Origin of the sequence: Pseudophaeobacter sp., assembly GCF_048267565.1 — a bacterium.
In the GTDB taxonomy this organism is placed as follows: Bacteria; Pseudomonadota; Alphaproteobacteria; order Rhodobacterales; family Rhodobacteraceae; genus Pseudophaeobacter; species Pseudophaeobacter profundi.
Map to the genome: position 1 here is coordinate 1 of NZ_JBLWXG010000015.1, position 57,671 is coordinate 57,671.

46 protein-coding genes and 3 pseudogenes (1 of these 49 running past the window's edge) are annotated in these 57,671 nt (G+C 59.6%); 26 read left to right on the forward strand and 23 right to left on the reverse strand.

Features of this window, described 5'->3' with window-relative positions:
• A pseudogene (locus ACN0VH_RS19410) lies at positions 1 to 119 on the forward strand (IS5/IS1182 family transposase); the annotation flags it as partial.
• Positions 120 to 529: 410 nt separating this feature from the next.
• On the opposite strand, the gene ACN0VH_RS19415 reads toward ACN0VH_RS19410, so the two are convergent.
• Positions 530 to 910, reverse strand: a complete 381-nt coding sequence (locus ACN0VH_RS19415) for a VOC family protein (RefSeq protein WP_278924505.1) — start codon at positions 908 to 910, stop codon at positions 530 to 532.
• A gap of 39 nt (positions 911 to 949) precedes the next feature.
• Here ACN0VH_RS19415 and ACN0VH_RS19420 point away from each other — a divergent pair, with 39 nt between their 5' ends.
• A complete protein-coding gene (locus ACN0VH_RS19420) occupies positions 950 to 1,510 on the forward strand; it encodes a winged helix-turn-helix transcriptional regulator (protein WP_417702094.1) in 561 nt (186 codons plus the stop codon).
• Between the two features lie 547 nt (positions 1,511 to 2,057).
• On the opposite strand, the gene ACN0VH_RS19425 is transcribed toward ACN0VH_RS19420, so the two are convergent.
• The 10 genes from ACN0VH_RS19425 to ACN0VH_RS19470 form a co-directional block, all read right to left on the reverse strand.
• Positions 2,058 to 3,323, reverse strand: a complete 1,266-nt coding sequence (locus ACN0VH_RS19425; protein WP_417702096.1) for an NAD(P)/FAD-dependent oxidoreductase — start codon at positions 3,321 to 3,323, stop codon at positions 2,058 to 2,060.
• Positions 3,324 to 3,343: 20 nt separating this feature from the next.
• Complete coding sequence (locus ACN0VH_RS19430) at positions 3,344 to 4,072, reverse strand: amino acid ABC transporter ATP-binding protein (protein ID WP_232405712.1); 729 nt, start codon at positions 4,070 to 4,072, stop codon at positions 3,344 to 3,346.
• Positions 4,069 to 4,722 (reverse strand): amino acid ABC transporter permease, encoded by a 654-nt coding sequence (locus ACN0VH_RS19435; RefSeq protein ID WP_232405711.1) that lies wholly within the window; start codon positions 4,720 to 4,722, stop codon positions 4,069 to 4,071. The genes ACN0VH_RS19430 and ACN0VH_RS19435 overlap by 4 nt, the downstream gene beginning before the upstream one ends.
• Positions 4,723 to 4,750: 28 nt before the next feature.
• Positions 4,751 to 5,503, reverse strand: coding sequence for an ABC transporter substrate-binding protein (locus tag ACN0VH_RS19440; RefSeq protein ID WP_417702099.1), 753 nt, complete (start codon positions 5,501 to 5,503; stop codon positions 4,751 to 4,753).
• A gap of 37 nt (positions 5,504 to 5,540) precedes the next feature.
• The gene (locus ACN0VH_RS19445) at positions 5,541 to 6,311 is read right to left on the reverse strand and encodes an IclR family transcriptional regulator (protein WP_232405709.1); all 771 of its coding nucleotides are present in this window, start codon (positions 6,309 to 6,311) and stop codon (positions 5,541 to 5,543) included.
• A 667-nt stretch (positions 6,312 to 6,978) separates the two neighbouring features.
• On the reverse strand, positions 6,979 to 8,262 hold the full coding sequence (locus ACN0VH_RS19450; RefSeq protein WP_278924510.1) for a TRAP transporter large permease: 1,284 nt from the start codon (positions 8,260 to 8,262) through the stop codon (positions 6,979 to 6,981).
• Complete coding sequence (locus ACN0VH_RS19455; protein WP_278924511.1) at positions 8,255 to 8,782, reverse strand: TRAP transporter small permease; 528 nt, start codon at positions 8,780 to 8,782, stop codon at positions 8,255 to 8,257. Before ACN0VH_RS19455 ends, ACN0VH_RS19450 begins: the two co-directional genes overlap by 8 nt.
• Before the next feature lie 55 nt (positions 8,783 to 8,837).
• Positions 8,838 to 9,818 (reverse strand): TRAP transporter substrate-binding protein, encoded by a 981-nt coding sequence (locus ACN0VH_RS19460; protein WP_417702102.1) that lies wholly within the window; start codon positions 9,816 to 9,818, stop codon positions 8,838 to 8,840.
• Between the two features lie 87 nt (positions 9,819 to 9,905).
• Positions 9,906 to 10,787, reverse strand: a complete 882-nt coding sequence (locus ACN0VH_RS19465; RefSeq protein WP_417702104.1) for an NAD(P)-dependent oxidoreductase — start codon at positions 10,785 to 10,787, stop codon at positions 9,906 to 9,908.
• Positions 10,788 to 10,834: 47 nt separating this feature from the next.
• Entirely contained in the window at positions 10,835 to 12,322 is a 1,488-nt protein-coding gene (locus tag ACN0VH_RS19470; RefSeq protein ID WP_417702106.1) for an aldehyde dehydrogenase family protein, read from the reverse strand.
• Positions 12,323 to 12,614: 292 nt separating this feature from the next.
• Between ACN0VH_RS19470 and ACN0VH_RS19475 the strand changes: the two are divergent.
• The 4 genes and pseudogenes from ACN0VH_RS19475 to ACN0VH_RS19490 all read left to right on the forward strand — a co-directional run.
• Positions 12,615 to 13,031 (forward strand): annotated as a pseudogene (locus ACN0VH_RS19475) (transposase); the annotation flags it as partial.
• A gap of 273 nt (positions 13,032 to 13,304) precedes the next feature.
• A complete protein-coding gene (locus tag ACN0VH_RS19480; protein WP_278924518.1) occupies positions 13,305 to 14,657 on the forward strand; it encodes a hypothetical protein in 1,353 nt (450 codons plus the stop codon).
• Positions 14,658 to 14,730: 73 nt separating this feature from the next.
• The gene (locus tag ACN0VH_RS19485) at positions 14,731 to 18,771 is read left to right on the forward strand and encodes a hypothetical protein (protein WP_417702108.1); all 4,041 of its coding nucleotides are present in this window, start codon (positions 14,731 to 14,733) and stop codon (positions 18,769 to 18,771) included.
• A 518-nt stretch (positions 18,772 to 19,289) separates the two neighbouring features.
• Positions 19,290 to 20,279 carry a GNAT family N-acetyltransferase gene (locus ACN0VH_RS19490; RefSeq protein ID WP_278924516.1) on the forward strand — a complete coding sequence of 330 codons (990 nt, stop codon included), beginning with the start codon at positions 19,290 to 19,292 and terminating at the stop codon, positions 20,277 to 20,279.
• Positions 20,280 to 20,412: 133 nt separating this feature from the next.
• Here the strand turns inward: ACN0VH_RS19490 and ACN0VH_RS19495 are convergent, their stop codons facing one another.
• Both ACN0VH_RS19495 and ACN0VH_RS19500 read right to left on the reverse strand, forming a co-directional pair.
• Entirely contained in the window at positions 20,413 to 21,714 is a 1,302-nt protein-coding gene (locus tag ACN0VH_RS19495; RefSeq protein WP_417702110.1) for an NAD(P)/FAD-dependent oxidoreductase, read from the reverse strand.
• Between the two features lie 2 nt (positions 21,715 to 21,716).
• Positions 21,717 to 22,382, reverse strand: coding sequence for a haloacid dehalogenase type II (locus tag ACN0VH_RS19500; protein ID WP_417702112.1), 666 nt, complete (start codon positions 22,380 to 22,382; stop codon positions 21,717 to 21,719).
• Between the two features lie 207 nt (positions 22,383 to 22,589).
• On the opposite strand from ACN0VH_RS19500, the gene ACN0VH_RS19505 reads away from it, so the two are divergent.
• The 10 genes from ACN0VH_RS19505 (at position 22,590) to ACN0VH_RS19550 (ending at position 33,613) form a co-directional block, all read left to right on the forward strand.
• Positions 22,590 to 22,958 carry a cupin domain-containing protein gene (locus tag ACN0VH_RS19505; RefSeq protein ID WP_417702114.1) on the forward strand — a complete coding sequence of 123 codons (369 nt, stop codon included), beginning with the start codon at positions 22,590 to 22,592 and terminating at the stop codon, positions 22,956 to 22,958.
• Positions 22,958 to 24,055 carry an acetylornithine deacetylase gene (gene argE / locus ACN0VH_RS19510; RefSeq protein WP_417702116.1) on the forward strand — a complete coding sequence of 366 codons (1,098 nt, stop codon included), beginning with the start codon at positions 22,958 to 22,960 and terminating at the stop codon, positions 24,053 to 24,055. Before ACN0VH_RS19505 ends, argE begins: the two co-directional genes overlap by 1 nt.
• 130 nt (positions 24,056 to 24,185) lie before the next feature.
• A complete protein-coding gene (locus ACN0VH_RS19515) occupies positions 24,186 to 25,028 on the forward strand; it encodes a GNAT family N-acetyltransferase (protein WP_417702118.1) in 843 nt (280 codons plus the stop codon).
• A 15-nt stretch (positions 25,029 to 25,043) separates the two neighbouring features.
• Positions 25,044 to 26,414, forward strand: a complete 1,371-nt coding sequence (locus tag ACN0VH_RS19520) for an aspartate aminotransferase family protein (protein WP_417702120.1) — start codon at positions 25,044 to 25,046, stop codon at positions 26,412 to 26,414.
• A complete protein-coding gene (locus tag ACN0VH_RS19525) occupies positions 26,414 to 27,316 on the forward strand; it encodes an NAD(P)-dependent oxidoreductase (RefSeq protein ID WP_417702122.1) in 903 nt (300 codons plus the stop codon). Before ACN0VH_RS19520 ends, ACN0VH_RS19525 begins: the two co-directional genes overlap by 1 nt.
• Positions 27,317 to 27,610: 294 nt before the next feature.
• Complete coding sequence (locus ACN0VH_RS19530; RefSeq protein ID WP_417702124.1) at positions 27,611 to 28,342, forward strand: HAD-IA family hydrolase; 732 nt, start codon at positions 27,611 to 27,613, stop codon at positions 28,340 to 28,342.
• Between the two features lie 79 nt (positions 28,343 to 28,421).
• Positions 28,422 to 30,032: an ABC transporter substrate-binding protein gene (locus tag ACN0VH_RS19535; protein WP_417702125.1), complete on the forward strand. Its 1,611-nt coding sequence runs from the start codon at positions 28,422 to 28,424 to the stop codon at positions 30,030 to 30,032.
• Positions 30,033 to 30,123: 91 nt separating this feature from the next.
• The gene (locus tag ACN0VH_RS19540; RefSeq protein ID WP_417702127.1) at positions 30,124 to 31,080 is read left to right on the forward strand and encodes an ABC transporter permease; all 957 of its coding nucleotides are present in this window, start codon (positions 30,124 to 30,126) and stop codon (positions 31,078 to 31,080) included.
• Between the two features lie 2 nt (positions 31,081 to 31,082).
• The gene (locus ACN0VH_RS19545; RefSeq protein WP_417702128.1) at positions 31,083 to 31,943 is read left to right on the forward strand and encodes an ABC transporter permease; all 861 of its coding nucleotides are present in this window, start codon (positions 31,083 to 31,085) and stop codon (positions 31,941 to 31,943) included.
• Positions 31,943 to 33,613, forward strand: a complete 1,671-nt coding sequence (locus ACN0VH_RS19550) for an ABC transporter ATP-binding protein (protein WP_417702129.1) — start codon at positions 31,943 to 31,945, stop codon at positions 33,611 to 33,613. The genes ACN0VH_RS19545 and ACN0VH_RS19550 overlap by 1 nt, the downstream gene beginning before the upstream one ends.
• An 80-nt stretch (positions 33,614 to 33,693) precedes the next feature.
• Here ACN0VH_RS19550 and ACN0VH_RS19555 read toward each other — a convergent pair whose 3' ends face one another.
• On the reverse strand, positions 33,694 to 34,188 hold the full coding sequence (locus ACN0VH_RS19555) for an Lrp/AsnC family transcriptional regulator (RefSeq protein ID WP_417702131.1): 495 nt from the start codon (positions 34,186 to 34,188) through the stop codon (positions 33,694 to 33,696).
• A 162-nt stretch (positions 34,189 to 34,350) separates the two neighbouring features.
• Here ACN0VH_RS19555 and ACN0VH_RS19560 point away from each other — a divergent pair, with 162 nt between their 5' ends.
• Positions 34,351 to 35,676, forward strand: a complete 1,326-nt coding sequence (locus ACN0VH_RS19560; protein WP_417702133.1) for an NAD(P)/FAD-dependent oxidoreductase — start codon at positions 34,351 to 34,353, stop codon at positions 35,674 to 35,676.
• Between the two features lie 2 nt (positions 35,677 to 35,678).
• Here the strand turns inward: ACN0VH_RS19560 and ACN0VH_RS19565 are convergent, their stop codons facing one another.
• On the reverse strand, positions 35,679 to 36,782 hold the full coding sequence (locus ACN0VH_RS19565; RefSeq protein WP_417702135.1) for an NAD(P)/FAD-dependent oxidoreductase: 1,104 nt from the start codon (positions 36,780 to 36,782) through the stop codon (positions 35,679 to 35,681).
• Between the two features lie 101 nt (positions 36,783 to 36,883).
• Between ACN0VH_RS19565 and ACN0VH_RS19570 the strand changes: the two genes are divergently transcribed.
• The 8 genes from ACN0VH_RS19570 (at position 36,884) to ACN0VH_RS19605 (ending at position 47,724) form a co-directional block, all read left to right on the forward strand.
• Positions 36,884 to 37,789 (forward strand): LysR family transcriptional regulator, encoded by a 906-nt coding sequence (locus ACN0VH_RS19570; protein WP_417702136.1) that lies wholly within the window; start codon positions 36,884 to 36,886, stop codon positions 37,787 to 37,789.
• Positions 37,790 to 37,891: 102 nt separating this feature from the next.
• Positions 37,892 to 39,934, forward strand: coding sequence for a hydantoinase/oxoprolinase family protein (locus ACN0VH_RS19575; protein ID WP_417702137.1), 2,043 nt, complete (start codon positions 37,892 to 37,894; stop codon positions 39,932 to 39,934).
• 4 nt (positions 39,935 to 39,938) lie between these two features.
• Entirely contained in the window at positions 39,939 to 41,927 is a 1,989-nt protein-coding gene (locus ACN0VH_RS19580; RefSeq protein ID WP_417702139.1) for a hydantoinase B/oxoprolinase family protein, read from the forward strand.
• Positions 41,924 to 42,253 carry a (2Fe-2S)-binding protein gene (locus tag ACN0VH_RS19585; RefSeq protein WP_417702141.1) on the forward strand — a complete coding sequence of 110 codons (330 nt, stop codon included), beginning with the start codon at positions 41,924 to 41,926 and terminating at the stop codon, positions 42,251 to 42,253. The genes ACN0VH_RS19580 and ACN0VH_RS19585 overlap by 4 nt, the downstream gene beginning before the upstream one ends.
• The gene (locus ACN0VH_RS19590; RefSeq protein ID WP_417702143.1) at positions 42,250 to 43,617 is read left to right on the forward strand and encodes an FAD-dependent oxidoreductase; all 1,368 of its coding nucleotides are present in this window, start codon (positions 42,250 to 42,252) and stop codon (positions 43,615 to 43,617) included. The genes ACN0VH_RS19585 and ACN0VH_RS19590 overlap by 4 nt, the downstream gene beginning before the upstream one ends.
• A 108-nt stretch (positions 43,618 to 43,725) precedes the next feature.
• Positions 43,726 to 45,189, forward strand: a complete 1,464-nt coding sequence (locus ACN0VH_RS19595) for an aldehyde dehydrogenase family protein (RefSeq protein ID WP_417702145.1) — start codon at positions 43,726 to 43,728, stop codon at positions 45,187 to 45,189.
• A gap of 15 nt (positions 45,190 to 45,204) precedes the next feature.
• Positions 45,205 to 46,248, forward strand: a complete 1,044-nt coding sequence (locus ACN0VH_RS19600) for a tartrate dehydrogenase (protein WP_417702147.1) — start codon at positions 45,205 to 45,207, stop codon at positions 46,246 to 46,248.
• Positions 46,249 to 46,251: 3 nt separating this feature from the next.
• Complete coding sequence (locus ACN0VH_RS19605) at positions 46,252 to 47,724, forward strand: NAD-dependent succinate-semialdehyde dehydrogenase (protein ID WP_417702149.1); 1,473 nt, start codon at positions 46,252 to 46,254, stop codon at positions 47,722 to 47,724.
• A gap of 207 nt (positions 47,725 to 47,931) precedes the next feature.
• Here the strand turns inward: ACN0VH_RS19605 and ACN0VH_RS19610 are convergent.
• The 8 genes and pseudogenes from ACN0VH_RS19610 to ACN0VH_RS19645 all read right to left on the reverse strand — a co-directional run.
• A pseudogene (locus ACN0VH_RS19610) lies at positions 47,932 to 48,168 on the reverse strand (SDR family NAD(P)-dependent oxidoreductase); the annotation flags it as partial.
• A 455-nt stretch (positions 48,169 to 48,623) separates the two neighbouring features.
• Positions 48,624 to 49,994, reverse strand: a complete 1,371-nt coding sequence (locus tag ACN0VH_RS19615) for an L-serine ammonia-lyase (protein WP_417702151.1) — start codon at positions 49,992 to 49,994, stop codon at positions 48,624 to 48,626.
• Positions 49,995 to 50,005: 11 nt separating this feature from the next.
• Complete coding sequence (locus ACN0VH_RS19620) at positions 50,006 to 50,644, reverse strand: response regulator (protein WP_417702153.1); 639 nt, start codon at positions 50,642 to 50,644, stop codon at positions 50,006 to 50,008.
• Positions 50,645 to 50,771: 127 nt separating this feature from the next.
• A complete protein-coding gene (locus ACN0VH_RS19625; protein ID WP_417702169.1) occupies positions 50,772 to 52,325 on the reverse strand; it encodes a Na/Pi cotransporter family protein in 1,554 nt (517 codons plus the stop codon).
• Between the two features lie 78 nt (positions 52,326 to 52,403).
• On the reverse strand, positions 52,404 to 53,174 hold the full coding sequence (locus ACN0VH_RS19630; protein WP_417702155.1) for an amino acid ABC transporter ATP-binding protein: 771 nt from the start codon (positions 53,172 to 53,174) through the stop codon (positions 52,404 to 52,406).
• Positions 53,175 to 53,199: 25 nt separating this feature from the next.
• Entirely contained in the window at positions 53,200 to 54,327 is a 1,128-nt protein-coding gene (locus tag ACN0VH_RS19635) for an amino acid ABC transporter permease (RefSeq protein ID WP_417702157.1), read from the reverse strand.
• The gene (locus ACN0VH_RS19640) at positions 54,299 to 55,471 is read right to left on the reverse strand and encodes an amino acid ABC transporter permease (RefSeq protein WP_417702159.1); all 1,173 of its coding nucleotides are present in this window, start codon (positions 55,469 to 55,471) and stop codon (positions 54,299 to 54,301) included. The genes ACN0VH_RS19635 and ACN0VH_RS19640 overlap by 29 nt, the downstream gene beginning before the upstream one ends.
• 73 nt (positions 55,472 to 55,544) lie before the next feature.
• Positions 55,545 to 56,558, reverse strand: coding sequence for an amino acid ABC transporter substrate-binding protein (locus ACN0VH_RS19645; protein WP_417702161.1), 1,014 nt, complete (start codon positions 56,556 to 56,558; stop codon positions 55,545 to 55,547).
• 356 nt (positions 56,559 to 56,914) lie between these two features.
• Between ACN0VH_RS19645 and serB the strand changes: the two genes are divergently transcribed.
• A protein-coding gene (gene serB / locus ACN0VH_RS19650; protein ID WP_417702163.1) for a phosphoserine phosphatase SerB crosses the window boundary here: on the forward strand, positions 56,915 to 57,671 show its 5' portion. Its footprint extends 110 nt past the window's final position; only the first 757 of its 867 coding nucleotides appear in the window; its start codon is at positions 56,915 to 56,917; its stop codon lies beyond the right edge, outside the window.

Genomic DNA, 57,671 nt, shown 5'->3' on the forward strand with positions numbered 1-57,671 from the left:
TCGAGATCATGTTCGGCAGGCTGAAAGACTGGCGACGGGTCGCAACCCGATATGACCGCTGCCCCAAAGTCTTCCTTTCGGCAATCGCCCTCGCCGCAACTGTCATTTATTGGGTATGAGTCCTGAACCTAGTCTCCGTAAACATTTCTATGGCCTGCCCTGACGCCGATTGTACGGGGCCACATAATTGAACTGATAAGCCTACGCCAGTCATTGCGATCATACGCAGGAAAGTGGGGAATGCGTTAGTCCATCGGTTGCCGACTGTAAAAGCTGGGTGGCATTAGCCACAGCGCTACGTGAGAGTCGAGCGAACGGTTAAGCTGAAGATCAGACATTCACGACTGGCGCGGTGAAAGAGAAAGGAGAGCCCAAATGTCTGATGCTGCGAAGGCTATAGACGACCGCTAAGGGGCCACATCTGGAAGTGGTGGTTGAACTTACAGCCCCGAAGAATTGCCGTGAGGCCCAGTTGAAGCCGTTCCTATCAACCGCAGACACGGCGCAGAGGCCATATGAAATTAGCGTTTTACCCAATGCCTCCGGTCAAATCCTGCGCCAGCATCAGCGCATTGCCGTCGGGATCGTAAAAAGTCGCGGTCTTTACCATTCCCTCGACGATATCCGTCTCGCCATCAAATTCGACTTTGGCCTGTTCCAATTTCTGCCGCGCTGAATCCAGATCAGCTATCCCAAAGACTGGTACGCAGTTGCCGGGTGCTGGCTTGGTGTGCTCGCCAAGGCCAATGACGACACCGGGCGTGTTGGTCCGAAGCTCGGACCAGCCCGCGTCATCGGCGTGATAGAGCAGCTCAAATCCCAGCATGGCTTCGTACCATTTCGCGCTTGCATGGCGATTCTTGACCGACATGGCGATGGTGATGGTCTGATCGACGGAAACGAGTGACATGGGCTTTCCTTACGATTAAAAGCATAGTAGCTATACTTTATGGACATAAGAATGTTTGTCAACATCACTTCAAGAGCTTGGGCGATGCCCATCTTATCTAGCCTGCATTCAGGTACCCCCGGACGGCAAGCGCCCCTCCTGGCTGCGACGGGCGCAGGCAGAACAGCCTTCGCGCAAAGCATGGATCATTTGATCGAACAGGGTTTGCTTGAACGAAACCCCGGTTTCGGCCATCCGCTGCGCCCGGAATTCCGGCTTACGGAACTGGGGAGGACAGTCGCGGCCATCGCTGACAAAATTCACAATGTTTCTACGGAGGACGATTGGCCCTTGCTGCGCCGGTCATGGACTTTGCCGGTTCTGACGTCGCTCCACAAACCAAGCCATTTCATGGACATCAAGCGACGCCTGCCGACGATTACAGATCGGGCGCTGTCTCAGTCACTGAAATCAATGGAAGCAAGGGACTGGGTGTGCCGCAGCGTGGATGGAGGCGCCCGCCCGCCTAGATCCATCTATATTGCCGTGAACACTGGTGACCTTATCAGTCAGGTCATTGCGCCCAAAATCGCATTTTATAGTCGAACCGCCCCTCATTGAGAAATGATGGAAGTCGGATAAATCTGCAAAGCGACCATTGAACCGAACGGAGCCAACGGCAGCGTCGGCCTCGAAGCAGAACTTTGTTCTGGCTACAGTCGAATGATTGCCGTCGTTTGGGGCGTAGCGATTTTCAGGCAGAACGAATGTTCTGCGTTTGCTGGGCGTTTTGAAAGTCGCGCGCGTTTTTCAACACAATCGTCTGATATCGGCATTTGCCATGCCGTTCTTTTCAGTCAGGCGCATCCTCGACAGTATGTTCGTCTGAACATACTCTGCCTGCCTCGTTGGGTTCGCACTGGGCCCAGTGTAGATGGCGGGGATACAAATCGAGCCGTCCTTGCTCAGGCAGATCGATGGCGTCTTTCGGCAAGAACTGCTCGGCGAAATCTCTCGCAGGATTTGGGGCGACAAGTCTGCCATCCTTGAAGCGAAATGAGGTTGGCGTAATGGGCGGCGGCGCTGAGATCGTGCGGAACGACGACAGTTCTGCGCTGGTCTTGGACGGAAATGGCGTGCAGCCTGTCCGTCAGATTGCCGCCCAAAGTCAGATCAGGTCCCTTAGCTTATAATAAGCCACAGTCGCAGCCACATATAGTTCCCGCAGTTCATGAAGCGGAATGGTGCGAACCGGCGTGACCGGCAGCGGCAAGGCGTTGCGGTCTCCGGTGGCCACGTAATCAGCTAGCCATTCTCCCATGCGGCTTTGCAGGGCCACCCCGCGCCCCTGGCAGCCGACCAATGAAATCAGGCCCTGCTGCGGCTCGTGAAAATGCGGGAGGAAGTCTTGTGTAATTGCGACACGCCCCGCCCACCGAAACTCGATTGGCTGGCCTGCCAACTGCGGAAAGGTTTTGTGCAGCATGCGCACCAGATGGGCAAAGCCTTGATCCGAGACAGGATTCTTGAAGCTTCCACGCCCCCCCATCAGCATACGATTTTCGCGGTCACGCCGAAAATAGGCCAGCAGCCGACGCGTGTCCGAGGCCACGATACCGCCAGGCATCACCTCTTCGGCCTGCCCTGGCTCCAACGGCGCAGTTGCAACCTGGAAACTGTTGGCGGCGATATAGCTGCGCGCAATTCTTGGGATCAGCCCCCCCGTATAGGCGTTACCGCAGAGCACGACCTTGCGCGAACGCAGGACGTGACCGCCTTCGGTCACGGTGCGCCAGCCCGCGCCGTCCGGCTCGACACGTGTGACCTTGGTTCCGGTCGAAATCGCGCCACCTTGTGACAGCATGGCTGCGGCCAATCCACGGACGTAGGACAGCGGCTGCACACTGCCTGCGCGGCGGTCAATCCAGCCGCCGTGATAGCCCTGAGCACCAAGGTGCTCGACCACTTCCTGGCGGGTCAGGGGTGCCACATCGGCACCTTCTTCGGCCCATTGGCGGCAACGCTCATAGGCCTCGCATAGCCCGGCCTTGGTATGGGCAGGTTGTATCCAGCCGACACGCGTGTCGTCGCAGTCAATCTTGTAGCGGTCGATCAGTTCGAACACCTTAGCTGCTGTGTTGCCAAAATCGGCCACGGCACGGGCACCGGCCTCGGGGCCGAACATCTTGCGCAGTTTTTGAGGATCGTACTTAATCCCCGGGATCACCTGACCGCCATTTCGCCCAGAGGCGCCCTGACCGATCTCTCCCGCCTCCAGAACGTGGACGCTTTCGCCGAGCTCTGCCAAGTGCAGTGCAGTGGAGAGACCAGCAAAGCCACCGCCAACAACGACCGTGCCGACCTCGTCGTTTCTATCCAGTGCCGAGGTCCGGGGTGCGGCTGTTGCAGTATGAGCCCAAAGGCTCGTTGACATTGGTGTCATGTCCATCGGTGTCATCGCTCCAGAACACGGCGCAGGAAATCCTGGGTCCGTTCATGTTGGGGATTGGTCAATACCTGTTCGGCTGACCCATTTTCCACGATGCGCCCCTGATCCATAAATAGAACCCGGTCGCTGACTTCACGGGCGAATCCCATCTCATGCGTCACCACAAGCATGGTCATCCCCTCGTCCGCGAGGCCCCGCATCGCCTCAAGCACCTCACCGACCAGTTCGGGATCCAGTGCGGAAGTTGGCTCATCAAACAGGATAGCCCGTGGCTGCATGGCAAGGGCACGCGCAATGGCAACCCGCTGCTGCTGTCCCCCGGAAAGGGAATCGGGATAGGTATGTGCCTTGGCATCCAGCCCCATTCGCGCAAGCAATTCATGCCCCATCTCGATGGCTTCGCTGCGGGCCATGCCCTTCACGTGGATTGGTCCTTCGGTCACATTTTCCAGCGCCGTGCGGTGCGGGAAAAGGTTGAACCGTTGAAACACCATTGTGACTGAGGTCCGCAGGCTCCGGATGTCTTTCGAGCGTGCATCCACCAGATTGCCATCAATGGTTAGACGCCCTTCCTCGTAGGTTTCCAGACCGTTCACGCAGCGCAAAAGCGTGGACTTTCCCGAGCCGGAGGCCCCAATCAGGCAGACCACCTCACCCTGTTGCACTTCGCAATCGATACCCTTGAGAACCTCAAGTTCACCAAAACGTTTATGAATATTTTCAAGCCGGATCATTTCTTGCCGAACCTCCGTTCGAGATAGCCCGAAAGAACGAGCAACGGGACGCTCAGAACCAGATACATCACGGCGACGAGCGTATAGACGGTCATGTTGTCAAATGTTGAGGCGGCCAGAAGCTTGCCCTTCATAGTCAGTTCGGCGACCGTGATGACCGAGGCCTGAGAGGTGTCTTTCAGCAGCATAATCATGGTGTTGCCGTAGGGGGGCAGCACCGTGCGCACGGCCTGCGGCAGGATCACCCGCCGCATCATCAGTGGCCAGCCCATGCCGATGGAATGCGCCGCCTCGATCTGTCCCTTGTCGATCGCTTCCAGTCCGGCGCGGAAGTTTTCTGCCATGTAGCAGGAGTAAGCGAGCCCCAAACCGAAAGCGCCAGCTTGAAAAGCGGACAGATCGATACCGAATTCCGGGAGAACGAAGTATATGTAGAAGAGTTGAACCAGGATCGGAATCCCGCGCACCGTGTTCACCACTGTCTTGGAAATGAAGACAAGCGGCCCAATTCCAGAGTAGCGCATCAATGCCCAGACCAGTCCCAAGAGGGTTGCGATAACAAGTGCTGTGATGGTGAGGGACACCGTGATGCCAACCCCATTCAACAGGATTGGCAGGTAGTCACCTGATTTTTCGATGAAATCATTCATATGGAAACGTTCTCCCGAAGACCTGAGCTTACTGCAGGCCCCATTTCACTGCGATCCCGCCAACGGTTCCGTTGTCTTTCAGCACCTGCAGAGCAGCGTTGACGCGCTCCAGAAGCTCGGTGTCGTCCTTGCGGACCCCAATCGCGATCGAGCCTTCGAACTGGCTTTCATAGCCTTCCACGAACTTGATGTTCTGGTAGGTGCCCTGGGACATCTGATAGGACACGATCGGCTTGTCGCCGACGCCAACGTCAATGCGGCCACGGTTCACTTCCGACAGGATGTCGGCGAGAGAGTCATAGGCGCGGACCTCTCCGATACCGTCGATTTTCTGCAGGTTTTCAAGGTAGACCGTGCCTTGCTGAACCCCGATGACCTTTCCTTCAAGACCACTGAAACCACCGCCGATTGTTCCGGTGAAGTCCTTGTTCACGATAAGCCCCTCACCATAGGGCATTACCGGGTCGGAAAAGCTGATGACCGCTTCACGGGCGGGGGTAATCAGCATCGCAGCGGAAATCAGGTCGATGCGATCGGAATTCAACGACGGGATCAGCGACGAGAAATCGACGGCATTCACATCCGCTTCAAAACCTGCTTCCTCACCGACCGCATGGATCAGGTCGACCATCATGCCCTCGATCTGGCCGCTTTTGGCATCGAGGAAGGTAAACGGCACACCCGTCGCGGTGGAGCCGACTTTATAGGATTCTGCGGATGGGGCAGTCGCGATAAAGATGGCAGCGGTCGTAAAGCTGACAAGTTTTTGGAATTTATTCATTGTAGTCTCCTGTTGGTTGTTTTTTTGAATTTGGATATCAGACCGCCAGCGATGAAATCGCCCGCGCGGTATGGATCAGCGAGGGCGCCCAACGGTCCTCAAGGGTTTGCAGCGACCAACGGCTTGTTGGGCCAGAGATGTTGATGCAGCCAACCGGATGACCATCGACACCGGTGACCGCCGCCGCGATGTTCAGATCGCCAAGGTAGAATTCCTCAGAGGAGGAGGAGAACCCGCGTTCCCGGGTCTCGGCAAGGCGGTCAAGGATCTCCCCCGGGTCTGTCAAGGTGCGGGAAGTAAAGGCACGCCCAGCGGTGCGATGCACGATCTCTTCTGCTTCGGCGGGGTCTATTCGGGCAAGAAAGGCGCGCCCGGTTGCCGAAGCTGCCATCGGAATACGCGTACCAATTGGCATATGAATGAAGGACGATTCATGGCTGGTGAACCGGGCTAGGAAAACCATGTCATCACCAACCCGGCGGGACAGGTTCACGCTTTCCTTGCTGGAGTGGTTCAGGGCGGCCAAATGGGGATTGGCCCTTTCGATCAGCGGGTCTGATGTCAGGTAGATCGAGCCAATTTCAAGCGCGCCGGGCGCCAGCCTCAAGCGCTTGCCCTCATCCTTCACCAGATATCCCAACACTTCGAAGGTATGAACATAGCGTTGTGCCGCCCCCATGGTGAGGCCGGAAATGCGGCTGATCTCGGTCAGGCTAAGGCTTTCATGCCCGCGAAACGCGCGCAGCACGTTCAAACCACGATCGATCGCATCCACGAACATCCTGTCTTGCACATCGGGTTTCGTCATCGGCACTCCAATATCGCTGTGCGATAAAACAAATCTCATAGCGATATCGTGCATCTAAAGCGGGCCTTGTGTCAAGCTCGACTGTGGCCACGCAGTCGCGAAAGACTTCCCGAAAGTGGACCTTCAAATCTGCTCGGTTGACCAGGGCGGTGCTGCACCTCGCTAAAAGGTCAACGAAGCGCAGGAAATGAAATTTGCAGAAGCCCGCAAAGCACATCTGGCTGTCGCCCCAAGCTTGCCCAATCGCACGCATGTGCCGTGCCAGCTGGCGACCCGTATTAGGGAGTGTTCAGGAACGTCTTGTTGATGATCCCCATGAATGCCAGAGGCTCAGCGCTCTCGCCTTTGGGCACGAACAAAGGTTCGAGCGCGCGAGCGACAGCATCTGGCACTGACACCGAACGCTGATCCCGGTGGGATCTTCTTCAATGCACATTTGCCCGCAATCCTTGCTTAGCGATCCCAGGCGCGTTTAAAAAAATCGCGTTCGACCACAAGCTGGCTGATCTTCGAATGAAGCTAGTCTATCTCGACCGCGCTGGCTTTGCCCCCATCGTCGCCGCCCTTGGAAAGGGGGCGCAATGTTCTTGATCGCCGCCCGTTTCCCGCCGCTGATCTTGTTCGGATAGACACTGCACTGCTTCGACAGCTCCATGCAAAGGAGCCGTCAGAACCCGCTGATGCGGGGGAGCCATGTCGACAGGAACGGCAGGAAGGTGATGAGCAGCAGCGCGGCCGCCAGGGCCAGGAAGAATGGCGGCATCTCCCTTACCAAGGTTGAGGGTTTGAGCCCAACGGTAGAGGACACCACGAAAATCAGGCTACCAACCGGTGGCGTGGCCAGCCCAAGTGTCAGGTTCACAATCACGATAATCGCGAAATGGTTCGGGTCGATCCCCAGCGCAAAGCTGATTGGCGCGAGAATCGGCACCAGGATCATCACCCCCGGCAGCGGATCCATGAACAGGCCAAAAACCAGCAACAGCAGGTTGACCGCCAACAGGAAGACGATAGGAGAGAGATCCCAAGAGATAATTGTTTCTGCAAGGAACTGCGGCACGCTCTCGATGATCAGCACCCAAGCAAAGGCTCTGGCGGCGCCCAGGATCAGCAGCACCGCACCAGACGTCAGCGCCGCTCGCAGTACGATGCCCGGCAGGTCGCGCAGATGCAGTGAACGGTAGACAAACATGCCGACCAGCAATGCGTAGAACACGGCGATGACAGAGGCTTCCGTTGGGGTGAAAATACCAAAGCGGATACCGCCCACAACCAGCAGGATCAGCAACAACGCCGGCACGGCAAAGAAAGCAATCCGGCCTATTTCGGCTAACGAGGGCATCGGCTGCCCGGAAGCATAGTTCCGCGCTTTGCTTACGCGGGCATTGGCAAACAGGATAAGCATAGTGATCAACAGACCCGGCAACACACCGGCCATGAACAGCGACCCGACCGAGACTTCTTTGTCCTGCATGGCATAGATGATCATGGTGATTGAGGGTGGGATGATCGGCCCAACAACCGAACTGGCAATTGTCAGCGCCCCGGCATAAGGCCGATCATAACCGCCCTTTTCCATCATGCGGACCATCATCGTACCGGGGCCGGCGGCATCGGCGAGCGCACTCCCTGAAATACCCGCGAACATCGCCGAGCTGACCACGTTGGCATGGCCCAGACCACCGCGCAAATGGCCGACAAACGCCTGCGCCAGACGCAAGATCGCAAGGGTCACCGCACCGCCCGTCATGATCTCGGAGGCAAGGATGAAGAAGGGCACTGCCAGCAACGGGAAACTGTCCAGGCCGGCAAACATTTCTTTCACCACCACCAGATGCGGGTAATTGGAGGCAAAGGTGATGGCAAGAAACACAGAAATCGCCATCGCAAAGGCGACCGGCAGCCCAAGCGCCAGCAGCAGGAACAGAGCAGGGAACAGAATTTCAGCCATTCGCGCCACCTGGCAAAGCGGCCGTATCATCAGAATCGGGGTCCAACGACCGGTATCTTCCTGCCTCGATAAACGAGCGGGCAATCAGCAAAAGATGCACGATCAACAATGAAAAGCCGACAGGCATTGCCGCATATATATACAAGAAGGGCAGGCGCAGCGCGGGCGTAACCTGGTATTGCATCCGTTGCGCGTATTGCCAACCGACATGCACCATAAAGGCAAAGAACGCCAACAGCATCGCGACGATCACCGCCCGCAGCAGACGTTGCCCGGTCTGCGGCAGGCTATCCTGAAGATTGGTGATTGCAACGTGGCCACCGAAACGCAGGATCAGCCCCGCGCCAATAAATGTCAGCCAGATCATCAGATAGCGTGCCGCCTCGTCAGCCCAGGGCAGTGAATGCGAGGTCACGTATCGCAGTGTAATATTGCTGCCCACGATGATTGCCATGGCCGACAGCATCAGGATCAGCGCCCAACCGTTAAGCGCCACAAAGATGTTTTCCAGCTTTTTCACGATGTCCCCGCCACCGAAAAGGTGTCGACGCCGCTTCGGCGTCGACACGCACGTATCATTTGAATGCGACGATCGCGTTCACCAGATCCTTGCCGTAGGTCTCGTAGTACCCTTCATAGGCGGTGCTGATGGACTCCTGAAAAGCCGCTTTCTCATCCGTCGACAGGGCGTTGATTTCCATGCCGCGTTCTTTCAACGTTTCGACGCCGCTGGTCTCAACATTGTCGACATAGCTACGCATTGCCTCGGAGGCCGCGGTAGCGGCCTTTTCAAAGGCAGCCTTCTGCGTATCGTCCAGCCCTTCCCAGAAAGGCTTGGACACCAACAGCATTGCCGGGGAATAGACGTGTCCAGACAAGGTCAGATATTTCTGCACTTCATCCAGTTTCACCGAAACGATCACCGACAGGGGGTTTTCCTGACCATCAATGACGCCCTGCTGAAGCGAAGAAATCACTTCCGGCCAAGCCATTGGCGTGGGCGCTGCACCCATCGCGTTGAACGCGGCGAGATGCACCGGGTTCTCCATCGTGCGCAGCTTTAGCCCCTCGGCATCCGCCGGAGTGTGGATTGGGTTGCGGTTGTTGGTGATATGGCGGAAACCCTGTTCGCCCCAGGCCAATCCATGCAGACCAACGGTATCGAACTTGGCGAGGATTTCCTGGCCAATCGGCCCATCCAGCACCGCGCGGGCATGTTCCAGATCGCGGAACAAGAAGGGAATGTCGAAAACGCCCGTGTCTGGAACAAAATTCGCCAAGGTGCCGGAAGAAACGATGGTTGCCTCAATCGTTCCGAGCTGCAGCCCCTCAATAACTTCTCGTTCACCGCCCAGACCGGAAGAAGGGAAGTGATTGAATTCAAACGCATCACCTGTTTCGGCCTTCAGAACTTCCTCGAATTTCTGGGCCGCGACGCCATAATGGCTGTCAGGCGCAAGCGCATAGCCGATCTTCACTTCTGTCTGAGCAAATGCCGGCAAACCGGCTGCAATGAGCAAGCTGGCAGTGGCCAGCCCGCGATACACGAAAGTCATTGGAATCCTCCCTCTAAAGGTCGTTATTTACTACACAAGGCAATTTTTTCTGGCAACCCCAAGGCTAGAGAGCTGCCGATCCCGTATTCAAGCCATTTCACCCTTGCGAAACAGCTGCACCAGTTCGGGGACATAGGCTTCGCCCTGGCCTGCTTCTACCGGCGCTTTCAAGGCCTCTGAAATTCCATCGGCAACCGTCTTCCGCGCCCCCGATGCGTCGCACATACCACGATAATAATCTATGTCTTTCAATGCGTTCGACACAAAGAAAGGCAACCCCTCGCGATCCTGTTCGACGATGTAGGGGGCCAACCGCTCCAGCGCGACACTCGCGCCGCCACCTTGGGCCAGAACATTGACAAAAACCTGCGGGTCAATGTCTGCATCCGCAGCCTGTGCCGCGGCCTCGGCCAGCAGCGTCATGAAACCCACAGAAACATAGTTGTGCAACAATTTGAGCCGATGACCATGGCTCAGCGGGCCAACGTGATCGACCTTTTCGGTAAAGGAAGCTAGCACCGGGCTCACCTTTTCCAGCGCCGTTGCCGCGCCACCGACCAGCAGGTTCAGCGTACCCTCATGGGCGTGTTTCGCGGTGCGCGTCATAGGGGCATCGATGTAATCACCCCCTGCCTTAACAATGATCTCGGCCATGCGCAGGGTCGTCTCCGGCAGTGCCGTCGAGCAGTCGACAACAACCGCACCGGGTTTCAGCGCAGAGGCAACACCTTCTGAGCCGGTCACGATGGCCTCGATCTGCGGTGATCCGGTGACACAAAGGATCACGACATCCGATTTCGCCGCGACCTCGGCCGGACTGGCGCAGGCACTGGCGCCAAGGCCAAGGATTTCCTCCGTTGGCTGGTTGCCAGGGTGGTCAAGAAAACTCAGGCTATAGCCGCCCTTCAAAAGGACATTGCGGGCGATACCATGCCCCATGAGGCCAACGCCGATGATGCCAACATGCATTTTGATGCTCTTTCTGTCTTAAAGTGAGAGGCGCTCGGAACCGGACTTCAGTCCGCGTTGATCCAGATCGCCTTGGTGTCGAGGTATTCTTCCATGTGTTCGGATCCACCTTCCCGGCCATAGCCCGACATTTTGACCCCACCAAAGGGTACAGCGGGGTCAATGGCATGGTACATGTTCACCCACACAGAGCCTGCCTTCAGACGGTGGGCAAGCTTGTGTGCCGTGCCCAGATGCGTAGAGAACACACCCGCCGCCAGGCCATATGGTGTCGCATTGGCGCGTTCGACCACCTCATCCAGGCTGTCAAAAGGCAGGGCCGAAATCACCGGCCCGAAGATCTCCTCGCGGGCAACGCTCATGTTGTCGGTTACGTTTGCCAGAACGGTGGGTTGGAAGAAGTGCCCCCCCTCCAGCTCCGGCCCGTCTGCGCGGGCTCCGCCGGTCAGGACCATGGCCCCCTCGCGCGGGCCTGCCGCCAGATAGTCGGCGATGCGTTCTGCTTGGCGGGAGGAAATGATCGGGCCGATGTCGGTGTCTTCCTTGATGCCATGACCAATCCGCAAAGACGCGGCATAATCGGCAACCCGGCGCACAAACTCGTCGTGGATCTCACGGGCCACAAACAGCCGCGAGCCTGCAATACAGATCTGCCCCGAATTGGCAAAAACGGCCATCGCAGCCACTGGCACGGCCTTTTCGATATCAGCATCCCGGCAAACGATCACCGGCGACTTGCCGCCAAGCTCCAGCGACACCCGCTTGAGGTTGCCAGTGGCAGCCCGGGCAATCGCCTGGCCAGTCGCTGTCGACCCCGTAAAGACGATCTTGTCCACGCCGGGGTGTTCCGCGAGCGCCGCACCAGCCTCGCTGCCCGTGCCGGTCACGATGTTCAGAACGCCGTCCGGCAGACCCGCTTCCTGCATGATGCGGGCAATCATCAAAACAGTCAGCGAGGCTTCCTCGGAAGGTTTCAGCACGATTGTGCAGCCCGTCGCAATGGCAGGCGCAATCTTCCACACGGAACCCGCAATCGGCGCGTTCCAGGGAATGATGGCACCGACGACGCCGATCGGTTCGCGTACCGTCTGTGAATAGATCTCACCCGGGAAGGAATTGGGAATCGTGGCCCCATGGATCGCCACTGCCTGACCGGCATAGAAACGCAGCATGCCAAGCACGCGACGGCTGTTGGCAAGGGTGCGTTGAATGGGCATCCCCATGTCGAGCGTATCAGACAGGCACAGGGTCTCCCATTCCGCCTCGAAACGCTCAGCTATGCGCAGCAACAAGGCCTGACGCTCAAATGGTGTCCATTTCGACCAAGGCCCGTCAAATGCCTTGCGTGCAGCCGCCACTGCCGCGTCTATGTCAGCGCGACCGCCACGCCCGACGGTTGCAAGCAGACTACCATCGGCCGGGTTGCGTGCCTCGATCACCTCGCCCGAACGCGCTTCGCACCAGCGCCCATCGATGAACATCCGGCGAAATTCGCCTTTGTAGAGACCAGCTGCGGCTGAATTCCAGTCCTTCATTGCGTGTAAACCTGTCTGATACTGTTGTGCGTTGGACCGCGAAAGACCGCGCTCGGCGTTGGAACGGACGCCGCGACACTCTACTCTGATAGGTTGCGGGATTACAAGTTGGTGTACATGCTAAATACTATACCGCCAGTCTTGGTCCCAGGGGGGGGCTGGCTGACGTGCTCCTTGAGAGCGATCTTGCCGAGCTTTTTCGTTTTGCGGCAGCATCGTAGGCTCGAACTGGACGTTTCACGGTGTGATGCCGCTCCTTTGATAGCATTTATTTCACCAAAGGAGACTGACTATGGGACTGAAACGAAAGGACGAATTCCGCCAAGATGCAGTGCGGATTGCACTGACCAGTGGGCTGACGCGTAAGCAGGTGGCTGATGATCTGGGTGTTGGCATGTCGGCGCTCAACAAATGGGTCACAACACATCGAGACACTGACGTAGTTTCGAAAGAAGATTCAGACCTTGCCTGAGAGAATGAGCGGCTTCGGCGTGAGGTCCGGCTTCTCAAGGAGAAGAGGGAGATCTTAAACTGAAGAGGATCAGGAAAGGCCCCGGTGGGGCGTTTCTCCGATGAAGAACACAGAGGCCATTTCCCTGCCAATCGGTTGTGTGACGTTGTCGGCGTCAGCACACGTGGATTGCGTGCTTTCCGCAGTCGTCCTCCCGCCAGTCGCAGACAGCAGTCTGACCTGGTGACACTGGCGCATAAACGAGCACTTGGGGCGGCACTAAAGCGTGACTGGTCCACCGTGCAGCGCCCGACTTGCCGAAAGCAAACGCGCATTCCCTATTCCCAAGAGTGGTATGAAATGCTCTACTCGCGCTATACGAGTGACCGCCCCCGCGGCGAAGGAGAGCGGGGCGGATGCAATGCGATTGCACATTGGCCCTTTCTAGCAAGGGCCTTTTTCGGCGCGAGCCACATCAGAGCCATCAAGGGAACAGGCCGACGGCCTGCGCCTGACGCAGGAGGAGATGTCTTGGGGGAATATGCCGTCAGCGGACCTGAGCTGAAAAAGATGATCAAACTGGCGCGCAAACAGCCAATGCCCTTCGCATTTAACCCCGGCAAGTCGGAAGAAGAGCACTATCTGGGCATGCACCGAAAACGCTCCGTTCAGGTCCTCGTGCAGGAGGCGAAGTCCGTGGGGCCGGGTCCAAAGGTCGCCTTTGGTATGGCCGAAGTTGACCGCAAGTTGCTGAGGCTGACCTGCGAACGGGTCCTGCCCATGCTGGCCAAACGCGTCAAAAAATACCTGAAATACAACAAGGTTGCTCTCAATGTCGAAATCATGGATGCCGACGGCAATATTCTTGAAAGCGACATAGAGGAAGGATTGCCTGACGATCCATCGCTCTTTGAAGACGAGGATGCTCCTTCGGCAGAGGCCACGAAGACCTCTGAACAGACGCAGGATGCCAAGGCCCTCGCTCGCAAACTGGTCGAAATGCGCAATCAAGGCGCTGCTCTGCCAACCCCGCAACGGGACAAGGTGGGGCGCGCCTTGTCACAACTGGCAGATTGGCTGAAAGCTGGCGAACTGGGCAAAGTCAATGCTGGATTGGGCAGCGTGAGCAAGCTGTTGGCCTCCCTGCCAAGCACGCCCTCTCAAGAGCAAGGCCATGAGCGAGAGCAAACCCCACGACAAGAACAAGCATCAGACGTTGGCATCGACACCGACAGGTTGCGTGAGACAATCAAAGGTCTGCTCAGCACTCTACCGGGCGACATTCAAACGCTCGCAAAGGCCAACCCTGACACTGCTGCAAAGCTGGCCGCTGCCATGGGCCATGCTAAGACGCTTATTCAGAAGGGCGATCTGCCCAAGGCGCTGGACCTGTTGATGCGCTGTGCTGATGGGCTGGCCACTGCCCAGAAAGCCGCCCGAACTGCTGAGGCCCAAGAGGTCGTGCCCGAAGGGCTGGTGGCTCAGCGGGTCCACGATATCGAACTGCTGCACAGCCAGTGGCAGGTCTCGCGGATGCGCTCGGTGGATGGCTTGGGCGCGTTGGTTGACCGGCTGGCCCGCGAAGAGGACCCTGACCTGCTGGACATTGCCGTGAAAGTCGGCGTGCTGGCACGAGACGTGCCCGAAGGACTGGAGCGGGCGCTCTTGGAGTTGGCAAGGTTTGTGGCCGCTGGAGACAGTTCCAAATCCGACGCCGCCAAAGCAAAAATCTCGGGCGAGGTGGCAGCGGCGGCGAAATACCTAAAAGCCCATCTGGCCGATTTGAAAAAATGCGAAGACAATCCTTTCGGAATTAAAGTCGACATCATCACCGGACTCAGCAAGGCTTTGAAATCCATTCAGGCCTCAGTCGCCAAAATGTAGTGATCAAGCGAAACACCGTGTTGCATTGCGCCGCGCGGCGCAGACAGCGCCTTGGTGCAAAGGGAAATACCCAATGGGAAAGCTGGAAGAACTCAAAGCCTGGAAAAAACGCTGGGGCTATGATGACAGCTATCTGACGACCAAGGGGCGGCGCGGCGCTGGCCTCGCCCCGGATGCACGCTATCGCTCTTTCGATGCAGAAAGCGCTGAGGCGCATATACGTATTGCGGGATTGCTCGATCCGGTGCTGCCACTATGCGCCGACAAGATACGGCGGCAAAGCCAGAACCCGGACTCGGTCAACCTACTGAATTTGAGCAGGGAAATCGCCAAACTTGATCCCGAACCGGAAGGCGCAAAGGATCTGATTTGCCGGATGAAGACCGAGTGCGAGGCCATCAGATACACCGATGAAGCCGCCGATGGCGCCCTGTTGACCGAAGCGCGGAGGATGCTCGCTGGCAAGCCAGATGCGGTGGAGGATATTGATGACTGGCTGATCGCCCGCGAAAGCCGCTTCTACGACCCGGAACGCGCTGCCTTTTTCGTATCAGCCCAAAACCGACTGCGTGACCGCGCCTCCGTGGACCGCACCGCCACGATTGACCAGGTCGAAGAGCGCATCTATTCGACTGACCGCCGCGCAGAACTTGTGGGCCTGACCAACGGCGCAGGAGATGCGGGCCATCATCTGGCTCAAAGCTATGCGCTCCGCACCATTGAAACGCTGGTTGGCCGCGACGACCAGCCCGGCATTCGCAACGTCCATGATGACAGCTCGGCCTATCAGCGCGACAGCCTGTCCGGTAAGCTTGAGCACAAGATGTTCGAGCTTTACCAGAAAAAGCGGCAGGCGGAGATTGGTAGGGTCGGGCAGACCGAAGCCGACCGTCTCTGGCCCGAAGTCAGCGCCACAGATGTGGCCAAAGGCAAGGTGATTTTCGTGAATTCGCCCGACATAGAGGGCAAGCTGGACCGTGTCTATGGCCCGGATTGGAAAGATCCGCAGAATGGCAGCCGCAGCTATAAAACCATGATGCAGCGGGTGCAGAAGATTGACGGCAATCTCCATGTTATGATCATGAACGACCCCACGAGCGGCGACCCGCCCCTGCCGGCCTTCCGCAGCCGCCTGATTGAAGGCTCAGGCGCGACACCATCGGCCTATGAGATTGAGCGCCTTGCCGCGGATGATGCGGATTTCGACATTCTGCGCGATGCCTCGATGCTCGATTCCACCCAGCCGCGGAATTCAGTCACCCTTGCCGCCATTACCACCGGGCCGGGCGGGGTCAGCTTAGCCGAGATGCCGACAGGACACCCGATGAAACAAACGGCCAGCGCCGCCGCGCAGATGGTGGAAGGATTGCAAAAGGCCCTCAGCGCACTGGGCGACAAGGTTGAGGCGTTCGAGCAGAATAAGCTGGTCAAGAGCGCGCTCGACAAGATCGGGCGGCTGATGGAAGTCATGCCTACTTACGTCAACGACACCCCTCGCTTTTCAAGATTGTTCGATCTGCTGGTGGACGAGACCTATCTCGTACTCGCTACGGTCAAACCCTATGATCAAGCCAGCTACCGCGAAGCCACCCATAAGGAAATGAGCCGCCGGATGCCGAGTGTTGGCGACACCGAAATGCCGGATGTCAAGCACAAGACCTTCATGCTGTCCTCGGGAATGGGAGCCATGTCAGCGGCGGTTGAAACCGCTTTTGCGCGCACCGGCAATACATCGTTGCATCTGGTGGATCAGGGGGCCAGCCATGCAGCGAATTACTTTGAGGTCGAGGCAAACCTGACCAATACGGACAACACCGCCGCCATCACGGTCGCTCCGCCCGATACCGATCCGTACAAACCTCCGGTCATCATGGCGACACTGAATCCGTCGACCCCTGTTACGAAAGAAGAGGATGCGGATCGCAGTGGCTGGACGTTGGAGAAGCTGTTCGCCAAGGTTGATCCGGTTCTGGAATTGCACCGCGCCAAGCTGGAAACCGCTACCAAACCGGCAGTGTTAATCGTCGATGCAACGGTGGAACGGGATGGCGACGGCACCGAACAGGAACTTGACAAGCTAGTGGTGCATTTCAAGGATCTGGTGAATGTCGGGCGGCTCGAAATCCTACTGAACAAAAGTTACCAGAAATATCCCAGCCTTGGCGCCGGCAAGGCTATGGGCGGCGGGTTGACGGTGATCAGCAAGACCATCGATGAGGGCGGTGCGCCCTGGGATGTTGCGACAGCGGCGGAAGCCTCGGAAATCATCATGGACAATGAAGAGGCACAGATCGTCACGCATTTTCTGGCCCACGAAGGCGATGTAGAGCGCCAGATGCTGACCCGTGCTGCCGACAATGCTAGTTTTGTGCGTGGATTTCTCGGCGATGTGATCACGCCGAGCAAGAAAACAAATACGGGCTACGACGAGGGGCTGCCCTTCCTCGAACTGCCCAATGCGCGCCTGTCGCGGGGCGCCGGGGTGATGGATGATACTTCGGGTTCTGCCAAGGAGGCAGAAAAGCGCATGAAGGCGCGGGAGCAAACCACTTTGACCTATTTGCTGAACTCGCAAGGTGTTGATCCGCGGATGAGTTTCGGGTTTCAGAATACTTCATCGCTATCGACCAGCCCTGGCATGATGCGGCTGGCGCTCGGACAGGAGAGCCATGAAGAGTTGGTGGAAAAGCTCTATGCCTCGCTCATGCTGGCGCTAGGGCCAGACGGCAGCGCCTTTGAAGAGCCGGACAAGTCGGGCAAGACCGGCACCGGATCAGACAAGAAGGCGCGACTTGATAGTCAGTTCAAGCCGGGCAATGCAACGACCGATACTCTGAAGGCCGCCGCCGCCGAAGCAGCCGCAAAGGCCACCGCGCAGGTGGCGACGGCGCTGGCCAAGGAGGCCGACCAACCCTCGGGCACCGATCCGGCCAGCGAACGGCATCAGGCCTGGCGCAAAAAGATGGTGCGCGCCCTGATTGGCGCGGGCAAGCTGGCCGAGGCGGCTGTGAGCCGCGATCAGGTCAGCAACATTACCTCACCCGCAGATACCGAGTTGAACCGGCTGCTCGGCGAGGTCACAGGCGGTGGGGCCGACTATGATGCTGCTCAGATGGGCGCGCGCATTGGCTTTGTGATGGCCTTGCAGACGCGCAGCTCTGACGCGCTGTCCTCTGATCCTTCGCTTCAGGTGTTTGGGGCAGAAGAGGAAGACGAACGCGCCAAATGGCGCGCGGGAGGCATAGAGCGGTTGCGCGGGCGGGGCCTGGCGCCTCCGGATTACCCGCTCGCCCCCGAAGGCGGGGATAAGGAAGCCTCCCAGCAGCACCTGAAGGCGATGCACAAGCAGGATGCTGAATTGCGCGTGCGCCTGTCACAGCTCGACAATGTCAACACAATGATCGCCGGAACTGAACGCGGATTTGATCTTGTGAATATGGAAGGCGTCGGGATGGAGGCGGCCTATTTGCCAAATATCTTGTCCTCTTGTACCACGCTCACCCAAGTGATGCCCGGTGGCGATGCAGCCTTCGCTGAATTGGCGGATGTGCTGATGGCCAAAGGGTTGGATGGGCTCAGCCACGAAGCGCGGGAACGGGTGCTAGACAAACGCGGCCAGATTGAAATAGCGACCATGGCAACAGGGATCACGGATGACCATATCGACAAGCTGACCGCCGTGGCCAAGGCCTTTCCCTATGGCGAAGGGGCCGGGAACCTGCTGCGCAGCGGTGCGTTGCAGGACGCCATCGCAGGCAAGGACGACCTGCTGGACGCAGATACGGCAGGGAAGATAGCCAAGGCCTTGATGGAATCGCGCCCGGTAGAAGAGACGATTGGTTCGTTGAAGGGGCTGGTGGCCGATTATCGCAAGCTGGGCGCACTGAATGACAGCAACAAGGCGCTGCTGACCTCTCTGGCCGATTTGCTCATGACGCGGGTGGCGGCGATAGAAAACCGGACAGAAGAAGCGCCACTGGTAACGCCAACGCTGTTTCAGGATAGTCCGGGTATGGCAGAAATTGGCCGGGTGCGAATGGATTTAGGGCAGATCGCCTTGCTGAAGCGCACCGCTGAGTTGCAAGCTAGCGACGCGCGTGATCTGGCTAAGTAACCTAGAGTAGCCCCACCAACGGCCCAAGCTCGACATTCAGACAATGCGCAGCGAACGCTCTGCTGCAGGTGCGAAAGACCCTGCCAGATTCCCCACAATCGAAATTGGCTGGCTTCAGCCCATTGACGTCAGCCGACCTTAGATTGATGATTCATGACGAAAAGTTTCCTACTGAAGGTGCAGCGGATATGAACAGCAATCCAGAACTTCAGATCCGCGCCGCAGTCCTGAACGGCGACACCGCGGTCGGCATACACGTCACAGAGCCCATAGGAAGAGTGCGTCTGGGGAAAGCGGAAGTCCGGGCTTCACGCGCTTTGCGCAACAGAGCCCTGCCGCGATCAGGGCCTGTGTGCCCTTTCCGCGCCGTGTCGGCTGTGTCAAGGCGCGGTGTAAAGAACGGCAGAAACTTTGGGTAGCGGTCTTGATACGGCAGAAGGTTTTATAGGTTCCGGTTGATACTGTTCTTGGGAATGCCCCGGAATGCGGCGACGGACCAGTAACGGAAAGACGAGAACATGAGCGTGGTAGAAGAACAATCAGACGTCGTGTTGCCTGTCGGCAGCGCTGAACTGATGCCACCCGAAGCGCTCGCCCGCTATCGGGCCTTTATGCTTCGTGAAGCGCCAAAAATCGAGAGCGACTGGCTACAGGTCGACATCTACAAGGCGTCAATCGAAGGTCTGGATCACTCTATGGTGCCGCGTCTGCACGAATTGACGGTCAGTGTGTTCTGGCCGCACAGAGCGCCCGATATCGCGCTGATGGTCGATATTGGAAGTGGCTACGTGGCGCTGGATCAAATCGGACGGCCCTTAAGCTCTGCCATGAGTTTTCCCGCTGACGAGGATTTCGCAATGCTCGGTATGATGGTCACGACGCCCCGGCTTCAGGCGCAGGGCACCGGCGGACGGCTGTTGCGTCGCGTGATGCGCGATCAGGCCGGGCGGGATCTGCGCTTGTCTGCGACGCGTCAAGGCTATCGGCTTTATGAAAGTGCCGGTTTCGTCAAAGTTGGAACCGTGTCTCAGCATCAGGGCAGAGCGCGTGCGATCCGTCCGCCCGAGACGCCTCAGGGTCTTTTGGTGCGCCCGATGGAGCCGGAAGATCTGCCAAGTTTGCGCGCCCTGGATGCCCATGCCTATGGCGCGAAGCGGACCGTGATCCTTGACGCGCTGTTGAAGGTCTCTGAGGTGGTCGTGGCTGAGCGCGGTGGTGAGGTTGAGGGCTATGCGATGTTGCGCAAATTCGGCAAGGGCCGGTTGGTCGGGCCGGTCGTTGCGGAACAGGATGCGGTCGCTATGCAGCTGACCGGCCATTTCGTCCTCGCCCATGAAGGAGAGTTCTTGCGTTGTGACAGTATGACGGAAAGCGCCGCGTTCGAGGCATTCCTGTCTGCGGCGGGACTGGGGGTGTTTGACACCGTGACCGACATGCGGTTCGGCCGCAAACGTCGGCCAGAGAGTGGACCGCAAACCTACGGGCTTGCCCTGCAATCGCTGGGCTGACATCGCCCCCGGGGTTTTGCCAAGACTGCAAAACGGGGTGCAGTCGTCAAGGGGGTCGCATCGCGGCGGAAAACCGAAAAAAGAAGGGAGCCAGAGGCCCCCTTCCATTTGCTTGAACCACTGGGCCTGAGGGTCAGGACAGCCGATCTTTCAGGCCGAAATACAATCCCACCAAAGGCAGGAACCACGGCTTGCCAGAGTGCAATGGCACTTGCGGCCAGGACAGGCCCTGCAACGGGTTGGTGTCGGTGCGGCCCATGGCCATATCCGCCAGCACCTGCCCCATCAGCGTCGACATCTGCGCGCCGTGGCCGGAATAGCCCATGCCGTAGAGCATGCCGTCCGCCTCGCCGGCGCGGGGGTAACGGTCCTTGGTCATGCCGACCATGCCGCCCCAGCAATAATCGATGTCCGCATTGGCCAAGTGCGGGAACATCCGCGCCAGTGACGCGCGCAGAACTTTGCCCGATTTCTCGTCTGAAGACTGGTCCGATGTGGCGGAGAACCGCGCCCGACCGCCGAAGATCAGGCGATTGTCAGGTGACAACCGGAAGTAGTTCCCGATGTTCATGGAGGTGACATAGGTCCGGTTGCCGGGGAGGGTCGCGGCTATTTCCTCGGGGGTCAGGGGACGCGTCGCTACGATGAAAGACCCGACAGAGATGATGCGCTTCTTGAAATAACGCAAGGGCGCGGCGTCGACACTGTTGGAATAGCCATTGGTGGCCGCAATGATGCGCTCTGCGCGGATTTCACCCTTTGGGGTTTCGATAACCCAGCCGTTGCCTTCGCGACGTCGGCCGGTCATCGGCGCTTTTTCCCAGATTTTCGCGCCGTGGCGACTGGCCGCTTCGCCAAGTCCGGTGACATACCGGCCCATGTGCATCATTGCCGATTTGGCATATAACATACCGCCGTGAAACTGCTCTGAGCCAATCTCGTCCGACAGTTCGTGCTTGTCCAGAAATCGCGTGTCGGGGTCGACCTCGCGGTGGATCGTCTCGAACCCGGCCCGCAGACCGGCGACGTGGCTGGTCTTAGAGGCCAGCTTCAACTTGCCGGAGCGGCGGAAATTACACTCGATGCCCTCTTCGGCGATGACCTCCTCGATCATGTCGATGGAGCGGTCATAGGCCTGCCAGAGGGTCTTGGCACGGTCGGCGCCAAGGTGGTGCTTGGCCTCGTCGTAGCCATGCGCCATGCCGTTGTTGAGGTGCCCGCCGTTGCGGCCCGAGCCGCCGAAGCCGACGAATTGCGCCTCAAGCACCGCGACGCTCACTCCTTCTCGGGCCAGCTTGCGGGCGGCATTGAGGCCAGTGAAGCCTGCGCCGATGACAACCACATCCACCTTGCCCTCGACCGGACCCGCCTGGGCGGAGGCAAAAGGTGTGGATGTGTCGTGCCAGTAGGATTTATACTGCATCGCGGTGCTCATGCTTACAGGCCGACCACGCCGGGAAGTTCGGAGACGTCTTTCACTTCGGTGTAGCCGTAGAAGGGGGTGGCAGGTTCGTGGCCGCGGTTGACCCAGACCTTGTTCTTGATGCCGAGGTCATGGGCCGTCATCAGATCATAGCGGAAAGACGAGGAGACGTGCAGGATATCGTCGGGACCGCAGCCCAGTTGGTCGAACATATACTCGAACGCCTGCATCTGCGGCTTGTAGGCCCCGGCACTTTCTGCGGTGAACACATGCGCGATGGGCGCGCCGAGTTTTTCGATGTTGTGCGGGATCTGGCTGTTCATGGAATTGGTCAGCGCCACCAGCGGAATATGGGGTGCGATCTTGGCGAGGCCTGCGGGCACATCGGCATGTGGGCCCCATGTGGGCACGCGGTCGTAGATCTTTGCCGCGATCGCCGCATCAAAGGCAACGCCATTGCGCTTGCAGGTGCGTTCCAGCGCGTTGTGAACGATTTCGGCATAGGGTTTCCAGGCACCCAGCACTTCGTCAAGACGATAGGCGGAGAAATCGCGGATGAAGATTTCGATCTTCTCCGCGCCAAGCTCCGCGCCGAAAAAGTCGCGTGCCGCACCTGCCATGTCGAAGTTAATCATCGTGCCGTGGCAGTCGAACGTGATGAATTTGGGGCGGAAGGTCATGTCAGTCTCCGGATCTACGTGATGGGGATATCTTGACCCGGCTACGACCACAGCGCCTGCTGCGTTTGCAGCTTTGAGCGCATGAAATTGCGTTTGCCGCCGAAGTCTCGGCAGGGTCTGCCGTGCGGGTCGCGCATTCGGTGACTGTGGCCGCGCCGGTGCGGGCATCTTAATTACACATCTACAGATTTAACCCGGAGACCTACCATGAGCCTGCTCGTTCCTCTTGAAACCGCCCCCTCCTTTGATGCCAAGGAAAGCGTTGCCGCACCTGATCGTCTGGTCGAGGGCAGCCCCTCGTTCAAGACTTGGGAGTTGGACACCGCGCTGGCGGAAGCCGCCAAATGGGGCAAGATCCGCACAGGGGTATGGGAAGCAACTGCGGGCAAGACCATCTCGATCAAGGGTGAAACCTTTGAATTCTGCCACATCCTGTCGGGAAAATGCGAGATTGCAGAGGATGGCGGCGACACGCATGTATTTAGCGCCGGCGATAACTTTGTGATGAAGCCCGGCTTTGTCGGCACCTGGAAAACGCTGGAAACCCTCAAGAAGATCTTCGTGATCGCCTCCTGATGCGGGCCGTCGAAATCCTGGAGTGGATGGTCGGTTATCCCAGCATCGTCGGCACATCCAACCTGACGCTGATCCAGCGCATTGCGGATTACCTCAGAGAGCATGGGGCACAGGTGACGTTGTTGCCTGGACCCGAAGGCGACCGCGCAAACCTGTTCGCCACCATCGGCGACCCGTCGGTGCCCGGCTATATCCTGTCGGGCCATGTCGATGTGGTCCCGGCGGATGAGCCGGAGTGGCGGGGGGATCCCTTCGCGCTGCGTTCGGAGGGCGACCGTCTGATCGGGCGCGGTGCTTGCGACATGAAAGGCTTTGATGCGGCGGTTCTTGCGGCTGTGCCGGAGCTTGCGGCGATGCAGTTGTCGGCGCCGATCCATATCGCGCTGTCCTATGACGAGGAGGCCGGCTGCAAGGGCGTGCCGCATATGCTGGCGAAACTGCCGGATCTCTGTGCGCCCGCTCTGGGCTGCATCGTGGGGGAACCATCCGGTCTGGTGCCGGTGCTGGCGCACAAGGGCAAGGCGGCGCTGAAGCTGACGGCGACGGGCCAGTCCGGTCACTCATCCCGCCCCGATCTGGGTCAGAACGCGATCCATGTGCTCGTTCCGGCCTTGGCGGAGGTGGTGGCGTTGGCGACCAGACTGCAAGCCAAATTGCAGGACACACGGTTCGCGCCGCCTTATTCGACGGTTCAGGTGGGTACATTGGCAGGTGGTCAGGCTATCAATATCATACCCGACCGCGCCGTGGCCCGCGTCGAGGCGCGCGCCATTGCCGGGGCTGACCCCCGAGAGATCCTTGCGCCGCTTCTGGCGCTGCCGGGCATCGATGCGGAATGGATTTCCTCCTACCCGGCGCTGGCGCTGGATGCAGGAACCCCCCTTGCAGCACTTGTGGCAGATCTTTCGGGCAATGCGCCTTTGCAGGCGGTCTCTTATGGCACCGAGGCAGGCCTGTTTCAGCAGGCCGGCGTCCCTGCGGTGATCTGCGGTCCGGGGGATATTGGCCGTGCGCACAAGCCGGAAGAGTACCTGACCCGTGCGGAACTGGCTGCCACCACGCAGATGGTTCTGGCGCTCGGCCAGCGGCTTAGCTGAATGCGGCATTTCCTGCGGCGGTCTCGATCCGCCGCAGCGAAAACTGCTTTGCACGTCGCGGATCAGGCGGAACCTGCCGCCGTGTGTACGCTAACCTGACGTTATAAACTGACGATACGAGAGAGTCCCGATGACTACAGTTTCTCCCCTCGCGGAAACCAAGCCCAAGCCCGAGATCATCATCGCGCCCTTTGCCGCTGAGCATATTGCTGGTGCCCTTCGGCTGTCGCAGGAGGCGGGCTGGCCGCATCGTGCGCAGGATTGGCAGATGGTGCTGTCGGTTTCCGAAGGTGTGGTGGCGCAGGCCGATGGTGAAGTTGTGGGCACCGCGCTCTGTACCTGCTTTGGCGACGTGGCGTCGGTCAACATGATTATCGTCGATGCGCGGATGCGGGGGCGGGGGCTTGGGCGTCGCTTGATGGAGCGTGTGATGGAGTTGGGCGGGGCGCGTGAACTGCGCCTGACCGCAACCGCGGACGGTCTTCCGCTATATGAAAAACTTGGCTTTACGGCTGTGGCGCAGATTGTGCAGCATCAGGGCACGGCTCTTGCGGCATTGTCGGCCCTGCCGGTCGAGGTTGGCGCAAAAGCTGATATCGACCGGCTGGCTGCAATGGACACCGCCGCCAGTGGCATGGAGCGCAGCCAGTTGCTTGCGGCAATGGCGGGTCAGGGGCAGGTTCTGTCGACGGATCGCGGCTTTGCCATTTTGCGCCCCTTCGGCCGGGGTGAGGTGCTGGGGCCTATCGTGGCTCAGGACCTGGAAACCGCACGCGCGCTGATGTCCGCCGCAGCCATCCAATGTGCGGGCCGGTTCCTGCGCATAGATCTGCCCGATCCCGCGCTTGTGTCACACGCTGAAAGCCTCGGGCTGGCCCATGTCGGCGGCGGCACCGCAATGACCAAAGCCGACCGCCCTGTTGAACCTTCAGAATTCAAAACCTACGCCCTCGCTTCGCAGGCCCTGGGCTGATCTTCGGAGAGCATTATGCTGACCAATTCCCTAGTCGAGCTGGACCGCCAGCACCTTGTTCACCCTGTCTCGTCCTTTCGCGGCCATGAAGAGCGCGGCGTGCGTGTTCTGCGCTCGGCCAAGGGCGCGACCGTCACCGACGCCGAAGGGCGCGAGCTGATCGACGGCTTTGCCGGTTTGTGGTGTGTGAATGCAGGCTACGGCCACGAAAGCGTGGTCGAGGCAGCCGCCCAGCAAATGCGCGAGCTGCCCTATGCCACGGGCTATTTCGACCTCGGTGCCGAGGCGCCCATCCGTCTGGCCGCGGAGCTGGCAGAGCGCAGCCCCGGCGACCTCAACCACATCTATTTCAGCCTCGGCGGTTCGGACGCGGTGGACAGCACGATCCGCTTCATCCGCTACTACTGGCACGCCAAGGGGCAGCCGAACCGCGATCAGTTCATCTCGGTCGAGCAGGGCTATCACGGGTCCACCACCATGGGCGCGGGCCTGACGGCGCTGCCGGGTTTCCACGATGGTTTTGGTGTGCCCTACCAGTGGCAGCATAAAATTTCCTCGCATTATGCCTATCGCAACCCGCTGACCACCGATCAGGATATAATCGACGCCTCCGTGGCAGAGCTGAAAGCCAAGGTTGCCGCACTCGGAGAGGACAAGGTTGCCGCGTTCTACGTCGAGCCGATCCAGGGCTCGGGCGGGGTGCTGGTGCCGCCAAAGGGCTGGGTGAAGGCGATGCGCGATGCCTGTGCCGAAATGGACATCCTGTTCGTGGCGGATGAGGTCATCACCGGCTTTGGCCGTACAGGCCCGCTGTTTGCCAGCGCCGAAGAAGGCATCGTGCCCGACCTGATGACCTGCGCCAAGGGCCTGACCTCAGGCTATTTGCCGATGGGCGCGGTGTTCATGCGCGATCACGTCTATGAGGCCATTGCCGAAGGGGCAGGGACCAAGGCCGTGGGTCACGGGTTCACCTATTCCGCGCACCCGGTGTCGGCTGCGGTCGCGCTGGAGGTGTTGAAGCTCTACGAAGGGGGGCTTCTGGACAATGGCCGCAAGGCGGGCGCGCGTCTGATGGCCGGTCTGGAGACCCTGCGCGATCACCCGCTGGTGGGTGACGTGCGCGGTCGTGGCATGTTGGCCGCCGTTGAGATGGTCACTGACAAGGACAAGAAGACGCCGCTTCCGGCCGAAGTTCAGGCCGCAACACGGCTGTTTGACCGCGCCTGGGAACAGGGTCTGATCGTGCGCAGCTTTGCCCAGGGCATCTTTGGCTATGCGCCGCCGCTGTGCTGCACGGATACGGAAATCGACGCCATCGTCGAGCGCACCCGCAAGGTGCTGGACCTGACACTTGAAGATCCGGAAATCCGCGCGGTGATGCGCTGATGGGACTGCTGCTGCTGGGGCCGCCTGAGCGCGCTGCCGTATGGTCCGAGATCTGTTCCGAGGTCGGCGAGGTCTTCTACCACGAGGTCGCGCCTGTTGAGGAAGTCACGTATCTTGCTTGCTGGCAGCCGCCCGCGGACCTGTCGGTCTACCCGAACCTGCGCGTGGTGATCTGCGTTGGCGCCGGCGTCGACCAGATGCCGGTGATGCCCGAGGGCATCGCGCTGGTGCGCACCTACGCGGCCAGCGTGGACGAGATGGTGCGGGACTGGGTCGTCATGGCCACGCTCATGCTGCACCGCGATATGCCAAGCTATCTGGAACAGGCCCGGGAGGGGCTGTGGCAGGGCGGGGCGATCTCGCTGTCACGCGGCGCGAAGGTCGGCATCATGGGGATGGGACGCATCGGTTCGCTGGCGGCAGAGACGCTTGGCGGCATGGGCTTCGACGTGCTTGGCTGGTCGCGCTCGGGGCGCGGGCCGCAGGATGTGCGGATGTTCGACGCAAGCGGCATCGATGCCTTCCTGGCCGAGGCCGAGACGCTGATCTGCCTGCTCCCGCTGACGTCGCAGACCCGCGGTCTGATGGATGACGCGTTCCTGGCGAAGCTGCCCGAGGGCGCGCGGCTGGTGCAAGCGGGCCGCGGCGCGCAGCTGCCACTGGACGCGCTGCGACGCGCGCTCGAAAGTGGCAAGGTTGCCTCGGCGATGCTGGACGTCACCGATCCGGAACCGCTGTCGGCCAACCATTGGGCCTGGAGCGACCCGCGCGTCATTGTCACGCCGCATGTGGCTGGCCAGACCGATGCCCGCGAAGGTGTCGAGCACGCCCTGGCCGTGATCCGCGCCGACCGTTCCAGGGAAAAACTTCCGGGGCTTGTCGACCAGACGCTGGGCTATTGAATGAGGCTCCGAAAGCTACAGCAGAAATGCCGCTTCGCAGGTGAATACAGAAGATAATGCCGATCACTCGGCTGCATTCGGAGATTTCATCCTGCCTGAACCGTTCAATGTGAATGCAACAAGCCTGTGACAGCCGATCCGTCTCGCGCAGGTTGCGTATATGACGCCGAGACGACGGTTAGCGGCCCTCGACGAACAGATACAAGCAAGGCCGCAGCAGAAAATGCGTCATGGGGCCGCGCTCAGAATACGGAACGAAACAGGCCACCCGGCCACTGCAGAGGGAAAACCGGTATGGAAGTGACCATTGCAAGCAAACCGCTGACTGCCTTCAGCTATGTCACCTTTGATGTGGTTGGCACGTTGATCGACTTCGAAGGTGCGATCAAGGATGGGCTGGCTGTCATTGCCGAGCGTGAACACGTCGATATCGACGGCGAGGCAGCTTTGGCGGTTTATCGTGATGCGCGCTATGAACCCGGTGCCGGTCTGTTTCCTGACGACCTTGGGCGCTGTTATTCCCGCATCGCTGAGGCATTTGGTCTGCCGGATACGGAAGAATACCGCCAGTTGATGATCGACACGGTGGGCGAGGCCAAACCCTTTGCCGACAGCGTCGAGGCAATGAAACAGTTGAAGGCGCGGTACAAGCTGATCGCGATGACCAATGCGCGCCGGTGGGCCTTTGACAAATACGCTGAAAAGTTGGGGCAGCCTTTCTGGGCCGGGTTCACAACCGACGACACAGGCTGCGAGAAACCGGATCCGGATTACTTCCATCAGGTTTTTGCAAGTGTCATCGGAGATGGTGGCACCAAGGACGACATCCTGCACACGGCTCAAAGTCAGTATCATGACATTGGGATATCTCGGGAGTTGGGCATGACAAATGCCTGGATCCAGCGTCGCCATGGGCAGAGCGGCTACGGCGGCACGATTGAGCCGAAAGAATTCACCGAACCCGACTACCATTTCCACGCGCTGATCGAGCTGGCCCAAGCGGCAGAAGATGCCTTTGGCGCGTAAGCCTTTCGACCCAATCCGACCGTAGGCGGCGATAAGATCGCCAAGTGTTTCACCATCCTTCAACACAGGGAACCCAACCATGACAAAGACCCCGACAAACTGGACCAGCCAAGACGACGCGATGGTCGAGAACATGATCCGCCGCGGTGCATCGCGCCGCGATCTGCTGAAAATGATGATGTCCTCCGGGATAGCGGCCGCCGCTGGTGGCTCGCTTCTGATGCGCGCCTCCAGTGCGGTTGCGGCAACGCCCGTCAGCGGCGGCACCATGCGCGCGGCCGCATGGTCGTCGTCTACTGCGGACACGCTTGATCCGGCCAAGGCCTCGCTGTCCACGGATTACGTACGCTGCTGCGCGTTCTACAACCGTCTGACCTTCCTCGACGATGCCGGCCAGGTTCACATGGAACTGGCTGACAGCATCTCGTCTGATGATGCGCAGACCTGGGAAGTGAAGCTAAAATCGAACGTCACCTTCCATGACGGCAAGGCGCTGACGTCGGATGATGTTGTCTACTCGCTCAAACGTCACCTTGATCCGGCTGTTGGTTCGAAGGTGAACTCCATCGCCAAGCAGATGACCGAGATCTCCAAGATCGATGACCTTACCACGAAGATCGTTCTGGACGCACCCAACGCCGACCTGCCGACCATCCTGGCACTGCACCACTTTATGATTATCGCGGATGGCACCACCGATTTCACCACGGCGAACGGTACCGGTGCATTTACCTGCGAAGAATTCCAGCCTGGCGTGCGTTCTATCGGTGCGAAAAACCCGAACTACTTCAAAGAGCAGGGTCCGTACCTTGATAGCTTTGAGTTCTTCGCGATCTCTGATAACAACGCACGTGTCAACGCATTGCTGTCGGGTGACATCCACTATGCCGCAGCTGTGAACCCGCGTTCCGCCCGCTTGCTGGATGGCAACGACAGCGTCAACACACTGGTCAGCACTTCGGGCAACTACACCAACCTCAACATGCGGCTGGACATGGACCCGGGGGACAGAGCGGGGTTTGTCGAGGGTATGAAATACCTGATCAACCGCGAAGCGATCCAGAAGTCCGCCTTCCGCGGACTGGCCGAAATCGCCAACGATCAGCCGGTGTCGCCGTCCAACCGCTATCACAACCCCAACATCAAGCCGCGCGAGTACGATCCCGAGCGCGCCAAGGCGCTGTTTGAGAAGGCCGGTTTGCTGGGCACGGAAATTCCGATTGTCGCTTCAGATGCCGCGACAGCATCCGTCGACATGGCGACAATCGTGCAGCAGGCTGGCAATCAGATCGGTATGGACTTCAAGGTCGACCGAGTGCCGTCCGATGGCTACTGGTCGAACTATTGGCTGAAGTCTCCCGTGCATTTCGGCAACATCAACCCGCGTCCGACGCCGGACATCCTGTTCTCGCTGCTTTATGCGTCCGATGCGCCGTGGAACGAGAGCCAGTATAAGTCCGACAAGTTCGACCGCATGCTGATCGAAGCGCGTGGTGCCCTGGACGAAGAAAAGCGGACCGCGATGTATTGGGAAATGCAGGAAATGGTGGCGAATGAAGCTGGCACGGCGATCCCGGTCTTTATTTCCAACATGGATGCTTTCACCTCCAAGCTGGGCGGCCTGAAGCCGAATCCGCTGGGCGGCATGATGGGCTATTCCTTCGCGGAATACGTCTGGCTGAACGACTGATAGGTCCAAAAACGTCTGGCCTGCACTCTTTGTGCGGGCCAGCTTACCCCCATGAACAACTTCTAAACCCCGGCCGAACGAGGTGACCGAATTGCCCCAATCTCTCTTGCCATGGTTCCTCGTGCTCCAGAGGCTTGGCATTGCCTTGCTGACACTGATTATCGTTTCCTTTGCCGTTTTCTTTGCGACCGAGCTGTTGCCTGGGGATGTGGCCGAGATCCTGCTGGGTCAGGCCGCCACGCCTGAGGCCGTCGCAGGTCTGCGTGATGCAATGGGCCTGGACGAGCCCGCGATCAGCCGCTTCATCGGCTGGCTGTTCGGGCTGCCGACAGGCGATCTGGGCCGGTCTTATGTCAATGACATCGAGGTGGCAGAACTGATCGGGGGTCGCTTGGCCAATTCGCTGCGTCTGGCGGGGGTCACCACGCTGGTATCCGTGCCGATTGCCCTGTCACTGGGCATCTTCGCCGCAATGTGGCGTGGCTCCATCTTTGATCGCATCGTGACGGTTATGACTATTTCGGTGATTTCGGTGCCCGAGTTCATGGTGGCCACGCTCGCGGTGCTGATCTTCGCGGTCTGGCTCGACTGGTTGCCAGCCCTCAGCTACGGCGCGGATGTCAGTTCGCTTTCGGCCATGCTCAAGGCCTATGCGATGCCGGTGATCTCGTTGTCTTTCGTGATTTCGGCGCAAATGATCCGCATGACCCGCGCCGCCGTAATCGACACGATCAACACGCCCTATGTTGAAATGGCGCTGCTGAAGGGTGCCTCGCGCAAGCGGATGGTGCTGGTTCATGCGCTGCCCAACGCGCTGGGGCCAATTGCAAACGCCGTGGCCTTGTCGCTTAGCTACCTTGTGGGCGGGGTCATCATTGTCGAGACGATCTTCAGCTATCCCGGCGTTGCCAAGCTGATGGTCGATGCTGTCAGCACTCGTGACCTGCCGCTGATCCAGTCCTGCGCGATGATCTTTTGTTGCAGCTATCTGCTGCTCATCACGCTCGCCGACCTGATTGCAATTCTTTCCAACCCGAGGCTTCGTTGATGATGGCAGATTCTTCTACACCTACCACCGATGCCCTACAGCCGAAGGAGAAGACCTGGCGCTTCAACTGGGTCGGCAAGATCGGGCTTTTGATCATCCTTTTCTGGGCCATTGTGGCCCTGGTGGGGCCTGTATTCGCCCCTTACCCACCGGGTGAGATCGTCGATTGGGACTTCTTCGGGCCAATGTCATCCGACTATTGGCTGGGAACTGATTATCTGGGTCGTGACATCTTCTCCCGGATCCTGATGGGCGCGCGCTACACGGTCGGCATTGCGCTGGCCTCGGTGACGCTGGCCTGTGCGCTTGGCGTGATCCTCGGCATGGTTGCGGCGGTCGCCGGTGGCTGGTTCGACATGATCTTGTCGCGCCTGCTGGATGCGTTCAACGGCATCCCGTCGTTGCTGTTTGGCCTCGTGGTTGTCGCGGCCGTCGGCTCTTCCATCCCGGTGCTAATCCTGACCCTGACGGCGATCTACATGCCCGGTTCCTACCGGTTCGCCCGCGCTCTGGCGGTCAACATCAACACGATGGACTTCGTAACTGTCGCGCGCGCCCGCGGTGAACGCACGGCCTATCTGATCGTGCGGGAAATCTTCCCCAACATTCTGGGCCCGGTGCTGGCGGACCTTGGTCTGCGCTTTGTGTTCATCGTGCTGGTGCTGTCGGGTCTGTCTTTCCTCGGCCTTGGCGTTCAACCGCCCTTTGCTGACTGGGGCGCATTGGTGCGCGAAAATATCGAAGGCCTGAGCCTCGGCGCGCCTGCGGTGATCTTCCCGTCGATCGCCATCGCCTCTCTGACCATCTCGGTGAACATGTTCATCGACAACCTGCCCACCAAGATCCGCGACAGGAGCGAATGATGACAACACCCCTCGTTACCGTCAAAGACCTGCGCATCGGCGCCGTCACAGATGCCGACCGGAAGGTTGAGATCATCAAGGGCGTCAGTTTCGACATTGCTCCCGGGGAAATCGTTGCCCTGATCGGCGAGTCCGGCTCTGGCAAAACCACCATCGCCCTGTCGCTGATGGGGCACACGCGTCCGGGTTGCAGCATCGATGGCGGCACCATTCGCCTGGATACATCCGAGATCACCGCGATGTCGGAAAAGGCGCGGGCGCGGGTGCGCGGCACTGAGGTCTCTTATGTGCCGCAGTCCGCTGCCGCCGCCTTCAACCCGTCCAAGCGCATCATTGATCAGGTGATCGAAATCGCGGCCATCCACGACCTGATGCCGCGCGCCGAGGCGGAGAAAAAGGCGGTCGAGCTGTTCCGCGCTCTGGCCATGCCCAACCCGGAGACCATCGGCGATCGCTACCCGCATCAGGTTTCCGGTGGGCAGTTGCAACGGCTGTCGGCCGCGATGGCGCTGATCGGGGATCCCAAGCTGGTGATCTTTGACGAGCCGACGACCGCGCTTGATGTGACCACCCAGATCGAAGTGCTGCGTGCCTTCAAATCGGTGATGCGCGCGGGCGGCATCGCGGGTGTTTATGTCAGTCATGACCTTGCTGTTGTGGCACAGATCGCGGATCGGATCATCGTGCTGAAGGGTGGCGAGGTGCAGGAGGTCGGCGAAGCCGAGCAAATCCTGAAGGCCCCGACCCACGCCTATACAAAACAATTGCTCGCGGCGTTCGAGCCGGTCCCGCATCAACCGCTGGCCCTGACGGCGACAAGCACGGCCGCCAAACCCAAGCCGGTGCTGGAGGTCTATGACCTTTGTGCCGGCTACGGGTCCATGCGCGGCGGTGAACCTGCGGTGAAGATCCTGCAGGATATCAATTTCAAGCTTGAACGTGGCCGTAACCTTGGCGTGGTTGGCGAATCCGGCTCTGGAAAATCGACGCTGGCGCGTGCGGTGGCCGGTATCCTGCCGCCCTATCGCGGCGGGATCATGGTCGACGGCAAGGAGCAGATGCCAGCCCTGCACAAGCGCTCCAAGGAAGATCTGCGGCGGATGCAGATCGTTTTTCAGCTGGCCGATACCGCGCTGAACCCGGCGCATTCCATCGGCACGATTTTAGGTCGCCCATTGCGGTTTTACGAAGGACTGCGGGGCAAGGCGCGCGACGCCCGTGTCAGTCAGCTTCTGGACATGGTGCATCTGCCGTCCAATCTGCGCCACCGGCTGCCGGGAGAGCTGTCAGGCGGTCAAAAACAGCGGGTCAATCTGGCGCGCGCGCTTGCGGCCAACCCGGAGCTGATCCTGTGCGACGAAATTACCTCGGCGCTGGATACTGTGGTCGCTTCGGCGATCCTGGATCTGCTGAAGGAACTACAGGGCGAGCTGGGGCTAAGCTACATGTTCATCAGCCACGATCTTTCGACGGTCGAGGCGATCTGTGACGACGTGCTGGTGATGTATAAGGGCGAGGTGGTCGAGGCGCTGCCCGCAGCCACGATGTCCACGGAGGCAACCCACCCCTATTCACGGCTGCTGATCTCCTCGGTACCGCAACTGGACACAGGCTGGCTGGCCGGTCTGGAGCAGGATCCGGAATTGCTCGCGCAGTTTTCCGGTCGCTGAAGCAGGGCGACGACCCAGACGCACCCTTTTAGGAAGCCGCTGCTTGTCAGCGGCTTCTTTCGTCCTGCGTCCCGCGGAGGCTAGATCTTGTTTTCAAAAAGATGGGTCAGCGGCATCTGGGTTTTTGAAAAGGGCGTCTTCATCACCACAAAGCTGAAATACTTGTCGATCCCGATATTGCGATCAATCAGGCCTTCCAAGATGGTCTGATAGTCGGTGATCGAGGCGGTGACGAATTTCGCAAGATAGTCATAGCCGCCAGATACAAGGTGGCATTCGACGCAGCAATCTACCTTCTCCAGCGCCTCCTGAAAGCGGGCGAAATCAATCTGACGGTGATTGCCAAGAGTGAATTCAGTAAAGACGGTCAGCGTCTCGCCCAGCTTTGCCATGTCAATCTGTGCCGCATAACCGGTAATATACCCGGCCTTTTGCAATTTTTTCACCCGCATCAAACAGGGCGAGGCAGACAGGTGCACGAGGTCGGCCAGTTCGACGTTTGTGATACGACCGTTCCGTTGCAACTCGGCAAGAATCCTGAGGTCGATCCGGTCGAGCTTGTAGGGAGACTTCATACTTTCTAATCCTTGGAATCGGTATGCCGTATGCGTCGTGTGAAAGGCACGACGCGGCTCAAGGCAAGCGCATTCGACATGAAATGCCGTGACAGGCTGGTGATCCGGCAGATGCAACTGATGCCGCCGCCGTAGAAGATAGGAGGACTAGAGGAGAATATCATGACGGCCCCCTTGTTGCATATCGAGACCCAGACCGAGTTGCCCGAATCCGCCGATTGCGTGGTGATTGGCGCCGGGATCGTGGGTGTGAGCACAGCATACTGGTTGGCGCGTGCAGGTCAAAAGGTGGTGCTGCTGGAAAAAGGTCGTGTGGGCGCCGAACAGTCCAGCCGCAACTGGGGCTGGTGCCGGCAACAGAACCGCGACGCCCGCGAATTGCCGCTTTCCACCAAGAGCCTGGCCCTGTGGGAAGACATGACTGCGGACATTGGCGAGGATCTCGGCTTTCGCCGCTGCGGCTTGATCTATCTGTCCAATGATGCTGTCGAGCTTGAAGGCTGGGCGCGTTGGGGTGCCTTTGCGCGGGGAGAGGGCGTCGATACGCAAATGCTCACCTCTGCTGAGGCGACACGGCGCGGTTCTGCCACCGGCAAGAGCTGGGAGGGCGGCGTCTGGTCGCCCAGCGACGGTGTCGCCAACCCCGAGCGCGCGGCACCACTCATTGCGAAAGGTATCGTGAAACATGGCGGCGTGGTCGTTCAGAACTGCGCGGCGCGCGGGATCGAGACCTCTGCCGGCGCTGTTTCGGCCGTGGTGACGGAGAGGGGCATCATTCGCACGCGGCAGGTTGTCATGTCGGGCGGCGTCTGGGCGGCCAGTTTCCTGCGTCAGTCGGGTATCTTCTTCCCGCAGGCCGCGGTGCGCAGTTCCATCCTGTCGGTCATGCCCGGAGCGGAGGGGCTGCCACCGGCCTTGCACACGGCCGCGGTTTCCGTCACCCGCCGCGGCGATGGCGGGCATACGCTGGCGGTTTCGGGGCACAGCCATCTGGACCCGACACCTGCGGCCATTATGGGGGCAAAGCACTTCCTGCCGATGTTCGCCAAACGCTGGCGCGCCCTGTCGCCAGGTGGGCTGCAAGCCTGGAACGCCGAGTTTGAAACGCGCAAGATCTGGGCTCTCGATCAGGTGACCCCAATGGAGCGGACACGCATTCTGGACCCGAAGCCGGACGAGGCATTGGTGCACAAGACCCTGGCCCGGGCGCGGGATCTGTTGCCTGCGCTGAAAACTGTGCCCGTGCAGGCCAAATGGGCGGGCTATATCGACAGCACCCCTGACGGCGTGCCCGTGATCGACACCGATATCGGCATTCCGGGTCTGACCCTCGCGGCGGGCTTGTCGGGGCATGGGTTTGGCATCGGCCCGGGCGTTGGTCACCTGGTGGCGGACATGCTGACCGGGCGCACGCCGATTACGGAAACGGTGCAATACCGGCTGAGCCGCTTTGACAGTGCGCAATGGGGCAAGGTCGCAGGCTTCTGAGATCATGCTGAAAACCGGGTGATTGACATGTAGTCGATTGGCGTTTCGCTCGCTCCGGTCGCGATCAGCTCGGCCATCGTATCCCCCACACCAGGACCAAGCTGAAACCCGTGGCCGCAAAAGCCAAACGCGTGGAACAGGCCCGCTGTGGTACCAGATGCGCCCATAATCGGTAGCTTGTCCGACACGTACCCCTCGGTGCCGGACCAATGTCGGATGATCGTGGTGTCGGCCAGCGCCGGGCAAAGCCGAACGAGTTTTGTCAGCTGGCGGGTCAATCCGGCGGGATCATAGTGGGCGAAGCCTCCCTCCGGAACGTCCACCTGCGGCACGCCACCACCAAAGACCACGTTGCCGCGCTCCACCTGCCGCAGATAGGCGCCACCGTCGCGGGCCCACATGCCCACTACCGGCAGGATGCGGTGCGGCAAAGGCTCGGTCACGCCCATCTGCGGGCCTCTGATTGCAAGCGGCACAGGTTCGTCGAACTGTTCCGCAATCGCGGGTCCCCAACCGCCCGCGCAATTCACCAGTATGTCAGCGCTGAAACGCCCCTGAGCCGTCGTGACGTCGAAACCTGCCTCGGTCTTTCTGATCTCAGGCACACCGGCCTGTGAGAAGATTTCCGCGCCGTGGTGGGCGGCGGCATCGGCAAAGGCGGGGCTGACGAGGCGGGGATTGGCGCTGCCGTCGCGCGGCGAGAAACTGGCGGCGATGGCCGAGGGGCCGAGCCCCGGAAAGCGGCGCTGGATCTCTGCGGGCTCCAGCTGGTCGATGTCAAATCCCCAGGGGCGGGCCGCCTCTGCAAAGGTTTGCATGTCAGACCGGGCCTCTGCATCGAAGATAAGCCGCAAATGGCCGGTGGCGCGGAATTCCACATCGCGCCCCAGCAGCTCTTGCGATTGGTTCCACAAGGCCAGCGATCGTGCGGCCAGCGGCAATTGGTTGAGATTGCGCCCGGTGCGGCGGATATTGCCGAAGGAGGCAACCGTGGCGCCGGTGCCGATATAGCCGCGCTCGATCAGGCGCACCTTCACGCCGCGCCGCGCCAGAAAGAACGCCGTGGACGTGCCCATCAACCCGCCACCGAGTACGATCACCTGCATGAATGCTCCTTTTCATATGAGGCTAGAAAACCTCGCCTTGACCTCTCGGGTCAAATACGGGAAATGAGTAGAGTCATAAGCTCAGCCTATGGGGGCGCATCATGCGAGCACGTCAGCTTGAAGTTTTTACAGCCGTTATGCGGGCCGGCACGGTGACCGAAGCCGCACGAACGCTGAATATCTCCCAACCCGCGCTGAGCCAGGTGTTGCGCCATACAGAGGACGAACTGGGCTTTGCCTTGTTTGACCGCGAAAAGGGACGGCTGAAGCCGACGCCCGAAGCGCTGGAGCTCTACCCGGAGGCGGAACGGCTCTTTGGCGAGCTGGAAGGGCTGCGTCGGATGACCGCTGACCTGAAGCTCGGGCGCGCCGGGCTGGTACGGGTGGGTTGTTCAACCCCGGCGGCGATGTCATTGTTGCCAAGGGTGTTGGCCTCGTTTCGCGCACAGCACCCGGATATCGCGCTCAGGTGCAGCGTCGCGCCGGTGCAGTCCCTGCGGACGATGCTACGTGAGGGCGATGTGGTCATGGCGCTGGCGCTGACCGACCGGATGACCGAAGAGATCGAGGTAGAGGTCTTGGGCCGTACTGGCTTTTGCTGCCTGCTGCCAAAGGGGCATCCGTTGGCAGAGCGCGAGACCGTCAGCCTGGCCGAATTGGACGCAGAGTTGGTCATTTCCTATCGAACCGGCACACGTCCCTATGAAGAACTCAACACTGTCGCGCGGCGCAATGGCCAGCGCTTCACGCCTCGGCTTGAGATTGACACCTCGATCTCTGCGGTGGGGTTTGTACAGGCCGGGCTGGGCGTTGCCGTGGTTGATTCTCTGCTGCCCTGGGAGCAGTTCGACAATATCGAAATCCGTCCACTGACGCCATCGCCCACCCTGCCGCTGTCGCTTTTGACCCTGAGAAGCAAGTCGCTGTCGCGCGCTGCCGAGTTGATGCGGGGTCAAATTCGCGCGCTTTTACCGACCACTCTGGCCTCGACTGGGCAGGAGGACTGACCTGCCCATAGGTTTTACTTATGGGATTGAACTGCATCCGACTTGGACCGCCACGCTCCGCTCTGCTCGAATTGGGTCAAACGGAACGAAAGGCGATGACCCATGGACGGCCAACTCCCTGGCGAAGACTGGAAGATCGGTGTCGATATCGGCGGCACCTTCATGGACTTTTGCGCTCTTGAAGCGCGGTCGGGGCGGATTGCTTCGCTCAAGGTGTTGACGACACCGGATGATCCTGGCGCGGAGCTGGGCACCGGATTTGCGCTGCTGGCCGAACGCGAAGGTCTGTCGCCGCAGGCGGTCAGCCGCTTCGTTCACGGCACGACCGTGGGCATCAATACCATCATCCAGCGCAAGGGCGCGAAACTGGCGATGATAACCAACGCGGGCTTCGAAGATATCATCGAGTTGGCCCGCCTGCGGATGCCAGAGATGTATTCGCTGTTCTGCCACCGGCCTGATCCGCTTGTGCCGCGCGACATGATCTTTGGTCTTGATGTGCGCATGCGTGCGGATGGCGCCCGTACCGATGCTCCCAAGGGTGCTGTCGAGGCGGCCGTTGCCAAAGCGCGCGCGGCCGGGGCGGATGGCATCATCGTGTCCCTTCTGCATGCGTGGCGCGACGCCGGACAGGAAGCGGAGATCCGCGCTGAGATCGAAAAGATCGCGCCGGAGCTCTTTGTTTTCGCCGCCTCCGAAGTTTGGCCGGTGATCCGCGAATACGAACGTACCTCCACCGCGATCCTCAACGGTTATGTCTACCCGCGTGTTTCGGGCTACCTTGAGGCGCTGGAGGCGCGGCTGGATTCGCAGGGCGTGCCCGCACGGGCGATGCTGACAAAATCCAACGGCGGCGTGATGACGGCCGGGGAAGGGCGTCGCGACTGTGTGTCGATGCTGCTGTCCGGCACCGCGTCGGGGGTGATCGGTGCCGCATGGCTGGCACGCCAAGCGGGTGAGAGTCGCATCCTGACCCTGGATATCGGCGGCACCTCAGCCGATTTCGCATTGATTATCGATGGCGAGGTTCAGTTTGGCTCCGATGAGCTGGTGGGTGAATTCCCGCTGCATATCCCTTCTGTTTCAGTCAGTTCGATCGGGATCGGCGGCGGCTCCATCGCCTCCGTCGATGCGCATGGTGTGCTTCGGGTTGGTCCTGAAAGTGCAGGCTCCGTGCCCGGCCCAGCGTGTTACGGACGGGGCGGCGCGCGTGCGACCGTGACCGATGCCATGGCGGTCTGCGGCTGGCTCGGGCACACGGAAATGGCGTACGGCCAGCTGGACATGAATGTTGATCTTGCCCGCAAGGTCGTGGGAGAGCTGGCTGAAACGCTGGGTCGTGGCGTCGAGGAAACCGCTCAGGCGATCCTGGATATCGCGATTTCCGAAATGTTCGTGGAGGTTGAAAAACTCTCTTCCCGGGCCGGTGTGGATCTGCGCGATTTCACCCTGATGCCTTTTGGCGGCGGTGGCCCCATGCTGGGTGCATTTCTGGCAAAGGAACTGGGCATGCCCCGGGTTGTGGCGCCACGTCGGCCGGGGGTGGTCTCTGCCCTTGGTGGTCTCGTTGCCGATCTCAAGGGTGATTTCATTCGCACCGTCTTTGCCGATCTCGACGCGGCTGGTCTGCCGGGACTGCGGGTGCATTTTCAGGAGCTGGTGGCCGAAGGCAAGACCTGGCTGGCCGCGCAAGGGCACGAGGGCGCCATTGACCTCAAGCTCTCCGCCGATATGCGCTATGCCGGGCAAAGCTACGAAATCGAAGTGGCTCTGGAGCCGGACGCGCTATCCGATCTGGATCGCATGGCGGCGGCATTTCACGAAACCCACCGGCGCATCTATGATTTCGATGACCCCGAAGGACAGATCGAGCTGGTGAACCTGAGACTCTCTGCCATCGGGGCCGGTCCCAAGCCCGACCTGACAGAACTGGCGCAGGTCGAGGCGGGTGAGGCCCGCGATGTAGAGGTCCACATCGGCGGCTGGCGTCCGGTGCCACTGCACAGCCGTGTCGCTTTGGCGGCCGGAACGGAGTTCGAGGGGCCAGCCATCGTCGCGCAGGAGGACACCACTTTTGCCATCCCGGTGGGATCCAAGGCGCGCGTCGATGAACACCTCAACATTCACCTGCAGTTCGAGGACTAAACCCATGTTCGATAAAATGACCCTCCAAGTGCTCGCCAATCACGCTCGCGCCGCGGCCGAGAACATGGGCCACACCCTGCAACGCACTGCGCACTCCGCTTTTGTCAAGGAAACGCAGGACTTTACCGTGATGCTCATGGATCAGACCGGGGATACCTTCGCGGTGCCGATGGACCTGGGCGCGACCTGGTATCCCGGCATGGCCTATGGCCCGGCGATTAAAATGGTCGAGGGCGAATACCGTCCCGGCGATGTGGCCTTCACCAATGATCCCTATTCGGGGAACGTTGCGACCCATGCGCCCGACACGCATCTATGGAAGCCTGTGTTTGCGGAAGGCGAGATCGTCGCCTGGACCGGCGGCCACATCCACAACACCGATATGGGCGGTGCGGTGCCCGCCTCCCTGTCGCGCTCCCTGACCGAGATCCAGCAGGAGGGCATCCGCTTTCCGCCCATGAAGCTGGTGAACGAGGGTGTCTTTGACGAGCAGATCCTGAAAATCATGCAGACCAACGTCCGCAAGCCTTCGCTCAACATCGGCGATATCAAGGCCCTCGTCGGGGCGCTCAACACCGGCGAGCGCAAGGTTCATGCCATGGTCGAGCGCTTCGGCAAACAGGGCTTTCTGTCCGGCGTCGCGACGCTGATGGATCAGGCGGAGGCACAGGCACGTTCAATCCTGTCGGAGATCCCCGATGGCGACTACGTCTTTGCCGACTATGCAGATGAAGACAGCGACGAGGCCAATCCCTGCCGTCTGAAACTGACCCTGAAGATCCGGGGCGAGGAGGCGATCCTTGATTTCACCGGCTCCGATCCGCAGCTGACATCCTCGCTCAACGTGCCCTCTGGGGGCAATCCGCGTCATACCATGCTGTTGGTGGGGGTGTACTATGTCCTCTATACGCTGAACCCGCGCATTCTGCTGAATACCGGCCTGACCCGGCCGTTCACTTGCATTGCCCCGGAAGGCACGGTGCTGAACCCGGTGGAACCTGCGGCGGTCGGCATGCGGTCGCTGACCTGTGCGCGCCTGCGTTCCGTCATTTTTGGCGCCTTCGTGCGGGCGATCCCTGACCGGATGCCCGCAGCGCCGGCGGGCAACAACTGCATCGTCAACGTAATGACCCGCGACGAGCGCAGCCAGAAAACCGTGATTGCCGCCGTGAACCCGGTGGTTGGGGGCGGCGGTGGCATGCCGACCCGCGACGGCACCAACGGGTCCGGCGCCGATGCGGCCTATCTCGCCAATACGCCCATCGAGATCACCGAAACCGAAGTCCCGGTCGAGTTTGTCAAATATGGGTTGGCCAAGGACACAGGCGGAGCCGGGCGCTGGCGGGGTGGACTGGCCACCGAAATGGCGTTCCGCGTTTTCACGCCGGACAGCCGCATCACGGCACGCAACCGCGACCGTAGTCGCTTCCGCCCCTGGGGCACCGGTGGCGGCAAGGCTGCCGGACTCGCCGATATGGTGGTGAACCCCGGCACACCGGACGAGCGTCGTATGGGCTCCAAGGATACGGCGATCCTGCAACCGGGCGATGTGCTCGGTGTGCGATCCGCCGGGGGCGGCGGGCGAGGCTGCCCGCTTGAACGCGAACCCTGGCGCGTGCTGCAAGATGTGGCGCGGGGCTATGTCTCGGTCGAGGCCGCCGCACGCGATTATGGCGTGATCGTCGCCAATGGCATGGTGGACGAAGCCGCGACCGAAAAGGCGCGCGCAGCCATGCAGACGACCTCGGATGCCGTTTTCGACTTCGGTCCCGAGCGCACTAACTATGAGGCGCGCTGGACCGATGCGGCCTATGACCGGCTGACTGAGATCCTGATGGCCTTGCCTATTCACTGGCGGTTTTTCACTAAGACCGAGATCTTTCGGCGGATCGAGGGCAAGGGGGCGGAAGCCGTGGACGCGGCCTTTGACGCCACTTGCACGCGGTTTCCCGAACTGCCGCGCCCCGCTGCCTGTGCCGAGGCTGCGGAATGACACAGGGGCGTCTCGTGCGATTGGCCGAGACGGCCCGCTCTGCCGTCAGTTTTCGCCTCGATGGCGAGGCGCTGACGGGGCTTGACGGGGATACGGTGCTGACGGCGATTTTGCTGTCACGCCGCGCCCTGCGTAAGGCCGAATTCGGTCCCGAAGACCGTGCCGGTTTTTGCCTGATGGGGGCCTGCCAGGACTGCTGGATCTGGCAGGAGGATGGACCGCGACTGCGGGCTTGTTCGACCCCGCTGCGCAAGGGGATGCGCCTGCGCAGCGCGGCAACTGAGGCACAATGGCCCGGAGGGTGCGGCGAAGGAGATCCATTATGACCCGTGTTCTGATCGTCGGGGCCGGACCTGCCGGAATTCGCGCCGCGGAAACCCTGGTCGCGGCGGGCCTGCACCCTGTCGTTGTGGACGAAGCCGCCCGCGCAGGGGGCCAGATCTACCGCCGCCCGCCGGTGGGGTTCAGCCGCGCGCCCGAAAAACTCTATGGAAGTGAGGCCCCTAAGGCGCGCGCCCTCCATGACACGTTTGACGCGCTGGTTGCGGAGGACCGTATTACACATTTGCCCGAACGCTCCGTCATGGCGCTGCGGGATGGGGTCGCGCATGTACTGGGCGCCGCGCGTGAACGCGTCTGCTATGACCGGCTGATCGTGGCAACCGGCGCGACCGACCGGCTGGCGCCCGTGCCCGGTTGGCAAGTGGGCGGCGTCTATTCTTTGGGCGCGGCGCAGATCGCACTGAAGGCGCAAGGCATTGCTCTGGGACGGAAAATCGCGCTGGCAGGCTCCGGTCCGTTGCTGACCCTGCTGGCAACGCAGCTTATTGCAGCCGGGGCGAATGTTGCGGCTGTTCTGGATACCGCGCCAATGCGGGCTCAAATCGTCGGCGGTTTGCAGATGGCGCTGGCGCGTCCGTTCGTGACATTGCGCGGGCTCAGATTGCGTGCAGCGCTAGGAAGGCTCTATCACGCTGCTGTGACGCTGGAGCGGATCGACAGCGGCGGCTCGGGACCAACCGCGATCCACTGGTGCGACGGGTCGGGCACTTCGCGACACACAGATTGCGACATGGTCGGGCTTGGCTGGCATTTGCGTGCCGATAGCACCGTGCCGGATCTGGCGGGTGCCTCTTTTGCATGGAACGAGACTTTCGATCAGTGGCTGCCCGAGACCGATCAACTGGGCCGCGCCAAACACGGGCTGTATCTGGCGGGGGACGGGCTGCGTATTCTGGGCGCGGACGGGGCGGAATTGGCCGGACAGGCCGCTGCCATCGCCTGCCTTCAGGATTTGGGCCTTCCGCATCGAAACCCCGACCCGATCCTGCGCAAGCTGGCGCGGATGCAGCGCTTTGCGGCGGGGATGTCGCGCGCCTTTCCCTGGCCGGGGGAGGCGCTGCAATCGCTGCCCGACACCGCCACGATTTGCCGCTGCGAGGGGATCTCTGCCGGGGATCTGCGCGCGACACTGCCCTTATCGGGTGCCGAAGCAAACCGGGCGAAATCGCTCGCTCGGGTCGGCATGGGGCGATGCCAAGGCCGCTACTGCCAGCTGGCTGGGGCCGAGATTCTTGCCGCCGCATCAGGCCGCCAGCCAAAGCAGGTCGGCCGATTGCGCGCCCAGCCCCCAGCCCGCCCGGCAGGGATTGGCGCCTGGCTGACAGAGGCGACGGAGGACGCAGAATAATCTGCCAATCCGGCGCATCCCGCAGAGAATTCTACTGTGGCGCGGCATTCGGCAGCTAACACCGCGCCCCTCGCTACATTCTGCCTGCAAAGATAAAAGGAGATGCCTATGCCCGGCTTCGACGCCCCGCTGCCAGCGGGACATTTCATCGCGGGTCGTTACGTGCCAGATGATGCCGTGATCGACGTGATTTCGCCCTCGACCGGCGCGAAAATCGGAGCAATCCCGCGCGGCGACGCCAGTGTTGTGGATATGGCCGTGAAGGCCGCCCATGCGGCGCGGGCCGCCTCGAACTGGGGCGGGATCACGCCGCGGGACCGGCTGAAGGCGATGCATGCCTGGGCCGATTTGATCGAACAGGAAGCCGAGCGTCTGGCCTGGCTTGAAGCGATCTGTTCGTCGCGACCGATGAGCCAGGCCAAGACCGGCGACGTGACGGTCACCGCCGACCAGATCCGCTTTTTCGCGGAATTCGCCGATAAAGAAGGCGGCGCGCTGGTGCCCACGTCCGATGCGGCCTTTGGCTACATCGCGGATGAACCCTACGGTGTGGTCGGTGCGATCACGCCCTGGAATTTCCCAATCTCCATGGCAGGCTGGAAACTCGGCCCGGCGCTGGCCGCAGGCAATGCGGTGGTCCTGAAACCTTCGGAAATGACCCCCTACAGCACGCTATATCTCGCGGAACTGTCGGTCCGGGCGGGCATTCCGGCGGGACTGATCAACGTGGTGCTGGGCGATGGGCCTGTGACGGGGACGGCAATCACCGGCCATCCGCAGATCGACAAAGTGTCCTTCACCGGCTCCACCCGCGCCGGCTCTGCGATCATGGAAAACATCGCCCGCACCGGCATCAAACCAATGACGCTGGAGCTGGGCGGCAAGAGCCCGATGGTGGTCTTTGCCGATGCCGACCTCGATCTGGCGGCGGAATGCCTCGACAAGGGGATCATGCCCAATGCAGGCCAGTTCTGCGTCGCAGGGTCGCGGATACTCGTCGAGGAGAGCATTGCCGACGCGCTCGCCGAGCGGCTCACAAACCGGTTCGCGCGCTATACCCCGGCCGATACACTGGCCGATACACTGGCGGCAGACGCGGGGTTCTCGCCGATCATCTCGTCAGGCCAGCTGGCGCGCATCGACAGTATCGTGCAGGCCTCCGTGTCGCAAGGCGCGGACCTCCTGTGCGGCGGCAAGGCCTTTGACCGGGAGGGCAGCTATTACCAGCCTACGCTGATCACCGGCGTCACCCAGGACAATCCGGCCGTGACCGAAGAGATCTTCGGCCCCGTCGCGACCTTCCAGACCTTCAAGGGCGAGGACGAGGCGATGGCGATGGCCGCGCACCAGACCTACGGGTTGGCGGCGGGTCTCTTCACCCGCGACCTGAGCCGCGCCCTGCGTCTGTCGCGCCGGATCGAGGCGGGGACGATCTGGGTCAACCGATATGGACGCTCACGCGATCATATCCTACCAACCGGGGGCTGGAAGGCCTCGGGCCTTGGCAAGGATCTCGGCCGCGAGGCCTATCTTGCGAACCGCCGCAGCAAATCCGTCCTGATTGATCTTTGAAATAGGTAGTTTTCCATGACACATCACTCACTTGCTCTCATTCCCGGTGATGGGATCGGCGTCGACGTCACACATGCCGCGATCGAGGTTCTGGCCGCTGTCGCGAAGGGGCGTTTCACCTTTGAAACCAAGACCTTTCCCTGGTCGTGCGAATATTACACCGAAACCGGCCGGATGATGCCGGAAGACGGAATTGACACTCTGCGTGGCTTTGATGCGATCTATCTCGGGGCGGTGGGCTGGCCGGACACTGTGCCGGATTCCGTCTCGCTCCATGGGCTGTTGCTGCCGATCCGCAAGGCCTTCAACCAATATGCCAACATCCGTCCGCATCGCCTGCTGGAGGGCGTCGAAGGTCCCTTGAAAGCGGACGGTTTCGACATTCTGTGCATCCGCGAAAACACCGAAGGCGAGTATTCCGGTGCCGGTGGTCGCGTGCACGAGGGCAAGGACAACGAGGTTGCGGTCGAGACGTCCGTGTTCACCCGCGCGGGCGTCGAGCGTATCCTGCGCTTTGGCTTCGAGCAGGCTCGGAACCGCCGCAAGCACCTGACTTCGGTGACAAAATCCAACGCGCAGAAATACTCGATGGTGTTCTGGGACGAGGTGACAAAGGAGCTGGCCGCAGAGTATCCCGAGGTTACCGTCAGCCATATGCACATTGATGCAATGGCGGCGAAGATGGTGATGGCACCGCAGGATCTTGACGTCGTGGTCGCCTCAAACCTCTTTGGCGATATCCTCACCGATCTGGGCGCCGCGATCCAGGGCGGCCTCGGCTTTGCCGCATCGGCCAATATCAACCCGGACCGCAGCGCGCCGTCGATGTTCGAGCCGGTGCATGGTTCCGCACCGGATATTGCAGGCAAGAATATCGCCAACCCCATCGCCGCAATCTGGTCGCTGGCGCAGATGCTGGAGCATCTCGGTGAGGCAGACGCGGCCGAGGCCGTGCTGTCAGCCATCGAGGCCGCCACCGCGAAGGGCATCGGCATCCGTCCCGGCCTTAACTCCACCGAAGACATCACCGCGGCTGTCATCGCCGCACTGGAGGCCTGAGCCATGAACCAACACACGACATTTCCCGCTGACATCCGCGAAAACCTGAAAGATCCCAGCCTGTTCCGCGAGGCCGCGCTGATCAACGGCGACTGGATCACGCGCAACGACATGGAGGTCAGCAACCCGGCCACCGGTGGTGTTCTGGGCCATATGCCTGATTGCACCGCAGCCGAGACCACCCGCGCGATTGCGGCGGCAGAAGAGGCGATGCAGGCTTGGAAAGCGCGCACCCACGCAGAGCGCGCCGACCTGCTGATGGCCTGGTATCAGCTGATGATCGACAACGCCGATGATCTGGCGATGATCCTGACTGCCGAGCAGGGCAAACCCCTGGCAGAAGCACGTGGCGAGGTGACCTACGGGGCGTCCTTCGTGCGCTGGTTCGCTGAAGAAGCGCGCCGCATCAACGGCCACATCATCCCCAGTCCGGTGAAAGGCAAGAAGATCTTCGCGATGAAGGAACCGGTGGGCGTCTGCGCCATCATCACGCCGTGGAACTTCCCGATCGCGATGATCACCCGCAAGGTCGCTCCGGGCCTGGCGGCCGGTTGCACCATGGTCATCAAACCATCGGATTTCACGCCCTATTCGGCGCTGGCCGTCTGTGTTTTGGCCGAACGCGCGGGCATTCCCGCCGGTGTTCTGAATGTGCTGACCGGGCAGCCTGCCGAAATCGGCGCGACGCTGACCGGCTCGCCTGTGGTGCGCAAACTTTCGTTCACCGGCTCCACCCGCGTGGGTGCGCTGCTGGCCGAACAATGCGCCCCGACTCTGAAAAAGATGAGCCTGGAGCTGGGCGGCAACGCGCCCTTCGTGGTCTTTGACGATGCCGACCTGGATGCCGCTGTCGAAGGCACCATGGCCTCCAAGTTCCGCAACGGCGGTCAGACCTGCGTCTGCGCCAATCGCATTCTGGTTCAGTCGGGCATTCATGATCGCTTCGTGGCGGCACTTGCCGCAAAGGTCGATGCGCTCAAGGTGGCGTCGGGTCTGGACGCGGGCGCCGACATCGGTCCGATGATCAACTCTGCGGCAATCACCAAGATCAACGCCCACGTGGCCGACGCCCTGTCCAAAGGCGCCTCCCGCGCCACCGCGACGCGCGATCTGCCCGACCAGTTCGCCGATCCAGTGGTCCTGCAAGGCGCCACGACCGAGATGCAGCTGGCCGGAGAGGAAACCTTTGGCCCGGTGGCGCCGATCTTCAAGTTCGAGACTGAAGAAGAAGCGCTCAAGATCGCCAATGGCACCCCCTTCGGTCTGGCTGCGTATTTCTACACCACCGATATGGCCCGTGCGTTCCGCTTTGGCGAAGCACTGGAATCCGGTCTTGTGGCGTTGAATACCGGCGCGCTCAGTCATGCCGAAGCGCCCTTTGGCGGCGTGAAAAGCTCCGGTCTTGGTCGTGAAGGCGCGCAAGAAGGCATCGAGGAATACCTTGAAACCAAGGCGTTTCACTTCGGTGGCTTATAATAGATCTGGCTTTTTGGCGAGGGGATCGGCACTGCTGCTCCCCCGCCATATCAAAATTTCTGATGCCTCATCCATTGGCAAAACTGCCGGATGTCATGACGGTCGCCGAGGCCGTCCGGCTCGACCAGGTAGAATTTCTTCGATAACGTCAGGTTAAGATCGAATGGCGCAACGAGGTCGCCTACTTCAAGGTCGCTGCGCGCGAAGCCCGCCACCATTTGCCTGCATTGTTGGCGTGACAAACCGTGTCGGACGGATCACGTTCATCAGGTAAACTTCCATCCCTTGATGCCAATCCTCATCGCTGATTTCGAGAACCGGTCCTTTTGGTCCGTGGCCAGCAGAGTTCACCAAGACATCGATGCGGCCCCAACGGTCCTTCGCACCCTCGACCAAAGCGTTCAGCGCTTCTCCATCGAGGTTTGCGCCCGTTACGCCAGTCCCAGCCCGTGGAAGCACTCTGGAAGCACTCTGGAAGCAGTTCGCGCGCGAAACACAGCGACAATCAAACCCAGATGTAAAAAACGGCACAACCCACTGTCAGCACTGTCAGCCGCATGGGACAGGCGCCGAGAATTTGCAAGCGGTACAGGGTCCGTGTTGTTTACCAACAAATACTAAAGCATGTCGCTTTGATATTCCAAAGAAGTCGCAGACGTAAGATGATAACCTGCCTTTCGCCAGTGCGGCTATTGCTTACGCAGCATTAGCGGTCCGGGGAGGGGGCGGCGAAAGTGGCGCTCAAGAGTCGCTTCCGCCAAACCCGCCATTCAAAAGTCTCGGAAAGGCGAGACCTTGTTTGCACTCAGGCGCATCTTGCAGATCATCCAGGGTGAAGATGTGGTACACAGCCATGTAGAAGTGTTTTGGCAAAACGGGTCGGGCTCGCTGCTTCAGGCTCAACAATTGGGGACGTTCACAGCAAGTCCGCCCAGCGAAGTTTCTTTATACTTTTCACTCATATCGGCCCCGGTTTCGCGCATTGTGGCGATCGCGGAGTCCAAAGAGACGATATGAGTGCCGTCGCCCCGAAGCGCCAAAGACGCAGCAGTGACAGCCTTGACGGCACCAAGTCCGTTGCGCTCGATGCATGGCACCTGGACTAGGCCCTTGATCGGATCGCAGGTCATTCCAAGGTGGTGCTCAAGCGCGATTTCTGCCGCCGTTTCGACCTGAGCTGGCGTACCGCCCATGACGGCAGCGAGCCCTGCTGCGGCCATGGCACTTGCCGAACCAACTTCGGCCTGGCACCCACATTCGGCCCCGCTGATCGATGCGTTGAACTTGATGATGCCGCCGACCGCGGCCGCCGTCAGCAGGAACGTCTCGATATCGGCTTGAGTGGCTTCGGGCACATGATCTAGCCAATAGCGCAAACTGGCAGGAACAACGCCAGCAGCTCCGTTGGTTGGCGCGGTCACGACTTGCCCCCCTGCTGCGTTTTCTTCATTCACCGCCATCGCGTAGACACTGATCCATTCGTTGACGACATGGCCCGCTGTTTGGTTCGCGCGACGTTCGGCACTCAGGCTTGCGTAGATGTCAGAGGCACGACGTCGCACGTTCAAGCCGCCAGGAAGAATGCCGCGCGCTGATAGCCCGCGATTCATACAGGTCTTCATTGTCGTCCAAATTCTTAAAAGTCCTTCGTTTAGATCTGACGGTGCGCAGCATGCCAGTTCATTTGCACGTTTTAGCTCTGCAATGCTGTGCTCCGAGGTTCGGCACATTTCCAGCAAGCCCTCTGCGGTCGTGAACGGAAAAGGAACATCCGAGGTCTGGGTGACCGTCTCGTCCAGGTACTCACTGGGCGTTTGAACGAACCCCCCGCCCACTGACAGGTAGGTCTCTTCCAGCAACAGCGAGTGGTCAGCTGCAAGTGCTGTGAGTGTCATCCGGTTTGCATGGTTTTCAAACGGTGCATCAAAGTCAAACGTGAGATCGGTCTTCGGATTAAATTGCAGGGTCTCAAAACCCGGTGGGGCGAGTGTTTTGGTTGCTGTGACTTTGTCCAATGCAAACTGCGCGGCCTCGGGATCAAAAGTGTCAGGCGCAAAGCCGGCGAGACCGAGAATGGTCGCGCGGTCCGTTCCATGTCCGACGCCGGTGAAGGCGAGTGAGCCATAAAGCGTCGCTTTCAACCGCGCAGGTGAAAGCTTTCGGGTCCGAAGGGATTCTAGAAACCGTGCAGCGGCCACCATTGGACCCATCGTATGGGAGGATGACGGACCAATCCCGATCTTAAAGATATCAAAGACGCTGATGAACATTTGGCTTTGTGTTAGACAGCGGGCCAACCGAGCGCGTTTGCCTGCGCAATTGCTTTGGTGCGAGAGGTTGTTCCAAGCTCCTTGAGGATTGCGGAGACATGAGTTTTGATGGTGCTTTCAGACAAATCAAGTTTTCGCGCAATTTCCTTATTTGAAAGCCCTGCGCACATTAGCGTCAAAACGTCGGATTGTCGGTCTGTCAGTTTTATCTCTTGAATTGGCAGCGATGGCTGCAACGCATCGCTTCTGTCTGCTTTCAAAAAACTTCTTGGTAGGAAAATCTCTCCCTGCAGTATGAGGGAAACAGCATTCACCAGGATCTGTGGATCGGCAGATTTTGGGACAAACCCATCTGCGCCGCTAGACAGGGCCGCGCTGATCACATCATTGTCTTCAATGCCGGAGATCATCGCAACAGGTGTTGCGGGATGAACTTGTTTAAGCCGAGTCAAACCATCCATCGCCGAGGCATCAGGCAGTTTGATATCCATCAATACAAGGTCGACGTCAGTGTGGCGCTGCAAAAAAGACAGAGCCGTTGCGACGGTCTCCGCGCCCTCTACGCGCATGTCAGCAAATGAACCTTCTAGCAGGTTCTTTACGCCAGTACGTATCAAGTGATGGTCATCAACGATCAAAATGACAGACATGCACCGCGCCTTTCCAAACCCTTGCATCCAGGTATTAACAGCCTGCCAACCATTCTGTCACTATGCAGAGATGCCGCAAGATTTCGAAATGGTTTAGGCTTTTGAGACGCGTACCTTTGTTCCACGGCTAAGCTCCGACTTTCGAGGCGGTGTGGATGTGGTAATAAATCCGCGAAAAGTCCCGCAAAAGCTCGTTGTGGAGGGATGTTGTGTTGATGGCGGAGAAATTCCGAGCCTCCAACCTGTTGAAGTGGGACGAGCGGCTGCTATCGACCAGTTTTTCCAACTCTTTGCGCTGTTTCTGGATTGTCTTCCTGACTTTGTCGTCGTTTTGCAGCGCCGCAGATAGTGCCACATGAAGACCGTTACGGATGACCTCTAGAATTGCGAGCAGTTCATTCTCGCCTTGGGTAGAAAATCTGGTCTCCGCATCTGAAGTGGCACCAAATTGTTCCGCCGCATTGGCCACCAGATCAGACACATGCCAAAGGTTGGTGGTAAGTAGCAACAGATTCATCACGGTCTTGCTGTCGGCGTCCGAAATCTCCTCGCGGCTGATCTCGGTAAGGAACAGCTTGACCTCTTCGGTAATCATCGTGACCCGGTCTTGATTGGCTTGGATGGTCTCAAGATCGGGCGTGGCATTGCTAGAAATACTATTTGTCAGACGTGCCAGGGAGCCTTCGATATACTCATTGATCCGGTATAGCTCGCGGGTTGCACTTGTCAGCGCCAAAGCAGGCGAGCAGAGAAGATCACGGTCAAGGTACTTTGTCGTAGGCTCAAAGCCCGGGGGGAGCGTGTTCGAAAATACATGCTCCATTGCGCGCGCGGCCGTTCCGACCCAAGGCAGGAAGAGCAGCGCGACGATGAAATTGAACCCCATATGCGCATGAAGCATGATCTGTTCATTGTCTGAAAACCGCGCAATCTGGTCAATAATCATTGGGAGGAAGGGCAACACGAGGAGCGTAGCCGTGAGTTTGAAGCAGGCGTTGCCAATCGCTGCATGTTGGCCCTGCCCGCGTGCCTGAAGCGTGGCTAGAATGGGCGGGACTGTCCCGCCAACATTGGCGCCAAGCACCATGACCAGCCCGGTTCCCAGAGGGACAACGCCCGAGGCGGACATGGCGCTGATCAACAATACGACGGCGAGGCTTGAATGGACCAGCCAGGTCAGTATGGCAGTCAGGAACACGGTCAATAAAACTTCGCCTTCGAGGGCAGCGAACACAAAGCCAAGCACCTCGGATTGCCGTAACGGCTCCGACGCGGCGCGGACGAGGCTGAGAGCCAACAGCACAAGTCCCAGACCCAGGAGTGCGCGGCCAATCTGGCGTCGGGCATAGACGGTCGACCGCCCGTGCAACATCACACCGACAAACACTGCGACATAGGAGATCCATGTGGGGTTGAAGGATAGGATTTGCGCTGCAATGGACGTGCCAATATCCGCGCCTAGCATGACCGCGAGGGCTACTGTCGTGGAGATCAAACCCTTGGCCGCGAATGAAGAAATAACCAGCGCGGTCGCCGTGCTGCTTTGCAAGACAAGCGTAATGCCAAGCCCGGCGGCAAAGGACGGGATCCGACCATTCAACGAATTGCTCAAAGCAACCCGCAATGACCCGCCAAAGGCTCGCATAATCCCCGTGCGGACCAGGCGAATGCCCCACAGCATCAAAGTCACAGATCCTGCGATCTGCATGAGTACAAGAGTGCCGGAAATTGCTCCGCCTCCTTCCAATAGGTGCAAGCGTCAGTGGGAAAGGATCTGACTTAGGAACTTCTGCGTCCGGTCCACTTTCGGGTCATCGAAGAAGGCTGCGGGTTCGTTTTCCTCGACGATCTCGCCTTCATCCATGAAGATCACCCGGTCCGCGACGGATCGTGCAAAAGACATCTCGTGCGTCACGCAGAGCATGGTCATACCGGTCTCAGCCAGTTCAATCATCACATCCAGTACCTCTTTGATCATCTCGGGGTCCAGCGCCGATGTTGGTTCGTCAAAGAGCATGATCGACGGACTCATACAGAGTGACCGAGCGATGGCGACGCGTTGCTGCTGCCCGCCTGACAGCTGTCCGGGGTATTTATCCTTCTGCTCGGCAATGCCGACACGCGTGAGATAGCGGATTGCCGTTTCTTCGGCTTCGGCCCGTGGCATATTGCGCGCCCAGACGGGCGCAAAACAAAGGTTGTCAAGGATTGTCATGTGCGGGAACAGGTTGAACTGTTGGAACACCATGCCGACCTCACGGCGGATATGTGTGATATTCTTCAAGCTCTTATCGAGCAGAGTGCCGTTGACCGTGATCTTGCCGTCCTGATGCTCTTCCAGGTGATTTATGCATCGGATCAAGGTCGATTTACCCGAGCCGGACGGCCCGCAGATCACGATCCGTTCGCCCTTGGCCACGGTCAGGTCGATGTCCTTGAGGACATGGAAATCACCGTACCATTTGTTGACGTTTTGCATCGCGATGACGGTTTCGTCCTCGGCAATGCTGCTTTGAAGTTTGGGTGTCATGTAAAGGCTCCTGAAGGATGTGCGGTCAGCGGGTGCTCGGCCCGCGTTGTTCAAGCTGGCGGCCGTACAGGCTGAGGCCGTAGCAGATCAGCCAATAAACGAAGGCGGCGAAGACATAGGCCTCGGCCTGAAAGCCCAGCCAGTCGGTGTCGAGTGCGGCCCCTTTGATCATGCCCAGAAAGTCCAGAAGGCCCACGATGATGACGAGAGACGTGTCCTTGAACAATGCGATGCAACGACCAATCAGCGGCGGCAGCACGTGCCGCAAGGCCTGGGGCACGATGATGAAGGCGACCGTGTAGAGAGGCGATACCCCAAGTGACAGCGATGCCTCGTTCTGACCTTTCGGTATGGCTTGCAGGCCGCCGCGCACCACCTCTGCCATGTAGGCCGAGGAAAACAGGATCATGCCGATCTGGATGCGGAGCAGGTTGTTGATCACCAGTTCAGCTGGCAAAAATAGTGGCATCATGACCGACGCCATGAAGAGAATAGTGATCAACGGCACGCCACGCAGCAGTTCGATGAAGGTCACGCACAGAACCTTGATAGCGGGCGAGCCATAGTGACGACCCAGAGCCAGCAGTATGCCAAGCGGGATCGAAACGATCACACCGACCAGCGCCAGCATGATACTCAACATCAACCCGCCCCAGACGGACTGGTCGACCGCTTGCATCCCAAACGCCCCACCAATCATGATCAGTGCGAAGATCGGCAAGATGGCCCAGGCAGCGATCAGAGTGCCCCCCCTAATACGATCCGAATAGGTCAGCCAGGCAAGGACCAGCAAAGCAAGCCCTGCCACGCCCGGACGCCAAGCAAGATCCTGCGGATAGACACCAATCATCAAGACCTGGAATTTCTCGATGATGAAAGGCCAGCAGGCACCGCCGTTCTGACGACAGATCTCATCATCACCTGCATAGGTCGCTGAAAAGAATATCCAATTCAGCATGTCGGGAACAAACGACAAAAGCAGCGCAGTGATAAACAGCGTGATGACAGTGTCGAACCAGCTTCCAAAGAGATTGCTGCGGACCCAAGCGATTGCCGCGACTTGGCGTGCAGGGGCAGGCCGTGCCGGAGATGGCTGAAAGGAAATGACAGTATCTTTCATGAGTTCACCTTTCGACGATCTGGACACGCGCATTCAGCACATTCATGCCAAGCGAGATGATTAGGTTGATGGTCAGATAAACAGCCATCCACATGGCGATGATTTCGATCGCTTGACCGTTCTGACCAATGATCGTGCCCCCGATAGACACCATGTCTGGATAGCCGATTGCGACGGCAAGCGAGCTGTTCTTGACCAGGCTGGCGTAGTCGTTTGTGGTGGCTGGGATGGTGACGCGCAAAGCTTGCGGCAGAAGAACCTGCCGGATAACGACGCCCCGCGAGACACCAAGCGCGTTGGCGGCCTCGATTTGCCCGGCATGGACAGATTGAATACCGCTTCGAACGTTCTCGCCGATGAAAGCGGCAGTGTATAGCACCAGTCCAATCAACAGCGCGGCGAACTCTGGCTTCAGAGCCAGCCCGCCTTTGAAGTTGAAGCCTTTATAGACAGGCAACTCACTTCCGATGGGTCGATCCGTGGCGACATATGACAGCGCACATAAGATCACCAGGATGACAAGCCCACCCCAAAACCCCGGCACGGACCGGCCAGTACGCACCTTGTAGGCCCGCGCCCATCTCCAGAACACAAGCGCTAACCCAAGTGCGACGAGCGCGGCCACAGTAAAGACGGCAAACCCGTCTTCAGCCAGTGGGCGCGGTAGGTATATCCCACGTTTCGAGATGTAGTAGCCTTCGGCCAGTTCGATGGCGTCGCGCGGGTGCGGAAGTGAAGCCAAAACGACCGTATAAACAAAAAACAACGTCAGAAGCAGCGGAAGGTTGCGTAGGGTCTCTACATAGACTGACGCGCATTTGGCCAGCAGCCAATTGTTTGACACCCGCGACACACCGACAATGATGCCCAAGACGGTTGAAAAAACGATGGCAAGCGCCGAGACGAGAAGCGTGTTCAGCACACCCACGAGAAAGGCATAACCGTAGCCGCGTGACGGATCGTAGTCTATCAGACTGTCACCAATGGGGAGTCCAGCTTCGTGCCACAGGAACGAAAAACCGCTTTCGATCCCGCGGATTTCCAGGTTCTTTTGCGTATTCGCGAATAGAAGGTACGCGACCCCAAGAACCGCCAGAAGGACACTGGCTTGCAATATCAAAGAGCCTAGCGATTCCGCAGAAAGCCCTGACTTCGGATTTCGTTTTGTTGTGTTCATTTTGAGATGCCTTGGCCAGAGTGACGGTCGACCCGAAGGCCGACCGCGCCTGCTCGACTAGTAAGAAATGTGCTTAGCGAATTGGCATCGCGTAAAGCAGGCCACCTTCGGTCCACTGCGCGTTCACGCCGCGCTCAAGCCCCAGGGTCGAGGTTAGATTGCGATCGTAGATCTCACCATAGTTGCCGACGGCGCTTAGCACATCGACCATCCAGCTGCTTTCAAGGCCGATGAACCCGCCAGTATCACCGGTGGCACCGAGCATCCGCTGAACCGCTGGGTTGCCAGAATTTGCTGCCATATCCGCGACGTTGGCCTGAGTGACGCCAAATTCCTCTGCTGTGACAAGACCGTAGACGACCCAGGTTACAATGTCTTTCCACTGGTTGTCGCCGTGGGCAACGAGAGGCGCGAGCGGTTCTTTCGAGATCACTTCGGGCAGGATAACGTGCTCGGATGGGTCAGCAAAACCTGCGCGGAAAGCGGCAAGCTGGCTGGAATCTGTGGTCAAAGCATCGCAGCGGCCCGAGGCATAGGCCTCAACCGCCTCGCGCTTTCCTTCAAAGACAACCGGCTCCAGTGTCAGGTCGTTCGCCCGGGCAAAGTCCGCAAGGTTCAACTCAGTGGTGGTGCCGGTCGTCAGGCAGACCGTCGCCTCGTTCAGCTTAGTCGCGCTTGCAATACCTGCAGCGGCGCTCGTCATAAAGCCCTGGCCATCATAGAAGACGACAGCGGTGAAGTCGACGCCCTCGGCGCTGTCCCGCTTCATCGTCCATGTGGTTGTGCGCGAGGTCATATCAACCTGACCACTCGACACAGCAAGGACCTTTTGCTTGGAGGCCAGCGGCACAAACCGCACCGCATTGCCATCGCCCAGAACGGCGGCAGCAACGGCCCGGCAGATATCAGCGTCTAGCCCTTCCCAAACCCCGTCCGAGTTGGGGTTGGAAAAGCCAGGCACCCCTTCACTGACGCCGCAGGCTAATTCGCCTGCTTCTCTTACATCCTCAAGCGTTCCGGCCGTTGCGGTACCCGCACCTGCAAGGGCCGCAACCGTGATTGCAGCGAGTTTCGTTGAATTTCGCATTATCGTCTCCCAGTTGGTTTGGCGCTGATGAGGCACCTTTTTGGAATTGGGCTTTTGCCCTGTAGCTCGACCGTCAAAATGCTGCGACCGTTGGGGAAAAGTTACGATCGAAAAAGAATTGGTGAACATTGGTCATAGGGACCAGTAAGCCGGGCGCGCCCCTAGAATGTGGCCCCTGAGATTATCCCGACGACCTAGTCCTTTTGGATGAGGCTTGATTTAATCAAATAATAACAGCACATTAACTCAACCCTATTTCCCACATGCAAACTTTCAACGTGGTCCTTCTGGCGTATTTGTCAGCGGCATCTCTGGCCGTCATGCTCTTGCGCATAAATGGAGCTGGGAGTGGGCGCATGGAAAAGCAAATCGTTGTTTTGGGGACTCCCCCACGAAAGAAGATTGAGGAATTTAGCCGTGCGATAAAGGCTTCAACGCTTTTCGACAGTAATCAGAGGCAGGCCAATCCAAATACCTTGATCTACCGCGGCGCGATTGACCGATTAAAGTTTCACCAACTCGCCAAGTCCCTGCACCTTGATGTCTGGATCAGGTCGATTGATGCCAAGCCCATCCAGTTGTTTGTGGCGGATATGGAAGCCACAGTCATTCAGGATGAAATGCTGGATATCCTCGCCGAAGAGCGCGGGATCGGTAATGAGGTCAGCCAAATCACGGCCCGGGCTATGGCCGGAGAGATCGACTTCGCGCAATCCCTGATCGAACGGACGCGCCTTTTGGCCGGAACGCCAGAGACACAACTCAAAGAGCTTTGTGGCCGCATCAGGTACATGCCCGGTGCCAAAGCCCTGCTGACAAACCTGCGCGCCAGTGGCGTGAGAACGGTTCTTGTCACCGGTGGCTATCGCGTTTTCGCTGATGCCGTCGCCGAAGCTTGTGGCTTCGAAGAAGTCGTCGCCAATGCACCGGTCTTATCGAGAGGTGTCATGACGGGTGAACTGGAGCACCCGATTTGCGATGCTGATACCAAACGCGCCGTTTTGCTAAAGCACTGCACAGACCTTGGAATTGACCCGGGAGCTGCATGTTGTATCGGCGACGGTGCTAATGATGTATTGATGCTTAGGGCGTGTGGGTTTCCTGTCAGTTATA

What these genes read in the sequence shown, in the direction of transcription:
- ACN0VH_RS19415 (WP_278924505.1), bottom strand. Translation starts at nt 910, where the DNA reads ATGTCACTCGTTTCCGTCGATCAGACCATCACCATCGCCATGTCGGTC.
- ACN0VH_RS19420 (WP_417702094.1), top strand. Translation starts at nt 950, where the DNA reads ATGGACATAAGAATGTTTGTCAACATCACTTCAAGAGCTTGGGCGATG.
- ACN0VH_RS19425 (WP_417702096.1), bottom strand. Translation starts at nt 3,323, where the DNA reads ATGTCAACGAGCCTTTGGGCTCATACTGCAACAGCCGCACCCCGGACC.
- ACN0VH_RS19430 (WP_232405712.1), bottom strand. Translation starts at nt 4,072, where the DNA reads ATGATCCGGCTTGAAAATATTCATAAACGTTTTGGTGAACTTGAGGTT.
- ACN0VH_RS19435 (WP_232405711.1), bottom strand. Translation starts at nt 4,722, where the DNA reads ATGAATGATTTCATCGAAAAATCAGGTGACTACCTGCCAATCCTGTTG.
- ACN0VH_RS19440 (WP_417702099.1), bottom strand. Translation starts at nt 5,503, where the DNA reads ATGAATAAATTCCAAAAACTTGTCAGCTTTACGACCGCTGCCATCTTT.
- ACN0VH_RS19445 (WP_232405709.1), bottom strand. Translation starts at nt 6,311, where the DNA reads ATGACGAAACCCGATGTGCAAGACAGGATGTTCGTGGATGCGATCGAT.
- ACN0VH_RS19450 (WP_278924510.1), bottom strand. Translation starts at nt 8,262, where the DNA reads ATGGCTGAAATTCTGTTCCCTGCTCTGTTCCTGCTGCTGGCGCTTGGG.
- ACN0VH_RS19460 (WP_417702102.1), bottom strand. Translation starts at nt 9,818, where the DNA reads ATGACTTTCGTGTATCGCGGGCTGGCCACTGCCAGCTTGCTCATTGCA.
- ACN0VH_RS19465 (WP_417702104.1), bottom strand. Translation starts at nt 10,787, where the DNA reads ATGCATGTTGGCATCATCGGCGTTGGCCTCATGGGGCATGGTATCGCC.
- ACN0VH_RS19470 (WP_417702106.1), bottom strand. Translation starts at nt 12,322, where the DNA reads ATGAAGGACTGGAATTCAGCCGCAGCTGGTCTCTACAAAGGCGAATTT.
- ACN0VH_RS19485 (WP_417702108.1), top strand. Translation starts at nt 14,731, where the DNA reads ATGGGAAAGCTGGAAGAACTCAAAGCCTGGAAAAAACGCTGGGGCTAT.
- ACN0VH_RS19490 (WP_278924516.1), top strand. Translation starts at nt 19,290, where the DNA reads ATGAGCGTGGTAGAAGAACAATCAGACGTCGTGTTGCCTGTCGGCAGC.
- ACN0VH_RS19495 (WP_417702110.1), bottom strand. Translation starts at nt 21,714, where the DNA reads ATGAGCACCGCGATGCAGTATAAATCCTACTGGCACGACACATCCACA.
- ACN0VH_RS19500 (WP_417702112.1), bottom strand. Translation starts at nt 22,382, where the DNA reads ATGACCTTCCGCCCCAAATTCATCACGTTCGACTGCCACGGCACGATG.
- ACN0VH_RS19505 (WP_417702114.1), top strand. Translation starts at nt 22,590, where the DNA reads ATGAGCCTGCTCGTTCCTCTTGAAACCGCCCCCTCCTTTGATGCCAAG.
- argE (WP_417702116.1), top strand. Translation starts at nt 22,958, where the DNA reads ATGCGGGCCGTCGAAATCCTGGAGTGGATGGTCGGTTATCCCAGCATC.
- ACN0VH_RS19515 (WP_417702118.1), top strand. Translation starts at nt 24,186, where the DNA reads ATGACTACAGTTTCTCCCCTCGCGGAAACCAAGCCCAAGCCCGAGATC.
- ACN0VH_RS19520 (WP_417702120.1), top strand. Translation starts at nt 25,044, where the DNA reads ATGCTGACCAATTCCCTAGTCGAGCTGGACCGCCAGCACCTTGTTCAC.
- ACN0VH_RS19525 (WP_417702122.1), top strand. Translation starts at nt 26,414, where the DNA reads ATGGGACTGCTGCTGCTGGGGCCGCCTGAGCGCGCTGCCGTATGGTCC.
- ACN0VH_RS19530 (WP_417702124.1), top strand. Translation starts at nt 27,611, where the DNA reads ATGGAAGTGACCATTGCAAGCAAACCGCTGACTGCCTTCAGCTATGTC.
- ACN0VH_RS19535 (WP_417702125.1), top strand. Translation starts at nt 28,422, where the DNA reads ATGACAAAGACCCCGACAAACTGGACCAGCCAAGACGACGCGATGGTC.
- ACN0VH_RS19545 (WP_417702128.1), top strand. Translation starts at nt 31,083, where the DNA reads ATGGCAGATTCTTCTACACCTACCACCGATGCCCTACAGCCGAAGGAG.
- ACN0VH_RS19550 (WP_417702129.1), top strand. Translation starts at nt 31,943, where the DNA reads ATGACAACACCCCTCGTTACCGTCAAAGACCTGCGCATCGGCGCCGTC.
- ACN0VH_RS19555 (WP_417702131.1), bottom strand. Translation starts at nt 34,188, where the DNA reads ATGAAGTCTCCCTACAAGCTCGACCGGATCGACCTCAGGATTCTTGCC.
- ACN0VH_RS19560 (WP_417702133.1), top strand. Translation starts at nt 34,351, where the DNA reads ATGACGGCCCCCTTGTTGCATATCGAGACCCAGACCGAGTTGCCCGAA.
- ACN0VH_RS19565 (WP_417702135.1), bottom strand. Translation starts at nt 36,782, where the DNA reads ATGCAGGTGATCGTACTCGGTGGCGGGTTGATGGGCACGTCCACGGCG.
- ACN0VH_RS19570 (WP_417702136.1), top strand. Translation starts at nt 36,884, where the DNA reads ATGCGAGCACGTCAGCTTGAAGTTTTTACAGCCGTTATGCGGGCCGGC.
- ACN0VH_RS19575 (WP_417702137.1), top strand. Translation starts at nt 37,892, where the DNA reads ATGGACGGCCAACTCCCTGGCGAAGACTGGAAGATCGGTGTCGATATC.
- ACN0VH_RS19580 (WP_417702139.1), top strand. Translation starts at nt 39,939, where the DNA reads ATGTTCGATAAAATGACCCTCCAAGTGCTCGCCAATCACGCTCGCGCC.
- ACN0VH_RS19585 (WP_417702141.1), top strand. Translation starts at nt 41,924, where the DNA reads ATGACACAGGGGCGTCTCGTGCGATTGGCCGAGACGGCCCGCTCTGCC.
- ACN0VH_RS19590 (WP_417702143.1), top strand. Translation starts at nt 42,250, where the DNA reads ATGACCCGTGTTCTGATCGTCGGGGCCGGACCTGCCGGAATTCGCGCC.
- ACN0VH_RS19595 (WP_417702145.1), top strand. Translation starts at nt 43,726, where the DNA reads ATGCCCGGCTTCGACGCCCCGCTGCCAGCGGGACATTTCATCGCGGGT.
- ACN0VH_RS19600 (WP_417702147.1), top strand. Translation starts at nt 45,205, where the DNA reads ATGACACATCACTCACTTGCTCTCATTCCCGGTGATGGGATCGGCGTC.
- ACN0VH_RS19605 (WP_417702149.1), top strand. Translation starts at nt 46,252, where the DNA reads ATGAACCAACACACGACATTTCCCGCTGACATCCGCGAAAACCTGAAA.
- ACN0VH_RS19615 (WP_417702151.1), bottom strand. Translation starts at nt 49,994, where the DNA reads ATGTTCATCAGCGTCTTTGATATCTTTAAGATCGGGATTGGTCCGTCA.
- ACN0VH_RS19620 (WP_417702153.1), bottom strand. Translation starts at nt 50,644, where the DNA reads ATGTCTGTCATTTTGATCGTTGATGACCATCACTTGATACGTACTGGC.
- ACN0VH_RS19625 (WP_417702169.1), bottom strand. Translation starts at nt 52,325, where the DNA reads ATGCTGTGGGGCATTCGCCTGGTCCGCACGGGGATTATGCGAGCCTTT.
- ACN0VH_RS19630 (WP_417702155.1), bottom strand. Translation starts at nt 53,174, where the DNA reads ATGACACCCAAACTTCAAAGCAGCATTGCCGAGGACGAAACCGTCATC.
- ACN0VH_RS19635 (WP_417702157.1), bottom strand. Translation starts at nt 54,327, where the DNA reads ATGCGCGTGTCCAGATCGTCGAAAGGTGAACTCATGAAAGATACTGTC.
- ACN0VH_RS19640 (WP_417702159.1), bottom strand. Translation starts at nt 55,471, where the DNA reads ATGAACACAACAAAACGAAATCCGAAGTCAGGGCTTTCTGCGGAATCG.
- ACN0VH_RS19645 (WP_417702161.1), bottom strand. Translation starts at nt 56,558, where the DNA reads ATGCGAAATTCAACGAAACTCGCTGCAATCACGGTTGCGGCCCTTGCA.